This is a genomic window from Cuspidothrix issatschenkoi CHARLIE-1, from assembly GCF_002934005.1.
In the GTDB taxonomy this organism is placed as follows: domain Bacteria; phylum Cyanobacteriota; class Cyanobacteriia; order Cyanobacteriales; family Nostocaceae; genus Cuspidothrix; species Cuspidothrix issatschenkoi.
In genome coordinates this window covers 1-42374 of record NZ_PGEM01000139.1, presented here as the reverse complement: position 1 = coordinate 42374, position 42374 = coordinate 1, and the positions used below count along the sequence as shown (strand labels likewise).

The window sequence follows — 42374 nt, the reverse complement described above, 5'->3', positions numbered from 1 at the left end:
CGAGGATTGGTTTAATTTATTCTTTCAAAGTATTATTTTTTCTCGGTTCAGTTGCCTTCAGTCGTTTTTCTCTGTTCGGCACTTTACTAATATAGCAATTCTTTTTTGCCTTGTCAACTACTTTGACAAAAAATTTTTTCATGGGTTGGTTTAGTTGACTGAAAGGAGAATTGCTGAGGGCTATAGGCTTTATATGGTAAGGGTTATGCTAATTTTGCCGTTTTCAAATATCTACAGGATGCTGGCCATAGTAAGGTAGAGCGTCGAACCATTGGGGGTATTTACCTTGCTGCCAATCTAGATAGGCTAGTTCTAAAATACTGTTAACGGTGGCTGCTAGGTTCGATTTAGCAGTAATTAATTGATAACTGGTGTGCCAATTGGCTAGAGTTGCTTGCCATGCGGCTGGTGTGAAGACTGTATCTGGTAGTAATGGGGTGATGCCAGAGTTATTGGAGGTGGGTTGGTAGATAGCACCGAAAATTTGACCTCGTTGGGCGGGCATTTCTACGGCAATAACTGGATTTTGGCAGCTATGGGTTATGGAAGCGTTATTTTCCAGTTGGTTACTAGATTGAGAATGTTGATTGGATGTATGTTGTTGCCAAGCTACGGCGGCTAGAGTAGAAATGGTAAATGCTGGAATTTTTAACTGTTGTGCTAAGGTGCGGGCAGTGACTACACCAATGCGGGTTCCTGTGAAACCGCCAGGACCTTGGGCAACGGCGATAAATTCTATGTCTGCCCAAGTGTGTGGTTTAATCAGTCCGATGAGGTATTGATGGATATGACTGGATAAGTCACGGCTTAAATTCCAAACTTGGGATTTGGGGTGGTTGGTGAAGTTGCTGATTGCTAAACCGAGATCGGGTGTGGTTGTGTGCAATGCTAAAGCGTATTTATTGGGTGGCAGATGTTTGATTATGGTGGACAAAGTAAATGTAAATATATTTTTCTCATGAAATATGTTACTACATCAGAATTCAAGATTGAATCAGATTTTTTTCTTGCCTTCTGCCTGAATCCTTTATACAAAAATGCGAAGATGAAGTTGTGAGGATTTTTTGCTTTAGGTGGGAACTAGTTCTCCAGGACGCAATTTAGACCATTTACCTGTTTCTTGTTGGAAACTCAGACAACCTACTACATCCCATTCCATTTCGATGATTTCACCTTGTGTGCGAATGTTGACGTTAATGGCTGGTTCCGTGGGATCAAAATCTGGTGTTTCCGTGAGGTGGGGCTGTTGGTGCTGGGTTTCTACGGCGTTGTAGGTAACGCATCGGTCTACATAGTGGCAATTCACGCAAATACACATAAATAAAACCAACTTTAATAACCTTTTATAGCTAATGTACCCTAAAGGAAAATAATCAGCATTAATTTCTAGGTTGATTTTTATGACAATAGATGAATTTTTTGGTTCTCGTCTAGCTGCCAAAAATTGGCCTTTTAGTCTGGAATGTCTACCAGAACCTGTTTATATGGTTGGTGGTGCGGTGCGTGATGCGATTTTGGGGAGGGTGCGAGAGTACGTGGATCTGGATTTTATTATCCCCTGGGATACGGTGAAGGTGGCGAAAAAGATTGCCCAACGGTATGACGCTGGTTTTGTTTTGCTGGATGCGGAAAGGCAAATTGCCCGTGTGGTATTTCCGACGGGTACGGCTGATTTTGCCCAGTTGGAGGGTGAGAATTTGCTGACAGATTTGTATAGAAGGGATTTTACGATTAATGCGATCGCCTATAATCCCCATAATCAGGAAATCATTGATCCTCTCCATGGCTGTCAGGATATAGATTCTGGCATTTTACGGATGATATCACCTGTCAATCTCCAAAATGATCCTTTGCGGTTAATGCGGGCTTATCGTCAAGCTGCTCAACTTGATTTCACTATTGAACCAAATACACAGGAAGCTATTCGCAGTTTAGCGAGCAGTATTACTGAGGTAGCAGCAGAAAGAGTCCGGGTAGAGGTTGGTTATTTACTGGCCAGTTCTCAGGGGACATTTTGGTTAGATCAAGCTTGGCAAGATGGTGTTTTGGGTAGTTTATTTAAAAATAGTACTGCTAGCAGTTTTATCAAGTTAAATGCGGTTGATGAAGCTTTTGCTGTGATTAGAGATAAATGGCAGAAATTGGCAGAACAGTTAACAAATTATGTGCGTGATACTATCAAAACTTCTTGGTTAAGTGTGGCTAAATTAGCGTGTTTGGTCCACTCTCAAGCAGAAATTGCGGAAATTGAACTCCAGGAACTTACCTATAGTCGAGCCGAAATTCGCGGTGTGACAACAGCATTAAGATTATTTGCAGAAATAAAGGCAGTAGATATGCCTTTGCGGAAACAATATTTTCTGTTTCGGGAAATGGGAATTTTATTTCCGGTTGTGTTGGTACTAGCTTTAGCAAATGATATTGTAGCTAAAGGAATTTTTGAGGAAAGTATGTTATTTACATACCAACCTTTAATCGAGCGTTATCTTAATCCTGATGATGTGGTTGCACATCCTCGACCTTTAATCAGTGGTAAAGAAATTATGACAGTGTTAAAAGTTCCCGCTTCTCCATTGGTAGGTGAATTACTCATGGAAATTGGGGTTGCTCAAGCTGAAGGTAAAATTTCCACAATAGCAGCAGCACTAGAATATGCAGCGAATTTAGTTAAACCTTAAAACGGCTATATTCTGATTTAAGTTGTTTTAGTTTTATGGAGTAGGCAATGAGTTTGATTTGGCAAGCTGACTTTTATCGTATTCCGTTACAATATGAGAAAAAGGAAATATTATGGGAACTATTAATTTGTGATCAAACTCGCAATTTTGAGTTTGTGGCCACTTGTCCCCAATCACAAGCTAATTCTCAATGGGTTGCCCAACAGTTACAATTGGCAGGTGGCGATAAGTTACCAGATATAATTCAGGTATTTCGTCCACAGTCTTTAGGGTTAATCACAGTTGCAGCAAATAGCTTAGGTATTAAGGTTGAAGCGACTCGGAGAACTTTAGTGCTAAAACAGTGGTTAGCAGCGAAACAATACCCTATAGATATAGATAAACCAGCACCATTACCACTACCGGAAAATCTGTGGGGTGAAGAATGGGCATTTGGAACAATTCCATCTAGTAATATTGTAGATGAGTTTGCAGAGCGTCCAATTCCAATTTTGCAAATACCGGAATCTATAAAACCAATTAATTTAGGTTTGGCTTCAACAGTAGCCATACCAGGCGTAATTATTTATGGGGGGCGGAAATCTATGGGTTTAGCACAGTGGTTACAGGAAAGTACCCCTGTGGAGTTAAATTATCTTGCCGGCGATCCTAATGGGTTGGTGTTAGAATCAGGTTTAGTGGATAGGTGGATTTTGGCAACTTTTACAGATGCGGAGGTTACTGCTGCTGGTAAGTTATATCAACAACGGAAACGGCTAAGTCGTGGACTACATTTTTTAGTGGTACAACCAGACAAGTCGGGAATGACTTACAGTGGGTTTTGGCTGTTACAAGATGTTTAAAGTTTGATGTTTAAGAGGAATATTAATTTTGACTCTAAAACTATAGAAATTAATATAGAGTATTATTCTTAGACATCTATCAAATTTTTACCTATTAGCTGGTCTGACAGCTTGGCAAATTAACCAAACGCCCAGACATTTATTAAATAAATCATAACCTACTCGAATTTTGTTGATTTTTTTCACCAAAAGTAGACAAAAAAAGTAGTCTAAATATTGAGCTAATTCATTTAAGCTAGAAGCAAATGAGCGAAACTAGTCAGCGGCAGATTGTCATTGGGGATGTACATGGCCACTATGAAGGGTTGATGTTACTTTTGGAAAAAATAGCTCCTAGATCAGAAGATCAAATCTATTTTTTAGGAGATTTAATTGATCGTGGTCCTCAAAGCGCCCAAGTGGTAGAGTTTGTTAGACAAAATGATTACTTATGTTTATTAGGTAATCATGAGCAGATGTTGTTGAACATCTTAACAGGCAGAGATAAAGCATCAGCAAATATGCAAGCGTGGCTGTATAGTGGAGGACAGGCCACGGTTGCAAGTTATCAATCAGCGATGATTCCCCAAAAACATCTAGATTGGTTTGAGAGCTTACCGACGTATTTAGACTTAGGGGGTTTTTGGTTAACTCATGCTGGTGTTAATCCCAACAAAACGGTACAAGAACAAACAGCAGATCAGCTTTGCTGGATTAGAGAAGAGTTTCACAGTATTAGTAAACCATATTTTCCTGATAAGTGGATTATTGTTGGTCATACAATAACTTTTACTTTACCTGGTGTTCCTCCTGGTAATTTGGCACAAGGACAGGGATGGATAGATATTGATACTGGTGCTTATCATCCCCGTAGTGGTTGGTTGACGGGGTTAGATATTACAAATAAATTGGTTTATCAAGCTAATGTGTTTAGTCGTGGTGTGCGGACTCTAGCTTGGGAAGAAGCAATGACTGTTGTTCAACCTGATGATTTGAGTAGCCGCCGTCACAAATAACAAGCATAGTTAATGGATAACTAATTTAATTACTAGAGCATTTTTACAATAATGCTTTGATTTTAGCTTGATATGCGGCTTTATCTAAACCGTTATTTCTATTGCTAGGCAGATTTTTAATCTGTTTTTGGAGTTCTCTAATGCGGGTATCTGTACCAGGATGTGTACTCAAAATTGTAAGTACGGAACTGCTACCCTGTAACTTTTGCATAAAAGAAACCATTGCTGAGGGAGCATAACCAGCACGGGTAAGGGTTTTTAAGCCTCTTTTATCAGCGTCTAATTCGTCCTTGCGACTGCGGGGAAGATTCAGGGCTAGTTCTACACCAATACCTACGGCTTGACTACGATTTAAACCTGTGGCACTAGCTATACCACTGGTAATTGCTTGTTGTCGCATTTGTTTGATTAAGTGTTTACCTTCGATATGACCCATTTCATGGGCTAAGACACTGGCTACTTCACCTTCATTTTCTGCCGCTTTGAGTAGACCTGTATTCATATAAAGAAATCCGCCAGCAGTGGCAAAAGCATTGACAGCCGGATCTTCGACTATTTGGAAAGTATAGGTGAGATTAGGGCGATCGCTGTTGGCTGCTAAACGTCTACCTATTTCTTCCAGATAGCGATTTAGCTGCAAATTACGAGAAATTCTAACTTCTTGCCGTATTTCCTGGTTCATCTGTTGTCCAAATTCGACTTCTTGGCGATCAGACATATTAGATAGGTTCAAGATCTGCACACCTTGGAATAGAAGCGGTAATAAATCTATAGCTTTAGTTGCTACAGGTGTAATAAGACATATAGTCAAGGCAACAGTTACAGAAATTAACGGATATAAACACCGTCGTTGCCATAAACGGTAATTTTGGGAAAATCCTTGCCAGTTAATCATAATGTGATGGGATGAGATGGGTGTGACAACTTAAAATTACGGGACGAATTTTGACCAATCTAAGTTGCATTTGACATTCAAGATACTGGAAATAGTCAATAGCAATCACTTACTGTTACTATGGCTGGAAACTACTGCAATCATGATAAACTATCGCATAACCATAACATTTACTTGCTTGCTGTTAGTGATGTGATCAAGATTGTGGATCACTCCGAAAAACTTAGTAGTACAATCAATTACCTAACTGAAAAAGTTAATTACATATTATCCCAACGTGAGTTATGGCTATTTTAGATACAAAAGGTCGCTTATTCGGTAAAATTAACCTACTAGATTTAGGTGCTGCATTAGTAATTTTACTGGTGATAGTAGGTATATTTATTTTTCCTGGAACCTCCGGTTCTGTCGCTCAAGTAGGTGCAAAAACAGTCCCGATTGAGGTGGATTTGGTAGTGCGTGGTTTGAATGTTCGCAATCCTGAACAATTGTTTAAACAAGGATTTAAACAAGGGGGTAAAACCAATGTGATTATTCGGAATCAACCCTATGGTCAGATTGGGATTAAATCTATTCAACTATTGGGGAGAATGGTGACTGCGACTCAACCAGATGGTTCTGTCAAAGAATTGCCAGATCCTAGAAGCAATAACTTTAGTACGGATTTTATTTTGACTTTAGAAGATAAAGCAACAGTGACTAAAGATGGCCCAGTTCTGGGGAATAACAAAGTAAAAATTGGGATGCCTTTTGAATTAGAAGGTTTCAACTATAATTTCAATGCGTCTGTAATTGATATCCGTTTACAGGATAAATAGGATTCTAATCAGGGGTGAAATATTCCTGATTTCATCCTGAAAATTAGCAAAAACTATACATTTATACTCTTGTAATCAGGTAGGTAAATACGGTGACACAGGCTACGTCTTTTTGGCGACAATTCATCAGTCATATTTCAGAGATTAAGACAGGAAAACCAACACAGCGGATTTCTAATAATTTCTCTGAACCTGGTGTTTTCTTGGGATTGATAACAATTATTGTCGCTATGGTGATCTGGAATTGGCAATTGCTGTTAGCTCTTGTAGTTGGCATTGGGATCATGATATTTAGTTACTCAATGCAACAATGGAACTGGCAATTACGCTGGTTAGAAATCCGTAAGGTGATGAGTAGCACTAACAACCGTTTAGCTTATTCTGTGGTTGCTGGTGGGATGGCAACAGTAATCACCTATATGACATCAGCAATTTGGGTTGATAGTCCTAGTCATTGGTTAGCTGCTGGTACAATTTTCCAAGGTATGGGAACGCTATTAACTTTGATTTTATTAGTGTGGCAAATATTCAGTTTTCAGGGAAATCAACAAGAAGATTATCTGGAAAATTTGTTAGTTAAATTAACAGAAAAAGATCCTTTAAAACGGTTTATGGCTATGCGCCAACTAAATAAACTGATTAATCGTCAGCAAGTTGACACAGCAACACAACAAGATATTATAGACTGCTTGCAATTGCTACTTAGTCAGGAACAAGAAGTGATGATTCGAGAAGCAGCTTTAGACTGTTTGCAAAATTTAGATGGGTTGCAATTGCTAAAGCCTAATCAATCAAAAGTATTTATTCCTGTATCAGCAAAAGCGAAGCAGAAAATTATGGCAGATTGATTTAGTCTTATATCTGTTAATATACAGTTCGGACTGGGGTATTTTTCTGTAGTTCTTCCTGGAGCATTTGCTGATAAATTTTGGGAAGGTAACGACTAACAGAATTGGTTTCTATACCGTATCCTAAACTCGTCCAGGTGGGAGAAAGTTTCCGTAAAACGTCATTTATTTTTTTTTGACGCAACAGTTTAGAAATATCTGTTCCCCAAACTTGGGAATCGTTCAACCAACGGTAAACTACAGTATCTTGATATTCTGCTTCAAAACTATAACTATTCCAAAACATCATTGATGAGGGTTTAGGATGATAACGAGGAGCAATTTGATACCAAGTGGTATTAATAATCTGATAGCGACCGGCGGCGGTGGAACAGTTACCCGTATTTGGTCCTGTGACAATGGTAACACATTTTTCTGGATGACGACTGAGATCATTAATTTGCTCACCACCATAGAGGAGGGAGTAGGGACGATTGCCACTGGCTTCACTAGCGGATATAGTTCGCATTAATGCTCGAATATAAGGATCTCCACCCTCCATAACTAAAGGAGGCTGTTTACTGGTGAATATAGGTTCGGGAGATGATGATATATCTCCAAAAACATACCATTGAAACAAATATACAAAGCCCAAAAGTGAGGCCAGAGGAAGAATGAGTTTTTCTACACCTTTAAGTTGAAAGCTTTTCAGAATTCTACTCCTTTGAATTATTTGTGTTGACTAATAAGAAATACTTACCTTTTAATTGAGTTAAGCTGATAATATCAGTGATATTGCGATGATGACGGTATTCCATTGTTTAGCTACAATATCAAGTATTGTAAGATAATGATTAGGACTGTCACCATGAGAGATAAAAGACAATATACTCTATATTTATTTTTGAGGAGTGCTAGGTGGTTTACAGCTAAATTTACCATTGGTTATCAAGAAGGAAATAGGATTCACAAGTATGAAGTTAATGATAAGTTATTGAGATTTTGATGAAAACTTGCTTTTGATGCGAAAAAATTCCCCTAATTTGGGAATTATTAATATAGACAAACTTGAAAATATAGAAAAACACAAAAATTTATGGTTACAAACAATAGTGGATATCAGTCTTGGGAAATAGTAGATGACTGTCCTTTTGAGGAAGAAAATCTTAAATCAACGAAATTTTATGGAAATTATCAAGACTGCATGGAAATGTATGCACCTGTGGAGGAAGTAGAAAAGTATTTTAATACCCATAGTGAATGGTTTGGTCGTTGTGCAGAACCTATGAAGGTAGAGGCTTTAGATGCAAATAGTTATGCTTTAGCTGTAGGTAAATTTGGTGCTTTCGGCTATGATGTCGAACCAAAGATTGGTTTAGAATTGTTAAAATTCCAAGAGCGTCAATTTCAAATTAGGACTATTCCTGTACCTAATTACCAACCCCCTGGGTATGAGGTAGACTATAAATCATTAACACATTTAATAGCTGATAGAGATGGTATAACACGGGTAGAATGGGAGTTAGATTTGGTTGTAGAGTTGCAATTTCCCCGGTTTATGCAGCGTTTATCACGTTCTTTAATTCAGTCTACAGGCGATCGCATTCTAAATCAAATTGTCCGTCAAGTGTCTCGTCGTCTCACACATAAGGTGCAAAAGGATTTTCATCAATCTCTCAATATACATTTTCCACAGAAGAAATTGAAGAAATAGGGAGCAGTAAACAAATGAGAGTAGCAAACTATGGGTTGTTTCGTTTTTAGAATTTAAGCGGGCAAGATGCCCGCACTTTCTATTTTAATTAAGTTGAGATATAGCGGTATGCGATTGAATGAGATACAGAATCTACAGTAAAAGCCATATATTAAGACACTCCTGACTCCTGACTCCTGCCATAATACAAAATCCAAAATTATCCGACTTTGGAAATTTATGCTTGAGTGAGAAGTTTCTGAATAATTTCCACCCCAGATAGGGCTTGCCAGAAGAAAAGTCCTAAAATAGCAAAATTTAAGAGTATATGAGTCATTCGCGCCCAATTTGCTCCTTTTTGCATAAAGGGAGATAGGGATGCGGAAAAAGCTATTAAACCCGTCATACCTAGTCCGGCGAGAAGATGGGGACCAACAAACAATTTACCATTATTAATGTAGGTAACCGCCATACCACCAATTGAACCTGCTACCATCAAGGCTAGGATGATAGAACCTATTTGGTGGTGTTTGATGGTGTAGCGGCCTTTAATTAGTTCTTTCTTATCTTCTCCTTGAGCATTTCTTGTGCGCTGTACTTGTAGACCTAAATATGCGGCATATAAAGAAAGTGCTAATAATACCCACATGATGACTGGATGACCGAAATTCAACCAAAATTTGATTGTTGGAGAGAGTTCAAGAACCATACTGTTTACTGCCAATTATTAAATCTTTATAAAACTTAGCATACATTGATTTTTTAGACTCAGCAATTTTTCGATAGTGTAGGGTGGCGTTAGTTATTCTTGGTAAAGTGCTAAAACCATTCAAAAGTGAAGAAGGCAGAGGAGGCAAGGGGTGGCAATACAGTCTAGGCTTCAAGTGGTTACAGGATGCCAAATCAGAGACTTTCGAGTGAGGCTTTAACTCTTGCTCACTTTGGTCCTGGCCTTTGCCTTCCGCCTTTTTTGCTAAATTTTGAGTTGAAATTAGTTACATCTACCCAAACAGGATATAAATAAAATGACAGAAAATAAAGATACCTTGTTGCTCAAAGCTGTAAAAAGCGGAGATATAAAAAGAGTGTTAACGCTGCTGAGTAAAGGCATTAATATAAATACAAGCGATGTGAATGGAACTACAGCATTAATGCTTGCGGCGAATTTAGGTTATACAGAAATTGTGCGATCGCTCTTAGATGCTGGTGCTAATATTAATTTAACTAGAAAAATATATAGTTTAACAGCATTAATGCTCGCTGCTAGTGCTAATCAAATAGATGTTGTCAAACTGTTAATTTCTAGAGAGGCAAATATTAATGCCATAAATGAAGATGGTAGTACAGCATTAATGATAGCAGCAGTTAAAGGCAATATTGAAATCGTAAAAATACTTTTAGATGCTGGTGCGGACAGAGGAATTACTGATAAAGATGGTGATACCGCTTTCAAACTCGCAGTTAAGCACAAACAGCCAGAAATTATTAAGTTAATATCACAAAATAACGATCTTGTCAATAGTCAAGATTCCGAAGGTGAAACAGCATTAATGATTGCTGTAGACTCGGGTGATGTCGCAACAGTAGAAGCATTGGTCTCATCTGGGGCGGATGTGAACCTAAAAAATAGTGATGGTGGAACAGCATTATTAGCAGCTACCCCCACGGGAAACATTGAAATTATCAATATTTTATTAGATGCAGGTGCAGAAATTAATCACCAAGATCAAGAAGGAGAAACAGCTTTACACCTAGCGACTGTAGAAGAATATACTGATGTAGTGAAAATATTGTTACAACGGGGGGCAGATGTGGAAATGAAAAATCATCTCAGAGATACACCCTTACTCGTAGCAGCATTTCAAGGATACAGCGACATAGTAGCAGTATTACTAGATGCAGGAGCAGATACGGAACAGAAAAATTTGGGCGAAGTTGCTCTGACACTAGCAGTATTAAAAGGACATTTTCACACAGTGAAAGTCTTACTTGATTATGGTGCAAATATTAATCAATTCGCAGATGATGGTAAAACTGCTTTAGTGAAAGCTATAGCCATAAACTATCCCGAAATATTCAAATTATTATTGGCAAAAGGGGCAAATGTGAATTTACAAAATTCCTCTGGAGTCACTGCGTTAATGTATGCGACTGCTGAAGGTTATACTAAAGCTGTGGAAATATTACTCCAAGCTGGGGCAGATGTAAATTTAAAAAATCAAGGTGGTTATACGGCTTTAATGATTGCCGAATTGAATCATTATCGGGGCATTGCTAAGATTTTACGAGAAGCTGGAGCGCAAGAATAAGGAAGGCAGGAGGCAGGGATGAAACACCTGCTATAATTAAGTTTTAAGGATCAATAAATATCCTAAATGAAACCCTTGTAGGGACAATTCATGAATTATCCCTACAATTTAACCTAATGTCTATTAACCTTGATAGGGGTTGTCTAGTCTATCTACAGAAATATTAGCGGATAATGGTAGACGACCGGGATTTAAACGAGGTTCGGCTGCATATCCCACAGGTACTAATACGGCAATACCAATATCTGGATTATTTTCAGCACCAATTATAGCTTTTACTTGTTCTTCAATCCAACCATTCATAAAGCAGGTAGATAACCCCAAACTTTCGGCTGCTAATACTAAATTTGTAGCAGCTATCATGGCATCTTTAATGGCGTATTCTCGGCGCTTGTCACCTAAAGCTTGTTGAAATTGAGGAATAGCATTTCTAAAGTAATTTACTGTTCCTTCACTCCAAGCACCTGTGGCTGCACCTTGCTCTAAAATGGGTGTTAGGTCTTTTTCTCCCGCAGTAGCGTCAGCAGCGAAAACAAAGGTAACAGGTGCTTCCAGAATTTGCTTTTGTTTCCAAGAAGCAGCGCATAATGCTTCTTTTTGGGTTGCATCTTGAACTAACACTATTCTCCAAGATTGGGTGTTAAAACTACTGGGTGCAGCTACGGTTAATTCTACCAGTTGCTTGAGTAGTTCTGGGGAGATGGGGTCCGGTTTAAAGGTTTTGATGGAACGACGTTGTAATATGGCGGTAGGTACGTCTAATGCTTGGATTTGAGTGCTAGAAGTCACGGTATTCTCCTGTATTTAGTCCTATCCGCTTAGAGTAACGCTTTTTTCTAGGGAGTTCAAATAGTAAGTAACAGGTGCTATGCCACGTTGACAAGTGACAGTAATAACAAAGCCTGTTATTGTCTAAGTTGAACATAGGATGATTTACTATTTGATTCGATGAAAATGGAGTTGATATGAAAACAATATGTTTGTGGTCAATTCCAAATCTGCAAACCACCAATTTTCGTTGTGTGACAGTTTAGGGTGCAGAAGGTATAATTAAACATGATGTAATTTATTAACCCACATTCCGCAGATAAAATCCAATTCTGAATAATTATCACGAAAGATTCAGGGTTGTACAAACTTTACTCCAAAAATATTCTCAATAAATGAGATAAATTCCTAATAAACATTTTATAGTTCCTTTGAACTAAAATCCTGAAAACCCTTACCAAACAATGTTTTTGGAGATAATTATTTTTTTATTCTCCGCTTATGCGGAATGTGAGTTATTAAACCCACATTCCGCAGATAAAATCCAATTCTGAATAATTATCACGAAAGATTCAGGGTTGTACAAACTTTACTCCAAAAATATTCTCAATAAATGAGATAAATTCCTAATAAACATTTTATAGTTCCTTTGAACTAAAATCCTGAAAACCCTTACCAAACAATGTTTTTGGAGATAATTATTTTTTTATTCTCCGCTTATGCGGAATGTGAGATTAAAGTAGAAAACATAGAGGAATAAGAGTTTGAGAGTTGTCTATTTACCGATACAGAACCTACTAAAAATCCGATCTAATACTGATTCTGTGACTTCTTCGCCGGTGATTTGTCCTAATGCTTGAATTGCTCCTCTTAAATCAATTGTCCAAAAATCTAAGGGTAATTTATCGGTGATCGTGGCTTGCACTTGTTGTAAATCTATTTTGGCTTTTGTTAAAGCTGCTGCTTGTCGTTGGTTAATGGCTAAATCCATATTAGCAGCTTGAACTTTTCCCTGTTGAATTATTTCTAAAATTGCTGTTTCTAAACTATCAATTCCTTGATTTATGGCGGCAGATGTCACAATTTTGGATTTGGGATTTTCGATTTGGGATTTCAGGTTTTCTTGTTCTGCTAATGAAATTAGGTCAATTTTATTAATGACTAAAATTACTGGACGGTGTTTTACTTGTTCGTAAATTTCCTGATCTGCCGGTGTCCAACCTGCGGCGGCATCTATAGTAAATAATACCAAATCTGCATCACTAGCAGTACGGCGTGATCGCTCGACACCAATTTTTTCTACTTGATCTGCTGTTTCCCGAATCCCGGCTGTATCTAGGACTTGGACAGGAATTCCGCCCACAACTAATTGAGATTCTACCACATCACGGGTTGTTCCTGGTAAGTCTGTGACAATAGCGCGATCGCTCTGACTCCAAGCATTTAATAAACTCGATTTTCCCACATTTGGCCGCCCCACAATTGCCACTTTTAACCCAGTTCGTAATAATTCACCTTTATCTTTTGTGGCTAATAATTTACTAATTTCCGCAGTTACTTGATCAATATCTGCAATAATTCTTTGTTGATCTAAAGGTGGTAAATCTTCCTCAAAATCAATTCTGGCTTCAATTTCTGCCAAAATATCTAAACAGTTAGCGCGTAATTTGCGGATTGGATGGGCTAATTTTCCCTGTAACCCAGCTAAAGCTGTTTGAGCAGCTTGAGGTGATTTTGCTCCTACTAAATCGGCAATACTTTCCGCTTGGGTTAAATCTAACCTACCATTTAAAAACGCTCTTAACGTAAATTCTCCTGGTTGGGCTAATCTTGCACCATTTTCTAAGCATAGTTGCAATACTTGTTGCACCGCCATAATTCCCCCATGACAATGGAATTCTACCACATCTTCACGGGTAAAAGAACGGGGAGCTTGCATGATTAATAATAAAGACTCATCAATAATTTGCTTAGTTTGGGGTTGGCGTATATAACCATAAAGAATGCGGTGACTTGACCAAACTTGTCGCCCTGGGGCATAAAATAGAGTTTGAGCGATCGCCATAGCCTGATCACCAGAAACCCGTACAATACCTACACTACCTTGTTGAGGGACAACAGCAGTAGCGATCGCGGCAATAGTTCCAGTGTGAGCCAATAATTCGGACATTAGTCATGTTTATACAAAATCAGAAGTAGGAATAAAGCCAAATATTTAACTCCTAGTCTATACTATACAACTTAACCCGGACTTTTTTTCAGAACGCCCGAATATGGAGAGAACTGCTGTTGTGATAAGATCCCCGACTTCTTTGATTGATTGTATTCGGAAAGGACAAATCTATCTTAGAAGTCGGGGATCTGGAAACAAGTGCTATAGCTGAATACTTACTATGAAAGACAAAAATTAGGTAATCACCTATTACCAATAATAGTAAAATTCTGATGCAGAGTCCAAACATCCAAACGAGAGAGGAATGAACTGTGGAACAAAAAATTAACTGTGCTGAAGCTTGTGTTAACGGCTGCATTTTAGGTGATAAATGTCCCAACATTGAATTTAGAGAAGCAACTGCAAAATTTGTTGAAGAAACTTCCCTAGATAAAATGCTAGAAATGGCTGAAGAAAGATTGCGGAAAAAAATGACAGAACCACCTAAATGGGTATTTCCAGAAGATCCTTAATTCTATACAATTGGGATTAATAAATTCTCAAAATTCAGATAAGGCAATAAGATCCCCGACTTCTGTTATTTATTTTGTCCATAAATGATACAGCATATTTCATTCAAATGAGGTATAACCATAATCAAACTTTTGTGGTGCGGGCATACCATGGCTAACGCCACGCTACGCGAACGACAAGCTCAGTAAAAGTCTTGCCCGCAGAATGTGTACCTCATACCTTCGCAAACTGCTGTAAATTAATTTACTGAAGTCGGGGATCTGGGTATGAACAGAAAAACTAAAAGTAATATTTTGCTTACACCTATTCTTTTGATATTTCTTCTCACATGACACTAATTAATTATTCATCTCCCCAAGTTTTTAATTGCAAATAAACTAACAATAAAGTCACCGCTAAAAGTATCGTAGCTACTGCCGCTGCATAACCAAAATCAAATTGCCCAAAAGCTTCTTGATATGTATAGTAAACTAGTAAATTAGTTGAATTTAAAGGGCCACCACCAGTGAGGATATAAACCGATTCAAAACTGCGTAATGTAAAAATGGCAGTTGTAACTGTAGCAAATATTAATGTTGATCTTAATCCTGGTAAGGTAATATGCCAAAATTGTTGCCAATCATTAGCCCCATCTAATTCCGCAGCTTCATAACGACTGGGAGGAATTGCTTGTAAACCTGCTAAAAAAACTACCATATTAAAGCCAATTTGTTTCCAAATACTGAATAAAATAATTACTGGCATTGCCCAAAAAGTATCTGCCAACCAAGATACTTTACCAATACCATATATACTTAAAAAACCATTAACTGGGCCTGTATCTTGGAATAACCAGCGAAAGCCTAAACCGGCAGCAACAACAGAGATAATAGAGGGAAGAAAATAAGCACTGCGTAAAATTCCCCTGATAGGAATAGAACGATTTAATAATACCGCTAGTCCTAAAGAAATTATTAAACTAGGGACAAGAGTGCCGATGGTAAAATAAACAGTATTAAAAATAACTTGCCAAAAATCCGCATTTTGTAATAATCGCCAATAGTTTTTTAAACCTACCCAATAAATACCGCTAGAAGTGAAACTACCAGCAGTGAAACTGAGATAAAATAAATAGACAATTGGCCAAATTATAAATAACCCTAATAAAATTAGGGCTGGTGTGAGAAACGTCCAAGCCGCAACTGTATCATTATCCAGTGCTTTCATTTGAGTAGAATGAGAGGTTTTCATAACCATTAGGTATTGGGTGTTTGGTGTTAGTGGAAACGTTTCATGGGTAGAGATTCTCGTCTGTGGGTTGTTTTGTTAATCTATCTTTGGGACTCTGCACTCCCCAATTCTTAAATTATGTATATTTTCACTGAATCTCTGTAGTGGCTGCTAAGATACTCTTAATATATAAGAACATACCTAAATGACACCAATTGTTCTAAACTTTAACCAACTCAAAACCGCTAGTAAATTCCTGGCCTACAATCTATTACTAGTTTTACCATTGACATTAGAGACAACAGTGCTGGCACAAAGAGCAATACCACCAAAACCGAGTATATCTCAAACGGCCAATTCTGAAGCAGATATTATTATCAAAAAACTGGTGGGAGAATGGAAAAATAAAAACGCTTCAGGCCCAGATGTTAATTTTTTCTTTACTGATGACGGTAAAATGTTTTTGATGATGGTAGTTAGTGATCAAGCGGTTGCTTATCCCTTGAAGTATCACGTTGATGCTACACAAAACCCCATGTATATGGATATTAAGCTACCGGATAATCCTAAACCAGTTTTAACTATTTTTGATTTTATTGCCGATGGTGAAATGCGGATGCAAATAGAAGGTACTAATCCTGGACAACCGAGACCGAAAAATTTTTCCCAGGATGTATCTGTATTTAAACAGGTTTCTAATAGTGCAACATTGCCGAAAAATCTTCAAATAATTGATCCAGATGATGCTAATAAGTCCCAACCTGAATCTCTACAAATGATTACTCTGATGAACCGCTCCCAACAGGCTTATTTTTTGGCAAATGGTAAGTTTGCAAAAACTCTTGAAGACTTACAAATTGGGATTAAGTCAGAAAGTGAGGATTACCTTTATAGAATCATTCCTCAAGGTAAAGGTAATCAAAGTATTGTTCATACAGCTACCGCTAAAAAGCCTGATTTAAAAAGTTATACAGGAATTGTATTTACGATAAAAGTTAAAGGTAAACCTTCCTTAGATGCGGCTATTTGTGAAACGATTAAACCTACAAGCAAACCTCCCGCGATTCCTAAAATTCCTACAAAAGCATCCCAACTGGTCAAATGTCCATCAGGTTCAATTTTGTTACCATAATCGTTGTTTATGATTGATGATTCACCAATAAATAGTATTTCTGGTATCATTTCTCCTGATGTTCATAGTTATCAATTTTCATCAACTCAGCCCTTGAAATTAGGAATTATGGCTTCGGGAAATGGGAGTAATTTTGAAGTAATTGCCCAAGCGATCGCTGATAGGAAAATTAATGCCCAAATTCAAGTTTTAATTTACAATAATCCAGGAGCTAAGGCCGCAGCTAGGGCTGAAAAATGGGGTGTGGAAGCTGTACTATTAAATCATCGTGACTACAAAAATCGAGAAAAGTTTGATAATCAAATTGTGCAAACATTACAACAGTATGATGTAGCGTTTGTGGTGATGGCGGGATGGATGCGATTAGTCACACACGTGCTAATTGACGCTTTTCCTCATCGCATGATTAATATTCATCCCAGTTTATTACCGAGTTTTAAGGGAGTGCAAGCCGTAGAACAAGCTTTAGCAGCTAAAGTCAAAATTACTGGCTGTACAGTACATCTTGTTTCTTTGGAAGTTGACAGTGGGGAAATTTTAATCCAAGCTGCTGTACCCGTGCTACCGGATGATACATCAGAGACACTACACGCGAGAATTCAAGTCCAAGAACATCTGATTTTACCAATGGCCATTTCTTTATTAAGTCAAAGGTAACAGGGAAGGGGCAGAAGGGCAGAGGAGTACGGGCAAACGGCCGTTCGCCCGTACAACCGCCAACAATTACCCATATATAATGATAAGATCCTTAACGGAGAAATTTAGGATATTTTTATGCCAGTTGTAACTAACCCAATCAAGTTTGGTACAGATGGCTGGAGAGGTGTAATAGGTGAGGAATTTACCTTTGAACGCCTGGCCTTAGCGGCAACTGTAGCAGCCAAAGTTTTATATAATACTTACTATTCCGAAGTAGGTAGCCGGACAATTATTGTCGGTTATGATCGCCGATTTATGGCGGAAGATTTTGCCCGTGTGGTGGCCAATGCTGTCACCTCCGTTGGTTTTGATGTTCTGTTTAGTGAAAGTTTCGCCCCAACTCCGGCTTATAGTTGGGCGGCTAAAGAACGCAAAGCCTTGGGGGCGCTAGTGGTGACAGCTAGTCATAATCCCGGTGCATATTTAGGACTAAAAGTTAAAAGTGCTTTCGGCGGTTCAGTGCCACAGGAAGTTACACAAGAGATAGAGGCTTTATTATCACAAAAAATTGCCCCGGCAACGACTCCAGGTAAGGAAAATACCTTTGATCCTTGGCCTAGTTATTGTCAAGCATTAGCAGCAAAAGTTGATATTAACAAAATTAAAGAACTCATCGCTGCTGGCAAATTAACCATATTTGTAGATGTAATGCACGGGGCGGCGGCTGGGGGTTTGGCCAGGTTATTAGGGGCGGAAGTTAAGGAAATAAATAGCGAACGTGATCCTCTATTTGCAGGTGGTGCGCCTGAACCTTTACCAAAGTATCTTTCTCGACTATTTACAGTGATCAAAACCCATCGGGAAAATAATAAAAAAGGTTTAACAGTGGGTTTAGTATTTGATGGCGATTGCGATCGCATTGCCGCTGTAGATCAAGATGCTAATTTCCTCAGTTCCCAAATTTTAATTCCCATCTTAATTGACCATTTAACCATACGGCGTAACTTTCAGGGCGAAATTGTCAAAACCGTAAGCGGATCGGACTTAATGCCCCGTGTAGCCGCATTACATAATCTTTCTATTCATGAAACACCTGTAGGTTATAAATACATTGCCGACCGAATGTTAGCAACACAGGTATTGTTAGGTGGTGAAGAATCCGGTGGTATTGGTTACGGTAGCCATATTCCCGAACGTGATGCCCTACTTTCTGCACTTTATGTATTAGAAGCAGTGGTAGAATCTGGTTTAGATTTAGGTGAATATTATCGCTATTTACAACAACAAACTGGTTTTTCGTCCAGCTATGATCGGATTGATTTACCTTTAGCCAGTATGGAAGTTAGAGGGCGACTATTACAACAATTACAAGCCCAACCTTTAACGAAAATTGCAGGTAAACAAGTCATTGGTTGTCAAACAATTGATGGTTATAAATTCCGTCTGGCTGATCAAAGTTGGTTAATGATTAGATTTAGCGGAACTGAACCAGTTTTACGTCTTTATTGTGAAGCCGCAACCCTGGAAGAAGTTCAAAAAACTCTAGCTTGGGCGAAAACTTGGGCAGAATCAAATTAAGCATTAATGGGTAATGGGTAATTGGTAAAACTATTACTTATTGCCCATTGCTAATGTAAATTTAACCCGACAATAAAGCGAAAATATTTAAGATTTAAAGTATATAAATCAAGTTTTTATAAAATTCTATGAAAATTGTACAATTATTTTTGTCGTGTTGACAGAAAACTATAAAATAAATTACAATTGCAACTACCAGTTAAAAAATATTATTTGCGTCAACCAGTTAATTTTACATCGGACATAATATAAATAATGACTAAATTACTCGTAGTAGCAACAGGAAACCCCGGAAAGTTACGGGAAATGCAAGCTTATTTAGCTGATGCTGGTTGGGAATTAACTCTTAAACCGGAAAATTTAGATGTGGAAGAAACAGGAGAAACTTTTGCAGAAAATGCTTGTTTAAAAGCTTCTGAAATTGCCAAAGTTACGGGGAATTGGGCGATCGCTGATGATTCAGGTTTAGCTGTAAACGCCCTCAATGGTAGTCCTGGGGTGTATTCTGCCCGTTATGGTAATTCTGACACAGAACGGATTACCAGATTATTAACAGAATTAGGGGATGAAAAAAATCGCCAAGCTAAATTTGTGTGTGCGATCGCAGTTGCCAATCCTCAAGGAGAAATAATAATTCAATCTGAGGGAATTTGTCACGGGGAAATTTTATTTGCGCCCTCTGGTGATGGCGGTTTTGGTTATGATCCGGTTTTTTATGTACCAGAAAAACAATTAACTTTTGCCCAAATGACTACAGATTTAAAAAAGTCAATTAGTCATCGTGGTAATGCTTTAAAAGCTTTAGTTCCCCAATTAAAGAAAGTCCTAGGGGCGAAGCATTCGGACGACTAATACTTCGCCTGTACAGCAGTTGAGGAGAAAGAACTATATAAAGTTCTCTCCCTGTCAACAGTCAACAGTCAAGCGTTACCTATTTTCCTCTTTCTCGATGATTAGCAGCTTGTAATAATAAAGATTCGGCAAAAGCGATCGCTTCATTTGCAGATTTACCACCAGCTAATTGTGCCAATTCCTCACGGCGAGTGGTTAAATTATCTAAACTCGTCACTCTCACAACAGTACGCTGTTCATCATCACTATTTCTAGCTTTATTAATTACTAATTTATCAACCCGAAAATGACGATCTGCCATAGCTGCCACTAGAGGTTGATGGGTTACACATAATACTTGATGTCCTTGACTAAGTTGGTGCAATTTTTCCGCTATGGCTTGGGCAACTCTTCCAGAAACCCCCACATCAATTTCATCAAATACCATTGTTCCCACTTCATTACCTTGATTAAAACAAGCTTTTAATGCTAGTAAAAACCGGCTCATTTCGCCACCAGAAGCGATTTCTGTTAATGGTTGAATCGGTTCACCAGGATTAGGACTAAACATAAAAGTAATTTTATCTGCACCTGTAGCGGTCGGATAAATGGGAACAATTTCTACTTGAAATTTTACCTTATCCATTGCCAAAGGTTTAAGTTCAGCTAATAACCGCGATTCTAAATTAGCCGCAGTTTGCCGCCGTAATTGGCTTAATTGTTGACTGATTTGATAGAGTTCTTGTAAATATAATTGTTCTTGTTGTTCTAAAGTTTCGATAGATTGTTCACTATTATTTAATTCAGCTAATTCATTTTGAATTTTTTCATAATAGGCGATCACTTCCGTCAGAGTTGGTCCGTATTTACGACAAATTTGTTTTAATTCCCGGATGCGTTCATCCACTTCTTCCAACCTCAGGGGATCTGCTTCCAAACCTTCCCCATAAGTATTAATTTGTCTACCAACTTCCATCACTGCCGCCATCGCATCCCGCACCAATTCTAATAAAGATTGTAGTTGGGAATCATACTCCACCATGTGATTTAATATCATCTCCCCATCTGCCAATAGATCAGCCGCAGTCCGAGTTTCCTGATCATCTTGATACAAAGCCTGATAAACTTTGTAACTCATTTGTTGTAAATCAACCACATGATTTAGGCGTTCTCTTTCTTGATTTAATTGTTCCATTTCTTGAGGATCACCAAGATTAGCAGCACCTAATTCTTGTACTTGATAAGTGAGTAAATCTAATTGTTGTAGCCGTTCCCGTTCTGATATTCGGCGTTTTTCTAGGGTTTGATGTGCTTGTTGATATAAACTAAAAGCAGCAGCCACATTTTGCCGTTTTGTTAATAAAGCATCCCCACCATATAAATCTAACCAGTCCCGAACCTGGGCGGATTGTCCCACTTGTACAGTTTGCCCTTGTGCCGTAATTTCTACTAAACTATCCCGTAATCTTCCCATTAATTGGCGATTTACTAACACTCCATTTACTCTTGATCTACTGCGGATATTACTGCTAGTCGTGGCAATTTCTCGACTAATTATTACAGCATTATCATCTGTTAAATCAATTTCTTGTTCACTTAACCAAGCAGCTAGAGGTGGAGTGACGCTAAAAGTCGCTTCTACTATAGCCCGATTTGTGCCAGTGCGAATCACCCGACTAGAAACTTTGCCACCTAAAACCGCATCAATTGCATCTAAAATAATTGATTTTCCTGCGCCAGTTTCCCCCGTTAACACATTCAAACCAGCACCAAAATCTAATTCTAGATGATCAATCAAAGCAAAATTTTCAATTCTTAAATATAGCAGCATTTTACTAATCCTTGGATTACAGATTTCCCTGATTTTTGCTGATTACTATACTCACAACGGCTGAGAATTAAGTTTTGACAGGATTAATAAAAACACAGATGTGTGGTTGTAGCGGCGAAGCATTCGGACAAAAACCAGTGGTCTCACTGATAGGTTATCACCTAAATACTTCGCCTGTGAAGCCATTTTGAGTATAGCAACTTATGAACCCTAGACTCAAACCCAGAGGTAAGAACCCATAAACTACTTGTTTGTTACCTCATATTAAGGGTAAACCAAGGATTAGTCTATCTGATAAATTATACCCAATAAAATTACAGACAACAAGTATAATTATTATAAGAGACTAGACTGAAAACCCTTGAGGTAAAGGTTTTCCAAAATTCAAAAAGAATTGCCGTTCTGTTGAATATAAAACTAGCGGTTAGAAATTATTTGGAGAGTGTCAAAACTTATACTATTTACTTATCAATTGTATTCACTATCAAATTCTCACTCTAGTAACAAAATCCTTAGCTATTTGTTGTAGTTGTTGACGGTTAATTTTACCTTGAGTATTGCGAGGTAAAACTGGTAGAGAAATCCAATATTTAGGAATTTTAAATTTACTTAGCTGCTTCCTGAGTTGGGTTTCAATTTCTAGGGAGGAAATATTTTCATGATTAGGAATATAAATAGCTGTTAATGCTTGTCCCCAATATTTATCATCTATACCAATTACACAAACATCAAGCACCAAATTAGTTTTTCTAATTGCTGATTCAATTTCTATCGGGTAAACATTTTCTCCACCTGTAATTATTTTATCGCTATTTCTGCCTACAATATGTAAATAGCCTTGATCATCTAAAAAACCAATATCATCAACTGCAAAATTATCAGTATTTTCCCAAATACGGGGATAATAACCTAAAGCTAAAGATTGACTTTGAATCTTGATATTTCCTGATTTATTGTCAATTATGATTTTAGCATGGGGGAGAATTTTCCCACTATTAAATTTACCTTGTAAAAATTCATCAGGTTTGAGAGTGGCAATTTGAGAAGCGGTTTCTGTCATTCCATAGGTAGGTGCTAATCTAATTTGATGAAATCTCGCTTTTATTAATAAGTTATCCCAAGGTGGCGCACCTCCTAAAAGGACAGTAGCAAACCTTGATAACCATTGGGTTAAGTCTGGATTTTGGAGGATTCTTTCCAATTGGGTAGGAACTAAAGATATAAAAAATTGAGATGGGTTAATATTAGGTAATTGAGAAGTTTCTAATTTTTTAGATTCAGTAATTACTAATTTACCTTTTGTCGTGAGACAGCGGATAAATTGCATTAATCCACTAACATGATATAATGGCAATATACAAAAAGAATTGACTGTATTTATTTGAAAATATTCTGTAAATCCTACTACGGATGCAGTTAATGTTTGCCATGTATGAATAGCAAATTTAATCTTTCCCGATGATCCACCTGTAGGAATCATAATACCATTAGGAATAGGTACTTGAAAATTGGGAATTGATGATTTTGAAAAATTATCATCTATTCCTAAAATTATATCTGGCTGCACTAAATTAAAAACTTGTTTCCATTCCTCTAGACTCCAATCTGGGTTACACAGAAAAACTGGACATTTAGATGCAACAGCAGCGATAAAACTGGCTAAAAATCTCACAGGTGATCTTTCCGCAATAACAATTTTCGGGTTTGATAATTGGGTAAATTTTAAATATAATTCTGTTGCTATTTGTGGCAATTCTTGACTGTGATCACAAATTAACCAATCATCTTTTGTTAATTTATCTAAGAGGTTTTCCATAGAGTTTCTAACCAATTTGATGCTTGTGGTGGAAAAAAGTGGTTAACCCCAAAACCAACAGCGCGATGATTTAGAGATAATTCTGATGCTAATTGTAGCGCGGCTTGTCTACCAATTTCTGTTTCAAATACTGATGAACATACAACATCTATTTGATATTTTTGGCAAAATTCCCTTAACCGAGATGGTGAACCGAATATTCCCGGTTTAATCACAAAAATTCCCCGCCAACCCTGCTGAAAACAGTATTCTAATTGGGTGAAATTAGCGATAGATTCATCTAAAGCTATTTTAGTTAAATATAAATTACTTAATTCCTGCATTTGGGTAAATTTATCTACAGCTAAAGGTTGTTCAATAAATTCAATTTTATCTAAGAATTGATCACACTTTGTTAACCATAATTCAGCCTCTTGATAAGTAAGTCCACCATTAGCATCTAAACGTAATTTTGCTGATGTTGGTAAACTAGAAATGAGTAAATCAAATATTCCTAACTCTGGATTTATGTCATCAACACCAATTTTCCATTTAAAGGTTTTATATCCCTGTTCCCATAAACTACCCCATTGATTTAAACCTGCTTTTCCTGCTGATAATAAACCGCTATAGGTGAGATTAAAATTAGTTTCTGTATTTCCTGAAAAAGCTGATTCAAAAGCAAATTGACAAGCTGGCAATTTATCTGAAATTCCTAAAATTATTTCTTGACTAATAGTTTCTGGAAGTTGATGACAAAAATCTAAAGCTTGTTCGAGAGTTTCTGAACCAAACCAAGAAATGGGGGCAATTTCCCCCCAACCAATGTTATTTTCTGCATCTATCAAGCGAATAATGATACTTTCACGGATTTCCCAAACCCCATGATTAGTAATAATGGGATTAGTGAATTTCCGACTCAAATAACGAAAAGAAAATTGATACATCATGGAAAAATTCAGGAATCAGCATCACAAACTAAACTCTTAATAATGATAGAAAAACCCACTCTATTTCTCCTTCCTCTGCGTTCTCTGCGCCTCTGCGGTTCGTTAATTGGAATAATTTATTTTAGGACTTATGCAAGTGTCACACCAAAAATCTGTTGTAGGGTGTGGTTCGACAAACTCACCAACTGCCTCAGACTGCACAAATACAGATTGTTAATATCTGACGAACCCTACCAATGTGCCAGTTGCATAAGTCCTATATTGATTAAAAATTCCTAACCAAGAATAAAACCTAAACCCAAAAACAAGCAACTGAAAAAATGAACATTCACAGCAATGAATTTAGAATTACTTACTTTGTCTGGTAGGTTATGATTTTCCCAAACATGGCGACATAATTTAACCGCAAAAGGTAAACTCAGGAAACTGAGTAATGTCCATAGGGGGAAAATATGCAAAATTACAAATACCAAAATTAGGGGATAAATACTAGCAGTAAACCCAACTAAAACCTTTGCACCGGTTTGAGTTCCCAAACGGACAATAGGAGATTTTTTTCCTGCGGTGATGTCATCTTCAACTTGATGAAAATGGGAACAAAACAAAACTAAACTGGTAACAATACCTAAAATCACCGATGCGGCTAAATTTGTGATAGACCAGCTTTGAGTTTGACTATAATAAACTGCACCCATCCCCAAGGGACCAAAAGCAAAAAAGCAGAGAATTTCGCCTAAACCCTGGTATCCTAGACGGAAGGGGGGACCTTGGTACATATAGCCTAAGCCGCAGCATAGGAGAATTATACCGATCACTGTAGGGTCTTTTTGCAAAAATGCGATCGCTATTATTCCTAACAAACCCAAACCTAAACACAGATTTCCGATCCAAAACATTAAAGTTTTATTACCAGTTAAATTTACCAATGAATGATGTTTATTTTTATCAATTCCTGTTTCTGCATCAAACACATCATTACTAATATTTTCCCAAGCCAAAATCAAAATAGCCGCAGCCATAAATAAAGAAAATATGGTGATATTAAAAATCTTTATTTCTTTAAATGCTACGGCAGAACCTACCCAAATAGGCATAATAGCGACACTATACATTGGCGGTTTAATTGCCGCCATCCATAGTTTAGCTTGAGGTTGTGAAATCTGAGTTGAAGTCATCGGTTGTGGGTGTAATTAATCTAAAATTGTTTAACTTTAGTAAATTACCAAAAAATGTTAATTTTGTGATTATAGGTTCACATCCTGCAATACTACCTGCCATTTTACAGCTAAAACAGGATCAAACCAAGCAAGCACAAGTATATGCTGGTTAGCGGTAACTGAATTATGTTACCTATAGAAATACCACCATGACTTATTACATTTTAGGAAGATAACTTAAAAAAAATTAACTTATACATCCATGACAATTTCACCATGTCGCAGCCAAACCTTTGTAGACTACAAATACCTCAATCAATTACTATTAGAGGTTCAGGAAAATTGCCGCAGTCATCAGAACAGTAAAATTGTAAGTATTTCCCTAGAAATTGGCTTAGTTGATCCTTTGCCAGTTTTAGATAAATTTAATCACAAAAATGCGATAAACTTTTATTTTGAAAATAGAAGTCAGGGTGAAGCCATAGCGGGAATTGGTACTGTAGATAAATTAGAAATTTTTGGGAAAACAAGATTTACAAAAGCCGAAGAATTTATCAAAAATTGTCTTAAAAATATCATTCCTATTTCCCATCAAAATCATCCCCTATCCCTACCCCATTTTTTTTGTACCTTTAGTTTTTTTGATCAGCACCATAAAACAGATTATCCCTTTCCTGCTGCTACTGTTTTTTTACCTTGTTGGCAAATAGCTGTTAAAGATAATTGTTGCACATTAGTGATGAATACAATTATCAATCCTAGTGTGAATATTTCTCAAATATTAGATAATTTACAACGACACTTAGAAATAATTCATACCTTAAAAAATTACTCTTTCAAATCTGAACTATTTCCTGTAAATTCATATAATAAAATCACTAAAAATGATGATACATTTAAAGCTTCTGTGGCATCAGCTTTAGAAATAATTCAGTCTAAATATTTAAGTAAAATAGTTTTAGCTGATACATTAGATGTCTTTGCTAATCATGATTTTAACTTATTACAATCCTTAAATAACCTTCGCCAATTACATCCTAATTGTTATATATTTTCCACTGGCAATGGTAAAGGACAAAATTTTATTGGTGCTAGTCCTGAACGGTTAATTAGTATTCACAAACAACAGTTAATCACTGATGCTTTAGCAGGTTCAGCACCCAGAGGTAAAACACCAATTGAAGATGGGGAAAATGCCAATAAATTAATCAACAGTACCAAGGAAAAACATGAACATAAACTAGTCCTTGATTTTATCAACCAACACCTATCTCAACTAGGATTACTACCTCAAGTTTTAACCCCCAGACTCCGACAATTATCTAATATACAGCATTTATGGACACCAATTAGTGCTGTAGTTCCTAATAATATTCATCCTTTACAAATCGTTGCAAAACTCCACCCTACTCCAGCAGTTGCAGGTGCAACAAGAGATATTGCTTGTGCAGAAATTCGCCGTTATGAAACTTTTGAAAGAGGTTTATATGCAGCACCTTTAGGATGGGTAGATGCAGATGGTAACTGTGAATTTATTGTGGGGATTCGTTCAGCTTTAATTGATGGTAATTATGCTAGACTTTATGCAGGTGCAGGAATTGTTGCAGGGTCAGATCCAGAAAAAGAATTTGCAGAAGTGCAACTTAAACTGCAAGCATTACTTAAAGCCTTGGTTTAATCAATTTTGGGTTTACCCCATAGACAAGTCTGGGGGTTTTTACCATTTTGGAGTTATCTATCAGTAAAGACGTTTACGTCAAACGCCTTAGTGAAATCTTCCTATGAAACCTCACGGAGACATCACAAATGTTTATTTGTTCAACCCCGTGATTTCTTTTTTCATATGAACTCCCCAGGCCGGATTCGAACCAGCGACCAATCGATTAACAGTCGATCGCTCTACCACTGAGCTACTGAGGAACGCTCTCAACTTTAGCTATAATAAACCAAAATCCAGATTAATGCAAGGGGTTTTAGGAAAATTTTTTAATTTTTTTTGGTGACTGCGGAAATTTTGGAGTTTAACCGCCCAAACCCTTGCCAGTAAAGCTATTCATGGATTGGTAAATTAAAAAATCTATAATCCCATACGTAATTCAGCTAACCGTTGTCTGGCCTTAGCATCAATGGCATTAGCCAAAAATCTACTTTTAGATTGTTTTTGTGACTGATATCTATGGCGCATCCGACACACAGTAGTTTCTACTTCACCACATAATTGATGCGCTGATAACCATTCAGCACCATACCCCTGTACTGTTAGCTGCTGCGCTCGATCTGATGTAGCGACAATCATGCGAGAAATTAAAGATTGGGCTATTTGGTGACGCATAGAGGCACAGGTTTTTTCTATATACGTGTCTGCAGTCTGCCCAAAATCCGTATAATATACTGTTAAAAAATCTGTAATAGTTTCTTTGTTGCTGGGAGTGTTTTGATATTGGGCATCAAACACAACCTGAGTTTCATAGCCCTGGAAAGCACTATAATTAGTCATGGCTTCCACAAGTTCACCTCGTGCGGCCTCAAGTCCGACATGATCACGGGTTTTGATCAAACAAGGCCAAGTGCCTATAATATTGTAGCCATCTACTAATAGGACGGCGGGAAGTATGGGACGGGGCATGGTTTTTAATCACAATTATCTAGAGTTAACAAAAATCATTCATAATACTTATAGTAAATGAAGCATCTCTTGTAACCCCATGTTACAAATAATAAAAAATGCTTTTAATATTTCAAATTACACCCTCAGATAGAAGTGATAATTCCTCAAACTACTCTAAATATGAGGAGTTCAGAAGTTTAGTACAGGACTTACGCAACTGGCATATTGGTAGAGTGTGTCAGACAGCATAAATCATGTAAATAAACTTATGTTTGATATCTGACGTATCCTACAACAGATTTTTTTGTGTGACACTTGTGTAAGTCCTACTAGTATTTACTTAAAAGGCTCTACAACTGTTCTTAATCTTTTACGCTTGAAAAGATTAACTATCTCCGCAGTCCCTTCTTGAGTGCTAAATACTCCTACTTGCATGACCCTCTGACCTTGCCAAACTTTAGCAAAAGCACCAGAAACCAGAGAGGTAACTAAATTCTGTTGTTGCTGATTTGCCACTAGCACTAACACCCGGTAACGGACATTTTGTCCAGAGGTGGGATAATCTTGAGAGTTGGCGATGGGGTTGGAATTGGGCAGATTTTCCCCTGCTCCTTGGGGGGCAACAAATTCAATTGCACCGGAATCTAGTTGGATATAATTAGACTGAGGTGAATCTCCTTGACTATTGGTAACTGGTGGTAATTGATTGGGATTAGGAACAGTTTTGATTGTTCTAGGTAGAATAGGTTCTCGCAAACGAGGATTAGTGATTGGTGTGCGTGGTAAAGTTGCAGTTGGTGGCAAAGGTGCGTTGATACCTTGAAGATCCACTTGACCGCTAATACGATTACTGGCTAAATTGTTACCAGCACCAGAAATTACTAACTTGGCAGTTTTGGCGTTGATATCATAACGACCATTATTCCGAAAGACATTTTTGCCTGGGTCATAACTAATACCTAAATCTGGTCTAGCTTGGCCAATGATTACTAAACCATCTTCTTTGTTACCTTGAATAATATTATTCCTTAATAGGGGTGTCGCATTGGCTTGGACAATAATCCCCGATCTATTATTCTGAATTTGGTTAGCTACTACTACGGGAGCAGAATTTTGGGTGATATTAATGCCAAAACCTGTGTCTTGAAAGATGTTCTCTCTAATTTCTGGGCGGGCGTTACCAGAAATAGTGATGCCATTTGCACCATTGCGAATAAAGAAATTTTTGCTAATGCTGGGTGTACCATCTCCTGTGATGGCAATTCCGTCTTGGGTATTATTCGTAAATGTATTTTCCCCAACAATAATATTACTGGATTCAATCCATAAACCATAACCACGAGGGTTGGTGTTAGTCACGGTTACACCCGTTAAACTGGTTTGGTTCGCGCCGACAATGGCGACATTCTGACCACCAAAACGACGACTGAGGTATTCTCCACCACCAGTAATTGTCACAGTCTTACCTTTATTGCTAATATCCCCTTGAATAGCCACACCTGGTTTTAACATCAAAGGAAATACTTCTCCGGTTTTAGTGCTATATGTACCAGGAGCAAGGATAATGACACTGTTGGGAGGTGATGCTTCTAAGGCTCGCGTGATTGTTCGCCAAGGTGCGATCGCAGTACCATTACCTGTCTTGTCATTTCCCAGACTGGAATTGACAAATAGCTGGTTAGCCTGAGAAATGGTTTGTCTATTTTGCAGGGTTGGTTGTATTCCTGCTGGTACTTGTGCCAACACACTGCTGACGTTAGCCATAAAAATAGTTGCACTTGTTAGTGCTAAACCAACTGTTAAAGTCAAGACTGGGCAATTCAGGGAATTATGGAGGGTGTTCACAGATTTTTCTGGAATTATCATTGTTTATAAAACTCCGGGAAAACATATAGTAGAGACGAGGTGGCAAACCTTTTTGTGTCCGTGCTTGATTATCACTGTATATCAACTGCTACCTGGCAAATGCTATACAACCCATTTTTATACTATCCAACAGTGGATGACGAGTATATTACTTGCCCCTTGACAAATTAATCGGTATTAGTTAGCAAATCTTTAATTATCAGACTCAGAAAATGAATCAGGCTGGCTATTACGATGAATTTAAGGAGGCAGGAGGCAGAAGGAGTAAATCAGCAGAGGATTCGACCCTACCGATTTAGAGCCACTGAACTCGCTTGCAGTCGGGATCTTAAACCCTTGCTCCCTCTAGTCGCGGCAGGAAACAGAGCGCGGTTTTCCTCCTACCTCCTGCCCTCTCTCCCCTGCCTTCTTCGATAAGTAATAATGGAGTTTTTGTAATGGTTTCAGCCCCTACGCCCACCCAGCAGACTGTTTACCGCATTTTAGATGCTAATTTAGATCGCGCTCGTGAGGGTTTACGAATTATTGAAGAATGGTGTCGCTTTGGTTTAAATAATTCTCAGTTGTCTGGTGTGTGTAAGCACTTACGTCAAGAGTTAGGCTCTTGGCATACGGCGGAAATACGGGCAGCACGGGATACACCTGGTGATCCAGGAACTGATTTAAGTCATCCCCAAGAGGAACAACGGACAGACATTACATCTTTATTACATGCTAATTTTTGCCGTGTACAGGAAGCACTGCGGGTATTAGAAGAATACGGCAAGCTTCATCACTCAAATATGGGGATAGCTTGTAAAAAAATGCGTTATCATGTTTATACCCTAGAAAGTAATTTGATGGGTTATCACCGTCATCAGTTATTATGGCGATCTCATTTATATTTAGTCACATCTCCCGCCGATAATTTATTCGCCATTACCGAATCAGCCCTTCAAGGTGGATTAACTCTATTACAATACCGAGAAAAAATTGCTGATGATTTAGTACGCTTAGAACGGGCGATAAGATTGCGTGAATTATGTCATCGTTACGGTGCTTTATTCATTATTAATGATCGAGTGGATTTAGCTTTGGCTGTGGATGCCGACGGTGTCCATTTAGGACAACAGGATATGCCCATGGCTGTAGCACGTCAATTACTAGGAAGTCAGCGCATTATCGGACGCTCCACCACAAATCCCCAAGAAATGCAAGGGGCAATTACGGAAGGTGCAGATTATATTGGTGTGGGGCCTGTGTATGAAACACCGACGAAAGCAGGTAAAGCCGCCGCAGGTTTAGAATATGTAAAATATGTATCCCAAAATTGTCAAATTCCCTGGTTTGCAATTGGGGGAATAGATATGAATAATCTCAATGATGTCATGAATGCAGGAGCGCAACGAGTCGCTGTTGTGCGATCGCTAATTCAATCAGATCAACCTACTTTAGCAACTCAGTATTTTCTTTCGCAACTGCACCGAATTAAATAAATCAGGAATGTTAACAGTAATAATGGTGGGTAACACTAACCCACCTTGCTGTGTTTGTCAATATGATGATTTAGTATATGGCTTTTATTCTCTGTGACATACTACATACACTCTCTTTCAAGTGAGTCTGGGTTTCTCAGTGACCCCTTCATGAGCGTAAAAACTGAGAGGCGGCAATAGGAGAACGGTTTTGTTCAGCCTTTACTGGAAAGATGTTTTTTGGAACGGGTCTTATTTTGTTGCTAGTTGTGGCGGGGTAACTATCTCAACATTACGAACATATATTGAAAACCAAAATTCACCGGAAGAATAAGAACGTGTTCATTTCCTCCATGTTCCCTTCCTTCGTGCTACGCACATTAGTCAGGGAACTGTCGTCAACTCACGCGTCATTCATCCCACGCTCCTAAGAGTGAGACGTGGGACTTCTATCGGAATAGCTAAAAAACACCTTTGCGTGAGGCAACTCTTAAGAAGCAACAGCAGTAGAACGAGTCCGTCGTCTTCTACCATCCGCTACCTTAACAGGAGGCTCTTCTGGAATTTGCATTAATAGAGTCAAAGAAGGTTGACATTGCAACTCTCTCCGCATCGAACGCGCTAATTCACGTTCCAAGGTTTCCTGCAACCCACCCCAGTCTGTATCTGCGGGTTGTCCTTCGAGGGGAGAAAACTCTGACCAACGTACACCAAGAATTTCTTCAATGCGTTGTTGTACCCATTTTTGCAAGAGCGATCGCTCGATACTTGTCACCACCCCTTGCATATGCAATTCTGGTTTAGCTATCAGCTTACCATTCCAATCAATGGCCGCAGCAATAATTACCATGCCTTCTGTAGCCATGCGTTGGCGTTCTTCCAACACTTTAGAACTAACCATACCGGAACTAGAAGTATCCACTAATTCAATTCCAGATGGGACTTTGCCAGCAACACGGATGGAGTGTTCTGTTAACTCGATTACATCTCCATTTTGGATAATCACCATATTTTCTGGTGGAATACCCATACTTTGAGCCGTTTCTGAATGTTTCACCAGCATCCGATGTTCACCGTGGAATGGCACGAAGAATTTAGGACGAGTTAAAGCAATCATCAGCTTCTGTTCTTCCTGACAACCGTGTCCAGAAACGTGAATACCTTTGTCTCTTCCATATACCACATTTGCGCCCTGAATCATCAATTTATCAATGGTGTTCACCACGGCAATGGTATTGCCAGGGATGGGGTTAGCAGAGAAGACAACGGTATCACCCGGGCGAATTTTAATATGGGGGTGTTCTTTATTGGCAATTCTGGTCATGGCTGCCATGGACTCACCCTGAGAACCAGTAGTTAGAATTAGCACCCTATCATCTGGCATTCCCCGCACAGTATGCAAGGGTTGGAAAAGGCTATCTTCACATTTGATATAACCTAAATTCCGGGCGTGGGCGATTAAGTTTAACATCGAGCGCCCTACAACTGTAACAACACGATTATGTTTTCTTGCTAGTTGCAAAATCATGTTGATGCGATGGACGCTAGAAGCAAAGGTAGTGACAAATAAGCGTCCTGTAGCTTGGGAAAATACTCGGTCAAGGTTGGGGAAAACAGAACGTTCGGAAGGTGTAAAACCTGGTATTTCAGCGTTAGTGGAATCACTCAATAAACAAAGTACGCCTTTTTCGCCATGTTCTGCCAGACGTTGCAAGTCGAATTTTTCACCATCTACGGGAGTATGATCAATTTTAAAATCCCCGGTGTGGATGACTACACCCAATGGGGTATGAATTGCCACTGTGAAGCTATCCGCAATGGAGTGGGTGTTGCGAATATATTCGACAAAGAAAGATTTACCAATTCTGACGACATCACGGGGGAGAACCGTTCTTAATTCTGTCCGATCGCGTACCCCTGCTTCCTCTAATTTCCCTTCTAGCATTGCCATTGCTAGTCTAGGCCCATAAATCAGAGGAATATCGAATTGTTTCAGATGAAAAGCAATACCGCCAATATGATCTTCATGGCCATGGGTGACGATCATACCTTTAATTTTATGGCGATTTTCTCGGAGGTAAGTTGTATCAGGCAATACAATATTTACTCCGTGCATTGCCTCTGTAGGAAAGGCCAGTCCTGCATCTAGGAGTACAATTTCGTCGTCATACTCGAAAACACAAGTATTTTTACCTATTTCGTGTAAACCGCCCAAAGGAATGATTTTGAGTGCTGAATTAGCTTCGTTTTTAGCCATTTTATCCTGGATATGGTTGTTGATTGTAAATCGGTTCTGAGTTCAGTTTTGAAATGAAAGAAAACACCAAATTTCTGTTTAAATTTAGCTTCTATAAAGTCCTATTTGATTTCATTGACATCAAACTGAATGATTTTTATATTGTTCAGTTGTAGCACAGGTGTTTAAATTGCAATTTACTAACAATTTGTACACATTATTTATAAATCAGCCAGAAATTCTAGCTTAGATTAAATTCAGCTTTTGCATAACTGATTCTAATTTTTTCAACACATCCTCATCTGCTGCACATAAGGGGAGACGAGTTGAACCTACTTCCCAACCTTGCAGTTTTAATGCTTCTTTAACCGGAATGGGATTAGTAGTTAAAAATAAAGCTTTAAACAATGGGAACAATTGTAGATGAATTTCGGCAGCTATGTGTATTTTCCCAACTTGAAATGCTTTAATCATCTCTTGTAGTTGATTACCCACAAGATGAGAAGCTACACTAACTATACCGTGAGCACCTATGGCTAACATGGGCAAAGTTAAAGAATCATCTCCAGCGTAAATCCGAAATTCTTTTGGTGTCAAGCGGCGGATTTCACTAACTTGATCTAAGCTACCACTGGCTTCTTTAATGGCGACAATGTTATCAATTTCTGCTAACCGTACCACTGTTTCTGGACTGAGGTTTTGGCCAGTCCGTCCAGGAACGTTATATAACATCATTGGTAGGTCAGGAATAGATGCTGCTATTGCCTGAAAATGCTGATATAACCCGGATTGGGGCGGTTTGTTGTAATAGGGAACCACTTGTAAAGAACCATGTACTCCTATTTTAGCCGCTTTTTGGGTAGCTGCGATCGCTTCTTTGGTATTGTTAGAACCACAGCCAGCAATTACTTTAGCTTTACCTGATACAGTTTGCAATACCTCAACAAATAATTGGTATTCTTCATCCCAACTTAGTGTTGGTGACTCTCCTGTTGTCCCACATACGACCAATGTATCTGTACCATTATTCACTAGATAATCTGCTAGTTTGGCTGCTAGTTGATAATCAATACTACCGTCTGTTTTAAACGGTGTAATCATGGCAGTTACAATTGTACCAAAATCTGTCACACTCTTTTCTCTCCTACTTTGTTAGTTGTCAGTTGTTGATAATCCATGGCAAATGACTAAATTTAAACTTATATTAAGGTCTATTTTAGTAGATTTTTTCCACTCACTAATAGTTCGGCAATTTGTACGGCGTTTAAGGCTGCACCTTTACGGATTTGATCCCCACACAGCCACAGGTCTAGACCACAACTATGGGAAATATCTTGACGAATTCTGCCTACTAAAACTTCATCTTTGCCACTAGCATCCATAGGCATGGGAAAATAATTTGCTTCCCAATCTTCTACTAATTTAACCCCAGGTGCTTGTCTTAAAATGTCTCTGGCATCATCTGGATTAAAAGGTGTTTCAAATTCTAAATTAATGGCTTCAGAATGGGCGCGGAGGACGGGAACACGCACACAGGTGGCGGTAATCCTAATATCTGGACTACTAAATATTTTCCGCGTTTCATTTACCATTTTCATTTCTTCCTCACAATAACCTGAAGCCGTTAAGGGCGAATTATGGGGAAAGAGATTAAATGCTAAGGGATAGGGCAAAACTTCCGCCACTGGTTCTTTGCCTTCTAATATGGCAGCAGTTTGGATTTTTACTTCTTCCATGGCTTTAGCACCTGCACCACTGGCAGATTGATAGGTAGCCGCTACAATCCTTTTAACTGGTTTAACTTGGTGTAATGGCCACACTGCCAAGGACATGAGAATAGTTGTACAGTTAGGATTGGCAATAATACCTTTGTGGGTAAATGCGGCTTGAGGGTTCACCTCCGGTACTACCAAGGGTACGTCCGGGTTCATGCGGAAGGCACTGGAATTATCAATGATAACCGCGCCCTTGTCTACGGCTATCCCTGCCCAAGTTTTGGAGATACTACCGCCAGCACTGGCTAGGACTATATCTAGGTTAGCCAAAGAGCGATCGCTCACCGCCTCAACCAGTATATTTTCTCCTTGAAAGCACAGAGCTTTGCCAGCACTACGTTCCGATGCTAGCAATTTTAACTCAGCCAAGGGAAATTTCCGGCTTTCTAGCAATTCCAGCAACTCTGTCCCGACAGCACCCGTTGCTCCTAAAATACCGACACGATAAGATTTAGACAAACTGGACTCCTCCTTTAAGAGGTTGTTAGAAATTTTTCTTTTTTGGACAACTGAAAAAATTAAGTATATCTGTACTGTCAAGTTCAACAGCAGATGTTAAATAATAAAGTTTGCATATTTTTGTGATCTTATCTCACTTTTTCTAAGTCTATTGACCAAACTGTTAGACTTGGCTGTTGATCTTTGATATCCCATCTTAAATATTAGTGATATTCCACTTTATAACAATTAGTTATAATAATCAAACTTCCTGTACTATCGTATAATGGCCTATTATACCGCAAATTGCAAAAAAAGGAAGAGCGATTAACATTTAGGTGTTTTTTAAGAAGTCCGATTTGTAACGTTATGTTACTGGAACTAGGTGGACTATGAGCTAAGGATATCATAAACTGTTCAGTTCTTTACTTTTAGCATTACACTAGATATCTGCTAAAGGAGATTCACCCTTGGGACTAAATGATGCTTAATGTAAAAATTGAGGTTCATTTGTCCTGTTCCCGATGCAGTTAACAGTAAATGGCTAGACTTGTCTAGAATTTACATAGCACATATTTGCGGATAAAACATCTCAAGATGGCGAAAACCGAGGCCATGAGCGATCGCTTCCCAGTGGGTAAGCAATTGTAGCTGATGTGTACTCAAAAATCAAAACACCAGAAAAATAGAGACAAAGCATGAAAGTTACCCAGGAAAAACTTCCCGCCAGTCAAATTGGTTTGGAAATAGAAATTACACCGGAAATTACCAAACAAAAATACGAGCAAGTCATTAAAAATTTAACTAGTACCCTAAATATTCCTGGGTTTCGCAAAGGCAAAGTACCCCGGCAAATATTAGTACAAAGGCTCGGCACACCTCGGATTAAAGCAGCAGCCTTAGAAGAAATTATCCAAGAAGGCATTGATAAAGCAATTAAGCAGGAAGCAATCACCGCTATTGGTCAGCCCCAACTGCGATCTTCCTTTGATGATTTAATCACCAACTATCAACCAGGAGAACCCCTGACTTTTGTGGCGGCAGTAGATGTGGTTCCAGAAGTGCAATTGAAAGAATACACTGGATTACAAGCCAAAGCCGAAGAAATCAAATACGATCCGACGCAGATAGATAACATCATTGAGGAACAACGGCAAAAACTAGCCACATTAGTACCAGTAGAAGGTCGTGCAGCGGAAATTAATGATGTAGCAGTAATTGATTTTAAAGGTGTAATTGCCAAAGCCGAAGGTGAAGATCCCGACACTGAACCAACACCAATTCCCGGTGGCGAAGGAACTGATTTTCAAGTGGAATTACAGGAAGATAAGTTTATTCCCGGTTTTGTCTTGGGCATAGTGGGTATGAACCCTGGGGAAACTAAAGAAGTAGCTGCCCAGTTCCCAGATCCCTATGGTAATGAAGAACTAGCAGGTAAGCCAGCCTTGTTTACCATCACCCTCAAAGAACTTAAAACCAAAGAACTACCAGAAGTAGACAACGACTTCGTTCAAGAAATTAGTGACTTTGAAACCGTAGAACAACTGCGGACATCCTTAGAAGAACGGTATCAACAAGAAGCCGCAGATAAAACTAAAGAAAATCAGCAAGAAGCTTTATTAACAGAACTTCTCAATCATGTTGAAGTAGACTTACCGACAACATTTATTGATCAAGAAGTAGATGCCATGCTGACACAAACAGCCATGAAGTTGTCTCAGCAAGGAATAGATGTGAAAAAGCTATTTACTCAAGATGTGATCCCCCAATTGCGCGATAGATCCAAACCTGAAGCCATAGAGCGTCTGAAACGTTCTTTAGCCTTACAAGAAATTGGTAAACGGGAATCTATTGCCGTCACCTCTGAAGAAGTACAAGCTAGAGTCATAGAATTAATGGCAGAATATGCTGATCAAGAATTGGATGAAAACAGACTCCGGGGAGTAGTCGAAGAAGAAATGTTAACCAAAAAAATCGTTGATTGGTTGCTTGAACACTCATCTGTAGAATTAGTTCCTCAAGGCTCTTTAACTCCTACAGAAGAACCAGACGCAGCAGTTGAGGAAGCAGAAACTAGTAATCCTGAGTAAAGGTGACAGGGAGAAGGGGAGGAGAGGTTCGACTCCGCCGCTCACCGGGGGTAGGGGAGCAGGGGGAAATAATCTTCTTGTTCTTTCCTTCCGAACTCCTGACTGGTCACTGAGCGATAGCCTGCGTGGCATGGCCACAGCCGAAGTGCTGACTCCTAAATCCTGAATTCTGCTATATGAGGCATAATGGTTAACAGTTCACAATTTCATGCCATTTATTGTTAAGTATTCTAGTATGCTTGTATCGCAGTCAGGAAATTACCCAATCACCAGCTTGAGTCCCATCGGCACTAGCAGCAATTCCACCAGCCCTAGTAATATTGTCCCGATGGTAGTAGAACAGTCCGGTATGGGAGAAAGGGCGTTTGATATCTACTCCCGCCTACTGCGCGAGCGGATTATTTTTTTAGGAACGCCCATAGATGATGTTGTGGCTAATTCTATTGTTGCCCAATTGCTATTCCTAGATTCTGAAGACGCAGAAAAGGATATTCAATTGTACATTAATTCTCCTGGTGGATCAGTCTACGCGGGTATGGCTATCTATGATACAATTCAACAAATACGTCCCGATGTTGTAACCATCTGTTTTGGACTAGCCGCGAGCATGGGGGCCTTTTTGTTAACATCTGGAACACCTGGAAAGCGTATGTCTTTACCTGATTCCCGGATTATGATTCATCAACCCCTAGGTGGCGCTCAAGGACAGGCCATTGACATTGAAATTCAAGCGCGAGAAATTCTTTATATTAAGGGTGAATTAAATCAGTTAATGTCCAAACATACTGGTCAACCTTTAGAAAGAATTGAAGCTGATACAGAACGCGACTTTTTCATGTCAGCAGAGGAGGCGAAGAATTATGGTTTGATCGATCAGGTGATTTCTAGACAAAATCTTCCCACAGCTGGGTAAAACGTCACCATTCTGAAATAAGAGGCTGATATGTCTAAATACGACTCCCATTTAAAATGTTCATTTTGCGGCAAGTCTCAAGAGCAGGTGCGGAAATTAATCGCAGGGCCGGGAGTCTACATCTGCGATGAATGCGTTGACTTGTGTAATGAAATCCTCGATGAGGAATTGCTTGATACCAGTACGGCGGCATCAGCACCACCACAGAAGTCAGAAGCGCCTGAAAAACGTCGCACTCGTTCGTCTAATCTTTCTTTTAATCAAATTCCTAAACCAAGAGAGATTAAGAAATATTTAGATGAACACGTTATCGGCCAAGATGAAGCCAAAAAAGTGCTATCTGTGGCTGTTTACAATCACTACAAACGACTGGCTATTTTGCAATCTAAAGCCAATGGTAAAGCCGGGGCTGATGATGCGATAGAACTACAAAAGTCTAATATTTTGCTGATTGGGCCAACTGGCTGCGGCAAAACTCTGTTGGCTCAAACTTTAGCCAAAATCCTCGATGTTCCCTTTGCTGTCGCTGATGCCACTACCTTAACGGAAGCGGGGTATGTGGGGGAAGATGTAGAAAATATCTTGCTGCGACTGTTGCAAGTGGCTGATTTGGATGTGGAAGAGGCTCAACGGGGCATTATCTACATTGATGAAATTGACAAAATTGCTCGCAAGAGTGAGAATCCCTCCATTACCAGAGATGTGTCTGGGGAAGGGGTACAGCAAGCTTTACTGAAAATGCTGGAGGGAACTGTGGCTAATGTGCCACCCCAAGGGGGACGCAAACATCCATATCAAGATTGTATCCAAATTGATACAAGTAATATCTTGTTTGTCTGTGGTGGTGCATTTGTGGGTTTGGATAAGGTTGTGGATCAGAGAGTGGGTAAAAAGTCCATTGGCTTTGTGCAACCAGGGGAAGGGCAAACCAAGGAAAAACGAGCTGCGGATACATTACGTCATCTAGAACCGGATGATTTGGTGAAATTTGGCATGATTCCTGAGTTTATTGGCCGGATTCCCATGGTGGCTGTGGTAGATCCTCTGGATGAAGAAGCTCTGATGGCGATTTTGACTGAACCACGTAGCGCTTTGGTGAAACAGTACCAAAAACTGCTGAAGATGGATAATGTTCAGTTAGATTTTAAACCAGAAGCTTTGAAGGCGATCGCTCAAGAAGCCTATCGGCGCAAAACTGGGGCGCGGGCTTTACGCGGTATTGTGGAAGAATTGATGCTAGATGTGATGTATGAGTTACCTTCCCGGAAGGATGTGACTCGCTGTACTGTCACTAAGGAAATGGTAGAAAAACGCTCAACTGCGGAACTGCTGGTACATCCTTCTTCTTTACCTAAACCAGAATCAGCTTAATTGTCAGTTGTCAGTTGTCATTTGTCATTTGTCATTTGGCAATTGGCAATTGTCAGTTTTTAACTTTTAATCGTGAAAAATGACTTATATAAATGTTCGGGGTGTTGAGCATTACTACGAGTGGATAAAGAAACCATCGGATGTGATTAAACCAGTAATGGTTTTTATTCATGGTTGGGCTGGTTCGGCTAGGTATTGGCGCAGCACGGCTGAAGCTTTGTTAGACCAGTTTGATTGTTTACTCTATGATATGCGCGGGTTTGGGCGTTCTCATGCTCAACCTAACCCAGAAATAGCCCCTAATGTTGAGAATTTAAGTTATCAATTAGAAGATTACGCGGAAGATTTAGCAGCTTTGTTAGATGGATTGCAACTTCAGCGTGTCTATATTAATGCCCATTCTATGGGTGCCTCCATTGCCACTTTGTTTTTTAACCGCTATCCCCAAAGAGTAGAAAAGGGGATTTTAACCTGTAGCGGTATTTTTGAATATGATGAAAAAGCCTTTGCCGCTTTTTATAAATTTGGGGGTTTAGTAGTTAAATTTCGTCCTAAATGGTTAGGGAAAATCCCTTTGGCTGATAGGATGTTTATGGCGAGATTTCTCCATCGTTCTATTCCCAAATCTGAAAGACAGGCTTTTTTAGAAGATTTTATTAATGCTGATTATGATGCTGCTTTAGGAACAATTTTCACTTCTGTGAGTCGGGAACAGGCGGAATTTATGCCTGAAGAATTTGCTAAATTAACTGTACCAACGCTGTTAGTAGCGGGGGAATATGACATTATTATTCCGGCGGAATTGGGGAAAAGGGCAGCAGCTTTAAATGATAATGTTGAGTTAACTATTATTGCTAATACGGCGCATTTTCCGATGTTGGAAGATCCAACAACTTATTTGGAAAGGGTAAGGAATTTTTTAAATAATTGATCAGACATTATTTATAACGGTGGTGGGGGTTTAGCAGTGCTAAACCCTTACAAAGATTTATATGTATGAGAATTTTTTAGGCTGATATTTTGTTATTAGTACCATCGTTTGGCCAAAATGTGTTGTTTATCTGCGACTGTTCGAGTTCTGTCATGGAGATTGTTGTGGTGATCCTTGCTACGAAGTTTTGTTACAAAAATTATCTACTTAGCAATGAAAGTAAACAAAAATAAACGAGAGAAGTGTTTACAACTACGCTTGTATGTGATTATTATGTTAATGAGTATATAACTTGCTACATCAAGCAGTAAAGCAGATGTTAGTAAAAATACTATTGGTGGTTAAGTCATTGAGAACTTGCAATTGATTCAGGAACTAACAAAAAACAAAGATAAAAACCAGAAAAATCATGGAAAAAAGAGTACAGCAAATACTTACTGACCTTCATCGTGTACAAGAAAATTTACTAGCATTGTCTGATGATATTTGGCTTAACATTGATCATAATGACTCAGCAGCACTTCAAAAAGGGTTTGATTTTAAACTAAATTTTAATCAAAAGTTAGATGGTTTTAATCAGACTGCTTTTGAAATATCGCAACTGATAGAGCAGTTTACTGATATTCATATTCAACCAGTTGATATTGGTAAGAAGGGTTCACCAGAACATGAGCGTATTATCCAAGAGCTAGATACAAATCAGCCATATACACTTGAAGAAAACTTTACCTATAAACGTCCCTATGGTTTTATATTTGAAGGTCAAGCTTATAAAGGTATTAATAATTGGCGACATCTATATGAACTATTCTGTAAACAGTTATTAGCTAAAGATAAAAATAGATTCAATAATTTTATTCATAGTCCAGAATCTAAAACTACTCGTGGAGGAGTGTTTTTTTCTAGTGATAAAAATACTTTTAGAAGCCCAATAGAAATTGATAATAGTCTCTATACAGAGGGTAATTTATCAGCTAATTCTATTCGAGATAAGATGAAAAACTTGCTAGACCTATTTGAAATAGAATTAAAGGAATGTATAACCCACATTCCGCACTT

36 protein-coding genes, 1 tRNA gene and 1 pseudogene are annotated in these 42374 nt (G+C 38.6%); 20 read left to right on the top strand and 18 right to left on the bottom strand.

The genetic code is table 11. The features are described 5' to 3' along the window. Positions 1-223: 223 nt before the first annotated feature. Complete coding sequence (gene tsaB, locus CUN59_RS17105; protein WP_104388974.1) at positions 224-934, bottom strand: tRNA (adenosine(37)-N6)-threonylcarbamoyltransferase complex dimerization subunit type 1 TsaB; 711 nt, start codon at positions 932-934, stop codon at positions 224-226. A gap of 135 nt (positions 935-1069) precedes the next feature. Next, positions 1070-1318, bottom strand: a complete 249-nt coding sequence (locus tag CUN59_RS17100; RefSeq protein ID WP_104388978.1) for a Ycf34 family protein — start codon at positions 1316-1318, stop codon at positions 1070-1072. 82 nt (positions 1319-1400) lie between these two features. Between CUN59_RS17100 and CUN59_RS17095 the strand changes: the two genes are divergently transcribed. The 3 genes from CUN59_RS17095 to CUN59_RS17085 all read left to right on the top strand — a co-directional run bounded on the left by CUN59_RS17095 (position 1401) and on the right by CUN59_RS17085 (position 4515). Beyond that, on the top strand, positions 1401-2678 hold the full coding sequence (locus CUN59_RS17095) for a tRNA nucleotidyltransferase/poly(A) polymerase-related protein (protein WP_104388973.1): 1278 nt from the start codon (positions 1401-1403) through the stop codon (positions 2676-2678). Positions 2679-2725: 47 nt separating this feature from the next. Next, on the top strand, positions 2726-3520 hold the full coding sequence (locus CUN59_RS17090) for a Tab2/Atab2 family RNA-binding protein (RefSeq protein ID WP_104388972.1): 795 nt from the start codon (positions 2726-2728) through the stop codon (positions 3518-3520). 245 nt (positions 3521-3765) lie between these two features. After that, positions 3766-4515: a metallophosphoesterase family protein gene (locus CUN59_RS17085; RefSeq protein WP_104388971.1), complete on the top strand. Its 750-nt coding sequence runs from the start codon at positions 3766-3768 to the stop codon at positions 4513-4515. Positions 4516-4558: 43 nt separating this feature from the next. Here the strand turns inward: CUN59_RS17085 and CUN59_RS17080 are convergent, their stop codons facing one another. Then, complete coding sequence (locus CUN59_RS17080; protein ID WP_104388970.1) at positions 4559-5410, bottom strand: M48 family metallopeptidase; 852 nt, start codon at positions 5408-5410, stop codon at positions 4559-4561. A 284-nt stretch (positions 5411-5694) separates the two neighbouring features. Between CUN59_RS17080 and CUN59_RS17075 the strand changes: the two genes are divergently transcribed. Both CUN59_RS17075 and CUN59_RS17070 read left to right on the top strand, forming a co-directional pair. After that, complete coding sequence (locus CUN59_RS17075; protein ID WP_104388969.1) at positions 5695-6228, top strand: DUF4330 domain-containing protein; 534 nt, start codon at positions 5695-5697, stop codon at positions 6226-6228. A gap of 92 nt (positions 6229-6320) precedes the next feature. Further along, complete coding sequence (locus CUN59_RS17070; protein WP_104388968.1) at positions 6321-7076, top strand: armadillo-type fold-containing protein; 756 nt, start codon at positions 6321-6323, stop codon at positions 7074-7076. Between the two features lie 16 nt (positions 7077-7092). Here the strand turns inward: CUN59_RS17070 and CUN59_RS17065 are convergent, their stop codons facing one another. Further along, a complete protein-coding gene (locus tag CUN59_RS17065; protein WP_207765436.1) occupies positions 7093-7770 on the bottom strand; it encodes a glycoside hydrolase family 24 protein in 678 nt (225 codons plus the stop codon). Between the two features lie 381 nt (positions 7771-8151). Between CUN59_RS17065 and CUN59_RS17060 the strand changes: the two genes are divergently transcribed. Then, positions 8152-8769 (top strand): DUF1997 domain-containing protein, encoded by a 618-nt coding sequence (locus CUN59_RS17060; RefSeq protein WP_104388966.1) that lies wholly within the window; start codon positions 8152-8154, stop codon positions 8767-8769. A 217-nt stretch (positions 8770-8986) separates the two neighbouring features. Here CUN59_RS17060 and CUN59_RS17055 read toward each other — a convergent pair whose 3' ends face one another. Next, entirely contained in the window at positions 8987-9457 is a 471-nt protein-coding gene (locus tag CUN59_RS17055; RefSeq protein ID WP_104388965.1) for a DUF4079 domain-containing protein, read from the bottom strand. A gap of 307 nt (positions 9458-9764) precedes the next feature. Here CUN59_RS17055 and CUN59_RS17050 point away from each other — a divergent pair, with 307 nt between their 5' ends. Further along, entirely contained in the window at positions 9765-11057 is a 1293-nt protein-coding gene (locus CUN59_RS17050; RefSeq protein ID WP_279327314.1) for an ankyrin repeat domain-containing protein, read from the top strand. A gap of 123 nt (positions 11058-11180) precedes the next feature. Here the strand turns inward: CUN59_RS17050 and CUN59_RS17045 are convergent, their stop codons facing one another. Both CUN59_RS17045 and mnmE read right to left on the bottom strand, forming a co-directional pair. Next, complete coding sequence (locus CUN59_RS17045) at positions 11181-11846, bottom strand: nitroreductase family protein (protein WP_104388963.1); 666 nt, start codon at positions 11844-11846, stop codon at positions 11181-11183. Between the two features lie 754 nt (positions 11847-12600). Then, positions 12601-13995: a tRNA uridine-5-carboxymethylaminomethyl(34) synthesis GTPase MnmE gene (gene mnmE, locus CUN59_RS17040; protein WP_104388962.1), complete on the bottom strand. Its 1395-nt coding sequence runs from the start codon at positions 13993-13995 to the stop codon at positions 12601-12603. Between the two features lie 314 nt (positions 13996-14309). Here mnmE and CUN59_RS17035 point away from each other — a divergent pair, with 314 nt between their 5' ends. Next, complete coding sequence (locus CUN59_RS17035; protein ID WP_104388961.1) at positions 14310-14510, top strand: hypothetical protein; 201 nt, start codon at positions 14310-14312, stop codon at positions 14508-14510. Positions 14511-14853: 343 nt separating this feature from the next. On the opposite strand, the gene CUN59_RS17030 is transcribed toward CUN59_RS17035, so the two are convergent. After that, positions 14854-15741 carry a carbohydrate ABC transporter permease gene (locus CUN59_RS17030; RefSeq protein WP_243406976.1) on the bottom strand — a complete coding sequence of 296 codons (888 nt, stop codon included), beginning with the start codon at positions 15739-15741 and terminating at the stop codon, positions 14854-14856. Between the two features lie 184 nt (positions 15742-15925). Here CUN59_RS17030 and CUN59_RS17025 point away from each other — a divergent pair, with 184 nt between their 5' ends. From CUN59_RS17025 to rdgB, 4 genes are all read left to right on the top strand, one after another. Next, positions 15926-16852, top strand: coding sequence for a type IV pilin-like G/H family protein (locus CUN59_RS17025; RefSeq protein WP_104388960.1), 927 nt, complete (start codon positions 15926-15928; stop codon positions 16850-16852). Between the two features lie 9 nt (positions 16853-16861). After that, positions 16862-17509 (top strand): phosphoribosylglycinamide formyltransferase, encoded by a 648-nt coding sequence (gene purN / locus CUN59_RS17020; protein WP_104388959.1) that lies wholly within the window; start codon positions 16862-16864, stop codon positions 17507-17509. Between the two features lie 117 nt (positions 17510-17626). Further along, complete coding sequence (locus tag CUN59_RS17015) at positions 17627-19069, top strand: phosphoglucomutase/phosphomannomutase family protein (protein WP_104388958.1); 1443 nt, start codon at positions 17627-17629, stop codon at positions 19067-19069. Positions 19070-19324: 255 nt separating this feature from the next. After that, positions 19325-19921 (top strand): RdgB/HAM1 family non-canonical purine NTP pyrophosphatase, encoded by a 597-nt coding sequence (gene rdgB, locus CUN59_RS17010; protein ID WP_104388957.1) that lies wholly within the window; start codon positions 19325-19327, stop codon positions 19919-19921. 79 nt (positions 19922-20000) lie between these two features. Here the strand turns inward: rdgB and recN are convergent, their stop codons facing one another. The 4 genes from recN to menA all read right to left on the bottom strand — a co-directional run bounded on the left by recN (position 20001) and on the right by menA (position 25651). Further along, positions 20001-21731, bottom strand: a complete 1731-nt coding sequence (gene recN, locus CUN59_RS17005; RefSeq protein WP_104388956.1) for a DNA repair protein RecN — start codon at positions 21729-21731, stop codon at positions 20001-20003. 484 nt (positions 21732-22215) lie between these two features. Next, positions 22216-23547 (bottom strand): 2-succinylbenzoate--CoA ligase, encoded by a 1332-nt coding sequence (locus CUN59_RS17000; RefSeq protein ID WP_104388955.1) that lies wholly within the window; start codon positions 23545-23547, stop codon positions 22216-22218. Continuing rightward, a complete protein-coding gene (locus CUN59_RS16995; protein ID WP_104388954.1) occupies positions 23532-24476 on the bottom strand; it encodes an o-succinylbenzoate synthase in 945 nt (314 codons plus the stop codon). The genes CUN59_RS17000 and CUN59_RS16995 overlap by 16 nt, the downstream gene beginning before the upstream one ends. A 275-nt stretch (positions 24477-24751) precedes the next feature. Next, positions 24752-25651 carry a 2-carboxy-1,4-naphthoquinone phytyltransferase gene (menA, locus tag CUN59_RS16990; RefSeq protein WP_104388953.1) on the bottom strand — a complete coding sequence of 300 codons (900 nt, stop codon included), beginning with the start codon at positions 25649-25651 and terminating at the stop codon, positions 24752-24754. Between the two features lie 244 nt (positions 25652-25895). Between menA and CUN59_RS16985 the strand changes: the two genes are divergently transcribed. Continuing rightward, entirely contained in the window at positions 25896-27311 is a 1416-nt protein-coding gene (locus CUN59_RS16985; RefSeq protein WP_104388952.1) for an isochorismate synthase, read from the top strand. Between the two features lie 170 nt (positions 27312-27481). Here the strand turns inward: CUN59_RS16985 and CUN59_RS16980 are convergent. The 3 genes from CUN59_RS16980 to CUN59_RS16970 form a co-directional block, all read right to left on the bottom strand. After that, positions 27482-27553, bottom strand: a tRNA-Asn gene (locus CUN59_RS16980). A gap of 157 nt (positions 27554-27710) precedes the next feature. Further along, positions 27711-28259, bottom strand: a complete 549-nt coding sequence (locus tag CUN59_RS16975) for an NYN domain-containing protein (RefSeq protein WP_104388951.1) — start codon at positions 28257-28259, stop codon at positions 27711-27713. A gap of 318 nt (positions 28260-28577) precedes the next feature. After that, a complete protein-coding gene (locus tag CUN59_RS16970; RefSeq protein WP_104388950.1) occupies positions 28578-30107 on the bottom strand; it encodes a DUF1565 domain-containing protein in 1530 nt (509 codons plus the stop codon). Between the two features lie 437 nt (positions 30108-30544). Here CUN59_RS16970 and CUN59_RS16965 point away from each other — a divergent pair, with 437 nt between their 5' ends. Beyond that, positions 30545-31582: a thiamine phosphate synthase gene (locus CUN59_RS16965; protein WP_104388949.1), complete on the top strand. Its 1038-nt coding sequence runs from the start codon at positions 30545-30547 to the stop codon at positions 31580-31582. Positions 31583-31781: 199 nt separating this feature from the next. Beyond that, positions 31782-31895, top strand: a pseudogene (locus tag CUN59_RS16960) (transposase); the annotation flags it as partial. A gap of 156 nt (positions 31896-32051) precedes the next feature. Here CUN59_RS16960 and CUN59_RS16955 read toward each other — a convergent pair. The 3 genes from CUN59_RS16955 to CUN59_RS16945 form a co-directional block, all read right to left on the bottom strand. Then, a complete protein-coding gene (locus CUN59_RS16955; protein WP_104388948.1) occupies positions 32052-33818 on the bottom strand; it encodes a ribonuclease J in 1767 nt (588 codons plus the stop codon). Between the two features lie 225 nt (positions 33819-34043). Continuing rightward, complete coding sequence (dapA, locus tag CUN59_RS16950; protein WP_104388947.1) at positions 34044-34928, bottom strand: 4-hydroxy-tetrahydrodipicolinate synthase; 885 nt, start codon at positions 34926-34928, stop codon at positions 34044-34046. Positions 34929-35008: 80 nt separating this feature from the next. Next, positions 35009-36031 (bottom strand): aspartate-semialdehyde dehydrogenase, encoded by a 1023-nt coding sequence (locus CUN59_RS16945; protein WP_104388976.1) that lies wholly within the window; start codon positions 36029-36031, stop codon positions 35009-35011. A gap of 677 nt (positions 36032-36708) precedes the next feature. On the opposite strand from CUN59_RS16945, the gene tig reads away from it, so the two are divergent. The 5 genes from tig to CUN59_RS16920 all read left to right on the top strand — a co-directional run. After that, a complete protein-coding gene (gene tig / locus CUN59_RS16940; RefSeq protein ID WP_104388946.1) occupies positions 36709-38100 on the top strand; it encodes a trigger factor in 1392 nt (463 codons plus the stop codon). Positions 38101-38335: 235 nt separating this feature from the next. Beyond that, on the top strand, positions 38336-39013 hold the full coding sequence (clpP, locus tag CUN59_RS16935; RefSeq protein ID WP_104388975.1) for an ATP-dependent Clp endopeptidase proteolytic subunit ClpP: 678 nt from the start codon (positions 38336-38338) through the stop codon (positions 39011-39013). 30 nt (positions 39014-39043) lie between these two features. Further along, complete coding sequence (gene clpX / locus CUN59_RS16930) at positions 39044-40384, top strand: ATP-dependent protease ATP-binding subunit ClpX (RefSeq protein ID WP_104388945.1); 1341 nt, start codon at positions 39044-39046, stop codon at positions 40382-40384. Positions 40385-40463: 79 nt separating this feature from the next. Then, complete coding sequence (locus tag CUN59_RS16925; RefSeq protein WP_104388944.1) at positions 40464-41315, top strand: alpha/beta fold hydrolase; 852 nt, start codon at positions 40464-40466, stop codon at positions 41313-41315. A gap of 409 nt (positions 41316-41724) precedes the next feature. Then, positions 41725-42374, top strand: a 650-nt coding sequence (locus CUN59_RS16920) for a hypothetical protein (RefSeq protein ID WP_104388943.1), incomplete at its 3' end; no start/stop codon positions are given.

Bases quoted from the DNA above. Each gene is read 5' to 3' on its own strand.
- CUN59_RS17100 (WP_104388978.1), bottom strand. From the start codon at position 1,318: ATGTGTATTTGCGTGAATTGCCACTATGTAGACCGATGCGTTACCTAC.
- CUN59_RS17095 (WP_104388973.1), top strand. From the start codon at position 1,401: ATGACAATAGATGAATTTTTTGGTTCTCGTCTAGCTGCCAAAAATTGG.
- CUN59_RS17090 (WP_104388972.1), top strand. From the start codon at position 2,726: ATGAGTTTGATTTGGCAAGCTGACTTTTATCGTATTCCGTTACAATAT.
- CUN59_RS17085 (WP_104388971.1), top strand. From the start codon at position 3,766: ATGAGCGAAACTAGTCAGCGGCAGATTGTCATTGGGGATGTACATGGC.
- CUN59_RS17080 (WP_104388970.1), bottom strand. From the start codon at position 5,410: ATGATTAACTGGCAAGGATTTTCCCAAAATTACCGTTTATGGCAACGA.
- CUN59_RS17075 (WP_104388969.1), top strand. From the start codon at position 5,695: ATGGCTATTTTAGATACAAAAGGTCGCTTATTCGGTAAAATTAACCTA.
- CUN59_RS17060 (WP_104388966.1), top strand. From the start codon at position 8,152: ATGGTTACAAACAATAGTGGATATCAGTCTTGGGAAATAGTAGATGAC.
- CUN59_RS17055 (WP_104388965.1), bottom strand. From the start codon at position 9,457: ATGGTTCTTGAACTCTCTCCAACAATCAAATTTTGGTTGAATTTCGGT.
- mnmE (WP_104388962.1), bottom strand. From the start codon at position 13,995: ATGTCCGAATTATTGGCTCACACTGGAACTATTGCCGCGATCGCTACT.
- CUN59_RS17030 (WP_243406976.1), bottom strand. From the start codon at position 15,741: ATGAAAACCTCTCATTCTACTCAAATGAAAGCACTGGATAATGATACA.
- CUN59_RS17025 (WP_104388960.1), top strand. From the start codon at position 15,926: ATGACACCAATTGTTCTAAACTTTAACCAACTCAAAACCGCTAGTAAA.
- purN (WP_104388959.1), top strand. From the start codon at position 16,862: ATGATTGATGATTCACCAATAAATAGTATTTCTGGTATCATTTCTCCT.
- CUN59_RS17015 (WP_104388958.1), top strand. From the start codon at position 17,627: ATGCCAGTTGTAACTAACCCAATCAAGTTTGGTACAGATGGCTGGAGA.
- rdgB (WP_104388957.1), top strand. From the start codon at position 19,325: ATGACTAAATTACTCGTAGTAGCAACAGGAAACCCCGGAAAGTTACGG.
- recN (WP_104388956.1), bottom strand. From the start codon at position 21,731: ATGCTGCTATATTTAAGAATTGAAAATTTTGCTTTGATTGATCATCTA.
- CUN59_RS17000 (WP_104388955.1), bottom strand. From the start codon at position 23,547: ATGGAAAACCTCTTAGATAAATTAACAAAAGATGATTGGTTAATTTGT.
- CUN59_RS16995 (WP_104388954.1), bottom strand. From the start codon at position 24,476: ATGATGTATCAATTTTCTTTTCGTTATTTGAGTCGGAAATTCACTAAT.
- menA (WP_104388953.1), bottom strand. From the start codon at position 25,651: ATGACTTCAACTCAGATTTCACAACCTCAAGCTAAACTATGGATGGCG.
- CUN59_RS16985 (WP_104388952.1), top strand. From the start codon at position 25,896: ATGACAATTTCACCATGTCGCAGCCAAACCTTTGTAGACTACAAATAC.
- CUN59_RS16975 (WP_104388951.1), bottom strand. From the start codon at position 28,259: ATGCCCCGTCCCATACTTCCCGCCGTCCTATTAGTAGATGGCTACAAT.
- CUN59_RS16970 (WP_104388950.1), bottom strand. From the start codon at position 30,107: ATGATAATTCCAGAAAAATCTGTGAACACCCTCCATAATTCCCTGAAT.
- CUN59_RS16965 (WP_104388949.1), top strand. From the start codon at position 30,545: ATGGTTTCAGCCCCTACGCCCACCCAGCAGACTGTTTACCGCATTTTA.
- CUN59_RS16955 (WP_104388948.1), bottom strand. From the start codon at position 33,818: ATGGCTAAAAACGAAGCTAATTCAGCACTCAAAATCATTCCTTTGGGC.
- tig (WP_104388946.1), top strand. From the start codon at position 36,709: ATGAAAGTTACCCAGGAAAAACTTCCCGCCAGTCAAATTGGTTTGGAA.
- clpP (WP_104388975.1), top strand. From the start codon at position 38,336: ATGCTTGTATCGCAGTCAGGAAATTACCCAATCACCAGCTTGAGTCCC.
- clpX (WP_104388945.1), top strand. From the start codon at position 39,044: ATGTCTAAATACGACTCCCATTTAAAATGTTCATTTTGCGGCAAGTCT.
- CUN59_RS16925 (WP_104388944.1), top strand. From the start codon at position 40,464: ATGACTTATATAAATGTTCGGGGTGTTGAGCATTACTACGAGTGGATA.